We start from the raw sequence: 55,158 nt of genomic DNA, 5'->3' as shown, positions 1-55,158 counted from the left end.
AATGCTTTTTTGATTGTAAATAATATTTACGCTAAAGCTTTGATCAGCAAAAAAGGACTTCATTTGCTTAGACACACTTTAGCCATGAGATTAACAGCCAAAGGAACAAACCTTGTGGTCATACAAAAAATTCTAAGACATGCAAATCTAAATACTACTACTATATATGCCAAAGCAACAAATGATACAGTAAAAGCTGCGTTATTAAATAATTAATTTTTTCTAAAATTGATTATTTACATAGACTTCTTTTTGAAGTCTATGCTGTGAATCTTTCTAATAAAAGTTTAGGTTCTCCGCCAAGTATTTTGATGAAATTTGCAATTCTTGATTGTATCATTTCTACGGAATACATACCTCCTAAACCGCCTAAAGCATAAAATAATTCTTCGAAAATGTCTTCTTTGTTAAATTCAAGTTCTTCTATATCAATAAGATCAGGAGTTCGGCTACATTTTTGTAAATTTTGATATATTTTGACTAAAATCTTGATTTTTTGTAGATTATTTTCAGCCTCTAAATAAGAATTTAAGTGTATTATTAGGGTTTTTGATTTTTTTATATCTTCTTTTTGAATTTGTTCCTTGGGATCAATTTTTTCAGTTAACATATTATTAAAAATATTTGCTTTTTCTCTTGCGCTTGACAGTGTGGTTGTTGGGTATTTTCCTATTTTAATACTTTGTATTTTTTTGTTTAACCTATATCTAAAATAAAAAAAAGATAATAGTACCTTTTAGCGAATCTTTTGCTTCGATGTAGAGATTTTTTGTGCATGCATCTTTAATATATGTTCTTTTTTTACAATTAAAGTTTTAAGTTGCTTATCATTAACAATAATCATTTTTAATATTCCTATGTTAAAAAGTATATGTTATTTTTGAATTTTAAAATTTAACATATACTATAACATATACTTTTAAAATTGTCAAAATTGATTATTTGAGATTATTTTAGAAGCTTTCAAACATTGCTATATCATGCTTTAGATGATTATTTCAGATGATTCAAGATTATTTAAGAAAAGAAGTGATGGTGCGCTCAAGAGGATTCGAACCTCTGGCCTTTTGAACCGCAATCAAATGCTCTATCCAGCTGAGCTATGAGCGCAAAAATAAGTTAAAATTATATATAAATATTCTTAAAATAAGCAAAATTTTGCTTATTTTGTTTGTTTTTTAGCTTTTTTACCTTCATCTAAATCAAATTCTTTAGTCTTTTTTGAATAATAAAATATAAAACCTACAATCAAAATACAGCAAATCAAAGAAAAAATATAAAGTGTACCATAAGGGCTATCTTTGAAAAAAAGATTATTAGTATTCATTCCAAAAAATCCTACGATCAAATTTAAAGGCAAGAAAATAGAAGAAAGTATACTTAAAAGATAAATACTTTTATTCATTTTTTCATTTTTAATTGCATTTGTTAATGTATAAAGAGTATCAACTCTTGCTAGATGTTCTTTGGTGTTTTTACTTAAGATGCTGATGGATAAATTTAAAATTTTTAAATGTTTTTTATATTGTGCTTGTTCACTAAGCAAAAGATTGAAAGCTTCGCTTAGAAGATTAATTTGCTTTAGATTTTTGTTGATTTTTTGTCTTAACACAAAGGATTTTTTGTAAAAATTTTTAACAAAACCACCTTTTAAGATAATACCTTCTTTGTGTTCTAAAAGGTTTTGAAAATGAGTATTTTGTACTTTAAAATCTTCTAAAATGGATTTAATAAAATTTGAAAATTCTTCTATGCTAGAAAGCTTAAATTCTCCATCTTGAAGTTTATAAATTTTTTCATCGTTAAAAAGCCAAGTTTCCAAATTTAATCCCACATAAACAAAAATTTTTTGTCCATAAATTTCACTATAAAAAGTTTCTAAATTCTTTGCTTGTAGGATTTTTTTTAGATTTTCGTGTAGTTCTAGCATTTTATTTGCCTCTTAAGTGATAAAAATTTCTTTTAAATTGCGTAAAAGAATTGTTCAAAATTGCTTCACGCATCTTTCTTGCAAGTTCAAGATAATAATGTAGATTGTGCAGACTTGCCAAACGAAAAAAAGTAAGTTCTTTAGCTTTAAAAAGATGGTTTAAATAACCCCTTGAAAAATTACGACAAGTATAACATGAGCAAGTAGAATCTATAACTTCATGATCGTTGATAAATTCTGCTTTTTTGATATTAAATTTTCCAAAACTTGTGAAAAATGTTCCATTTCTTGCATTTCTAGTTGGCATCACACAGTCAAACATATCTACTCCTCGCTCAACATTTTCTACTAAATCTTCAGGCGTTCCTACGCCCATTAAATATCTTGGACGATTTTCATCTAGATAAGGGTTTAAGTTTTGGACTGTTTCGTACATCAAGGCGTTTTCTTCGCCCACGCTAAGCCCACCTATAGCTAAACCATCAAATGGCATTTCGTTTAAACTTAAAGCACAACGCTTTCTTTCTTCATAATCTGTGCCACCTTGGATAATACCAAAAATATTTTGCCCTATACCTATACCTTTATTTTGCATATTTTTATGATAAGCAATAGCTTCTTTTGCCCAAAGTATAGTGCGATCAACAGAAATTTTAACCCTTTCTTTGGTTGCAGGTAGGGCTACTAAATCATCTAAAATCATCATAATATCAGAGTTAAAATCATATTGGGTATCTAAAACACTTTTTGGAGTAAAAAGATGACGACTTCCATCAATGTGACTTTTAAATTCTATACCTTCATTAAAATGTTTGGAATTTTTACTTAAAGAAAAAGCTTGAAAACCACCACTATCGGTTAAAAAACTTCTATCAAATTTCGTAAATCCATGTAAACCTCCAAAATCTTTTACTACTTTGGAAGTTGGACGCAAGTACATGTGATAGGTATTTGCTAAAATAATTTTTGCATCAAGCTCATTTTTCATATCATTAGCATCAAGACTTTTAACCGCTCCTACTGTGCCAACAGGCATAAAAACAGGGGTTAAAAAAGTGCTGTGTGCGGTAGTGATTTCACAAACCCTTGCCATTCCATCTTTATGCTTTAATTTAAATTCCATTTGTTATAATTTCCTTTTTGGAGTTTAAAATGAATAATATTTTAATTATAATAGATGGTATTTTAGCAAAGCATTTCTTAGAAAGGCTTTGTTTTGAAAAAGGCTTAGGTTACTTTTTTACAGTAGTGTGTCAAAATAGTGAAAAAAATAACTTAAATATTTCTAGTGAGTATATTGACTTGCATTATTTTGATCCTACAAGCACAGCGCGTCTTGAAAATATTATGAGTAAGGATTTTAAACAGGCTTTTATTTATATGCAAGATGAATTTGAAACTAAAAAAAGTTATGAGGCTTTGCGTTCTTTAAATCCAAATTTAGAAATAGAAATAATGGATTTTTGGGGGTTAAGTGTTAATGATACTCATGCAAATTTAGCTGATGCTAGAATGACTTTAAGCCGTAGATTTATGGATTTTTTACCAGATATTGCTTTAACAGCTCAGTATATAGGACTTGGAGTTGGGGAGATTATGGAAGTAAAAATTCCAGCAGGGTCTATTTTTGCTTATAGGCACATAAGTTCAATACAACAAAAAAGGTGGCGCATAGTCCTTATTTATAGAAATTCTAAAATTTATTTTGTAAAACCATCTTTTGTTCTAGAGCCAAATGATAGCATTTTGATCGTTGGGGATCCTGTTGTTTTACAAAGTATTTTTCATAATATAAGAGGCAAAGCAGGGCAATTTCCTATGCCTTTTGGAAGTAATGTTTTTGCTTTAATTGATATGAAAAATATGAATCAAAATATACAAGAAAGAGTGCTTGATACTACTTTAAAATTAATTCAAAAAAGCAATGCAAAAAGATTTTTTATACATGTTATCAATCCTAAATTAGGGGTAATGTATGAAAAATTAAAAAAACTTTCTGAGGATAAAGAAGGTGTGTTTTTTGATTATTTCAACACGGATTTTAAACAAATTTCCATGTGGTTGCAAAATAATGATATAGGATTAGTTGTAACCGATATAAAAAATTTTGAGAAAGAAAAACAAGCTTTTTTTGATTTAAAAATTCCTATTATGAAGGTGGGTGAAGCTTCTTTTGATGAGCTTAAAGAAGCGATTATTTTAAGTGCTGATGAGAGTGAACTTGAAAACAATGCAAATGTCATTACTGATTTAAGTAAACAGCTTGATTTTGGAGTTATTTTATATTATTATAATCCAAATTCTCAAAATACTACAGATATGGAGGAGTATTTTAGAAGTTTATCTAAGCTTTATGATAAAAATATACAAATTATTAATAAAAATGATGAAAACCCTCTTTTAAATTTGCAATATCGCGAAGATTTGTTACAATTTGTGAGTTTTCAAAAAGAATTACTAAATAGAGATTTTGCCAGAAATTTAAGTACAAATTTAAATAGGCATTATTACAAAATGAGACAAAATTACCAACTTTTCATACCAGTAGAATAAATAATTAATTAAATGTGATAAAATAAATGCAAAAAGAGTAGTTCAATGCAAGTAGAAGTTAAGTTAAAAGAAAATGCTTATAAGGTTTATATTGATGAACTTGAAGAATTAGAATTTGATAGTAAGGTTTTTATACTTTCAAATCCTAAGATTTCAGGTCTTCATTTGAAAACATTACTTTCTAAAATTAAGGCAAAAGAAATTTTTATTGCTACTGTGAAAGATGGTGAAGAATATAAAAATTTAAGCACCATGGAAGAAATTTTAAACCAAATGTTTAATTCTAAATTGGATAGAAAAAGCGTACTTATAAGTTTTGGTGGTGGCGTGATTAGTGATATGGGCGGATTTGCTGCTAGTATTTATCAAAGAGGTATTGATTTTATAAATATTCCTACTACACTTTTAGCTTGTGTTGATGCAGCAGTAGGTGGAAAAACAGGTGTTAATAATAATTTTGGTAAAAATCTTATTGGCACTTTTTATCAACCTAAAGCTGTATATTGTGAGAGTTTTTTTTTAAAGACTTTGAGCTCTAGAGAACTTGCTGCAGGCATGGCTGAATTTATTAAAATGGCAGCAATGTTTGATTATAGTATACTTGATTTTATAGAAAAAATTGATGAAAAAAGTTTCTTAAATGCTACTTGTGAGAATGAAATTTTTACTCAGATTATAGCAAAAAGCATAGAGCTTAAATCAAGGGTTGTTGAACAAGATGAAAAAGAATCAAGGCTTAGAATGCTTTTAAATTATGGTCATACTTTTGCTCATGTTATAGAAAATTTTACAGATTATAAGCTTTATTTACACGGAGAAGCGGTGGCTATAGGTATGGTTATGGCAAATCAATTGGCTTTAAATTTAGGGCTTTTGGATAAAATGCAAAGTCAAAGAATAAAAGATATTTTACTTAAATTCGGTTTGCCAATATCATATAAAATCAACAATGTAGATGAATTTTATGAAGCTTTTTTCATGGATAAAAAAAGCTCTAATAAAAAAATCAATTTTGTTCTTGCTAGTCCTTTGGGTAAGGGTTTGATAAAAGGTGATATTTCTAAAGAAGATATAATTGCAACTTTAAGAGAATTCCAATGAAAAAAATTATTATTTTAACCTTTTTTGTTGTTTTTGCTTTTGGTGATGTAAATCGGACTATTATTAATAATATAAATGAGAAAATTAATACTTTAAATACTGTAATCAGTGCTAGTATTTGGAATATACGTTATGAAAATTTTATAAAATATCAAGATATAAATGATGAATTAATCATTTTAAATCTTAATTTAAAAAAGACTTCCGATATTCACCAACAAGAAGAACTTAAACGCAAGATAGCAAATTTAGAAGAGCAATTGAACTTGCTTAAAGAATATAAAGATTTAAATTTTGCACAAAGTCTTAGTGCCCCTGATAATATAGAAACTTTATCTAAGCTTACTAATCCTTTGGCTATTATAGGAGCTTTTTCTCATATTAAGAAATTAAAAGGAGAAAAGGAAGAGTATATATTTAAATTTAATGATTTTAAAAATTTAGTAGATAAAATCAGGGAAAAAAACTCAGAACTTAAGGAATTAGTTGAGCTTAAACCAAGTGTTGAGAATATAGAAGCTTTAAAAGCTTCGGATAAAAAGCTGGAAGAATTTGAGCAAGCTTTAAATTTTGCTAGTGTTTCTTATTCTGTTTATGAGAAAAAAATTGATGAAGAGCTTTCTCGAGTAAGTGCTGAGATTAAAGTTCAAAGCTTAAGGGCTGTAAATATACTTGTTGCTATTGTTATTGTTATAGCTATAGCTTTTATGTTGAAATTTATTGCTAAAAAATATATTAAGGATAGTGAAAGATATTATACTGCTACGAAGATTATTAATTTTATTAATATAAATATTATTTTTCTTATTTTGCTCTTTGCTTATATAGAAAATATTACTTATCTTGTAACTATACTTGGTTTTGCCTCTGCGGGCTTAGCTATTGCTATGAAAGATATGTTTATGTCTATGCTTGGATGGTGTGTGATTATTTTTGGCGGAAGTTTTAGAGTAGGGGATCGTGTAAAAGTTTTTCAAAATGATACTACCTATATAGGAGATATTATAGACATTTCTTTTTTACGCATTACTCTTTATGAAGAGCTTACGCTTGAAACTTATAATAAAAATCGTCGTAGTGGGCGTATTATATTTATTCCTAATAACTATGTTTTTACAAATTTGCTTGCTAATTATACCCATCATGGTATGAAAACCGTGCTTGATGGCATTGATATAAGTGTTACTTTTGATAGCAATCTTGACAAAGCTCAAGAAATTGTGGAAAATATTGTTACACGCCATGCCAAAGGTTATACTGAGCTTGCTAGAAAAAATATAGCTCGTTTACAACATGAATATAGTATTAAAAATCCTAAAGTGGAGCCAAGGTTTTTTATGTTTTTTGAACATTGGGGAATGAGAATTTCTGCATGGTATATGACTAATGCTTATGCGGCTTTGGTATTAAGAAGTACGATTAGCAAAGAGATTATAAAAGAATTTAATAAGCATAAAGATATAAAAATTGCTTATCCATCGCAAAATTTATATTTAGGAAATTTAAATCAAAATCATTTTGAACAACATCATGAAAATATGTATTTTCATGCAAGGAATAAGGATTGAAAGAAAAAGTTTTTTTTAAAACCTTTGGGTGTCGCACAAATATTTATGATACAGAGCTTTTAAAAAGTTATGTAAAAGATTATGAGATTATAAATGATGAGAATAAAGCACAAATTATCGTTGTAAATTCTTGCACGGTTACAAATGGAGCTGATAGCGGGATAAAGTCTTATGTAAATACCATGCAAAAAAAAGGCATTAAAGTTATACTTACAGGTTGTGGTGCTGTAAGCAAAGGTAAGGAGCTTTTAGATAAAAAGCAAGTTTTTGGAGTGCTTGGAGCGTCAAATAAAGATAAAATCAATGAATTTTTAGGAGCAAAGACAAGTTTTTATGAACTTGGAAATTTAAATTTTATTGATAAAGATATAGTTTGTGAGTATGAAAATCATACCAAAGCTTTTGTGAAAATTCAAGAAGGTTGTGATTTTGCTTGTTCTTATTGTATTATTCCTAGCGTGAGGGGAAAATCAAGAAGCGTGGATGAAAAAGCTCTTTTAAAACAGGTTGAAATTTTGGGAGCTAATGGTTATAGTGAAATTGTTTTAACAGGGACTAATATAGGTTCATATGGGCTTAAAAATGGCACAACCCTAGGCAAGCTTTTGCAAAAAATGGGACAAATTTTAGGTATAAAACGCATAAGGCTAGGTAGTTTAGAACCTGCACAGCTTGATGAAAGTTTTTTAGAAATCTTAGATGAAGCTTGGCTTGAAAGGCATTTACATATTGCATTGCAACATACAAGTGAAAAAATGCTTCGTATAATGAGAAGAAGATCACATACGGATAATGATTTAAAGCTTTTTAATACTATAGCAAGTAAAGGATATGCTTTAGGGACGGATTTTATAGTAGCTCATCCAGGCGAGAGTGAAGAGCTATGGCAAGAAGCTTTAAGAAATTTTAAAGAATTTCCACTCACTCATATCCATGCTTTTATTTTTAGCCCTAGAAACAACACGCATTCTGCTACCATGAAAGATGTGATAAATGGAACTTTAGCTAAAGAAAGGCTAAACACTTTAAAATCCATAGTAGAAAAAAATAATTATAAATTTAGGAAAAAAAATCAAGTTTCACTTGAAGTTTTGGTAGAAAATCAAAAAGATGGTTTTTTTGAGGGTTATGATCAGTTTTTTAACAAGATCAAAATTAAAAGTGATAAAGATATAACTAAAGAATGGATCTTTATATCTGAATATGAAGTACAAGAAAAGTCTAACTTTGCAAATTTAAAAGGCTAGATAATGATAAATAAAAAGATAATTTTAGCATCTTTTATGGTTTTATGTATGCTTTTGGGAATTTTATATTTTAAAAATGAACCTAAATATATAGATGAAAATCTTTATCAAAGTCTATTAAGCCAAAATTTAATCCAAAAAGCTGTGATTGATAAAGACGAAATTTGGCTTAAGGCAGAAGGTGAAAATTACGTAATTATAAAAGATGGCATAGATATAAAAACACTTTTAGCAAAAGTTCCTGTAGAGGTTAAAAAAGATAACACGCTTTGGGTGTTTTTTATTTTACTTGTTTTTATTATCGCACTTTTTATAAGTCTTGGTTATTTTGCCCGTAAAAAAGAGTTAGCTAAATATCCAATATCAAATAAAAATCACACTCAAGCTCAAAATTCAAATATAAATTTAGAAAGTTCTCATATAAAACCTGTGATTTCAAATATTACTTTTAATGATGTAGCAGGTGTTGATGAAGTTAAAATGGAGTTAAGCGAACTTGTGGATTTTTTACAAAATCCTAAAAAATATAAAGAATTTGGTGTAAAAATGCCAAAAGGTGTTTTAATGGTAGGCCCACCTGGTGTAGGAAAAACATTGATAGCAAAAGCAGTTGCAGGAGAAGCAGGGGTGCCATTTTTTTATCAAAGCGGTTCAAGTTTTGTTGAAATTTATGTAGGTATGGGTGCAAAAAGAGTTAGAGAGCTTTTTTCAAAAGCTAAAATGATGGCGCCTAGCATAGTTTTTATTGATGAAATAGATGCTGTAGGTAAGGCAAGAGGAGAAATGTCAAATGTTGAAAGAGATAGTACTTTAAATCAACTTTTAACTCAAATGGATGGTTTTGAGGACAATAGTGGGGTTATAGTTATAGCTGCGACAAATAAAATCGAACTTATGGATCCTGCTTTATTGCGTTCGGGGCGTTTTGATAGGAGAATTTTTTTATCTTTGCCTGATTTTAAGGATAGACTTAAAATTTTAGAAATTTATATGAAAGATAAAAACAATAATGTCAATTTAAATAAAATCGCCAAAGCAAGCGTAGGTTTTAGTGGAGCAGGGCTTGAAACTTTGGTCAATGAAGCGGCAATTAATGCTTTAAGAAGAAATAGTGCTTTAGTTGAGGAAAGTGATTTTTATGCTGTATTAAATAAAGTTCTTTTAGGCAAGAAAAAGATTTTAAGTTTTAATGATGAAGAGAAGAAAATTCAAGCCACTTATCAGGCTGCAAAAGCTTTGAGTGCGTATTATTTTGACATAGGATTTGAAAAAATCACTCTCATTGAAGATCGTTTTAAAGAATATGAGCATAATATAAGATCAAAATCAGAGCTTATCAATCGTATAAAAGTTTATTTGGCTGGTTCTAGAGCCATGAGATTGATTTACAATGAAAGTTATACTAACTCGCAAGATGATTTTTTAAAGATTAAAGAATTGCTTGATTATATGTTGAGTTTTGATATGTTGAAAGAGTCAAATTTAAGTGAACAAAAAAAAGAAATGGATGAATTTTTAAATTCTATGAAGGATAAAATTTTAAAATTATCAGAGCTTTTGCTTGAAAAAGAAAAGATAGAATATGACGATGTTAAAGATATAATGCAGGTTTGATGATATGTTTAATCATCAAATTCTTTATATAAGATAGTTCCATTAAAATCTATAAGAATTTTTATATCGTTATCAAGTTTAATCTTATAATGGTTGATTTTTCTTTCAATTTCTCTAGCTTTTGTATTTGGAAATTCGTTTTTGATGATATTGGCTAAATTTTGAGGTAAAAAATCTAGATCAAAAGGAAAGGCTTTATTTTCAATTTCCTTCCAAGCTCCATCTATATCAAATTCAAGCTCTGTTCCATCGCTAAGATAGACTTCATAGGAATTTTTGTCTTTTTGCACGATCCCTATAGGCGCTTTGAAATTATGTTGTAAAAATTCTTTAGAAACATTTGGTAAATTATCAGCAGAAATTATTATATCAGCATTTAAAGATAAACTTAAAATAGTAATAATATTTAAAAATTTAATTTTCAATATTTTTCCTAAATTATTTTTTAGTAAAATTGTAAAGAATTTATGTGAATTTTATGTGAATTTTAAGACAATATTATAAAAAATAAAGGTTTTATATTTTGCTTACAATTTTTTTAATTTTTTTAAATATTTTATGTTATTTTTTGATTTCTTATGATTATTACAATATCCTTGGTTTGAATATTTTATTTTTTAATGGAGCTTATTGGCAGCTTTTAAGTTCAATGTTTTTACATGGAAATTTAACTCATCTTATATTAAATATGATAGTTTTGTTTCAATTTGGGCGTATGTTAGAAACTTATTTGGGTGCTTTGTGTTTTATTTTTATTTATTTTATTGGCGGATTGTTGTGCTCACTTTTAAGTGTTTTTTATGTGTATTTTGATTTTAAATATTTTGGAGAAAATATAAATGTCATAGGCGCTAGTGGTGCAATTTGTGTTTTAATGGGCTTTTATGCTGTTATTGATAAAAATAGCACAAAAGGACTTATAGTGGCAATTTTACTTATGAGTTTTGTGCCATTGCTTATGGGGATAAATGTTGCTTGGTATGGTCATATTTTCGGGTTTATGTGTGGTTATATTTTAGCTAAAATAAAAGAGGTAAAATGAAAAAAATTTATATTATAAGACATGCAAAAGCAAGTAAGAGTGAAGACATCGATGATTTTGAAAGAAAGCTTACTAAGAGTGGAAAGGAAGATTTAAAAAAACTTTTTAAAAATCTTGCTTCGCATGAAATTCATCCTGATTTGGTGCTATCAAGTCCTGCTGTTAGAACCGCTAAAACAGCGAAAAAAATAGCCAAATTTTATAATTTTGATAAAAATAGAATTTGTTTTGATGAAAGATTGTATCTTTGCAATGTTGAAAATTTGCTAAAAATTCTGCAAGATATTGATGATGAGTTTAATGAAGTATTTTTAGTGGGTCATAATCCTAGTTTAATGGAGCTTGGAGAGTTATTAAGTTCGCTATGTTTAGCTTCTTTTCCAACTTCTTCTATCTTGTGTTTAGAATTTGATATTAAGGAATTTAAAAATTTAAAAAAACATAGCGGAAAATTAGTTTTTTTTGAACATGTACGCAAGTTAAAAGAAGAAAAAGATCTGGGTTTTTAGTAAGGAGATTGACTCTTACTTCCAACCTTCTATATAATTTTTTAGTTTTCTTCCTACTTTAGGGTGTTTGAGTTTTTTTATAGCTGAGCTTTCTATTTGTCTCACTCTTTCTCGAGTGACATTAAGTTCCTTTCCAATTTCCTCTAAAGTTCTATCACTTTCATCATCCATTAAACCAAAACGCATACGAATTACCGCTTTTTCTCTATCGTTTAATTGATCTAAAACTTCATCAATTTGTTCTTTTAAATCATCCTTTAAGATATGATCCATTGGAGAAAGTGAATTTCTATCTTCAACAAAATCTCCAAATTTACCATCATCTTCATTTCCTATTGGAGCTTCAAGAGAAATTGGTTCTTTTGTGATTTTAATAACTTGTTTAACCTTATCTACGCTTAAACCTACTTCTTTAGCTATAACACTGACATCAGGTTCTTTTCCATCTTTTTGTAGATGTTCGCGGATAATTTTGTTAATTTGATTGATGGTTTCTATCATATGGATTGGAATTCTTATGGTTCTTGCTTGATCAGCTATAGCCCTTGAAATAGCTTGCCTGATCCACCAAGTTGCATAAGTGGAAAATTTATAACCCCTTTTGTATTCAAATTTATCCACAGCTTTCATCAAACCTATATTTCCTTCTTGGATAAGGTCTAAGAAAGGCAGACCACGATTTGTGTAGCGTTTAGCTATGCTTACAACAAGGCGCAAGTTTGATTTTGCCATTCTTCCTTTTGCTTCATCAGAGATTTTTTTACCGCGTTTAATTTGCTCCAAAATTTCTTTTAAGCGTGATTTTTCAAGATCAAAGCTTTTTTCACTGGCTTCTTTAGTTTGAAATAGTTTTTTAATTTCCATATAAGTGCTTACCATGGTTGTTTCTAAAGCTCGCTCTGTGATTTCTTCTTTGCTCAATTTTGTAATATCTTTTAAAATATCTGCATGGCGTTTTTTAAGTTCATCAGAAAACATAGGTAAGCGGTATTCTAAACGCTTAAGTTCTTTGTCAAATTCTTCATCACTTTTTAGTGCAGTTTCCATTGATTTTACGATTTCGCTAATAAGTTTTGAAGTAGGGCCTAGATCCATTAATTTTTCTTTTAAAATATTTTTTTTGAACGCAATGCTTAATTTATCTAAAAGTTCATCTCCGCTTTCTTTGTCTTTGGATGTTTTTAGCCAATCTTTTTTAGCTTTTTCTAGAGCTTTAAATTTTTCTATAACTTTTAAAGTTCTTTCATCTTCTTTTTTGCTGTTTTTTTTAGTATTTTCTTCATCTGATTCTAATTCTGTTTCGTTTTCTTCATCTTCATCTATATCAAGTTCATCAAGTTTATCATCACTTTTTTCTTCATCGTCAAAGCTTTTAAATAGTTCTTTTACCCTTCTTTCTCTGTTTATTAAAGGTTCTTTATAATCTAAAATAAAATCTATCAAATAAGGTACAGAACAAAAAGCATCAATGATAATATCTTCGCCAAGTTCTATTTTTTTGGAAATTTCAATTTCTTCATCTTTGTTTAATAAAGCAATTTGTCCCATTTCTCTTAAATACATACGAACAGGAGAGTCTGATCTGCTCCATTCTAATAAATCGTTTTCATTGGCTAAATCAAATTCGTTCTCAAGGCTTGTATCTTGGAGTTTTTGTTTTTCTTCTTGAAGTCTTTTTGCATCTTCTATGTTTTTCATTTGTGCAATTTCAGCTGCTGAAAAAAGTTGCACTTTGTGTTTTTTCATTAATGCTTGCACTTTTTTAGTGGTTGATGCACTTGGTTGTTTTGTAAGATATTTTACCAATTTTTCATATGTGATATAATCTTTTGCATTTTCTTGAAATAATTCTTCTAATTCAGCTTCTTGAGTTTTGGCGTTCATTGATTATCCTTGAAATTTATATAAGCTTTGGATTTTATCTAAAAATTGCTTAACTTTCTATATAAATCGGTTATTATGTTTATGATTTGAATATTTTTTCAAATTTTTCTAAAGCTCTGTTAAAATTATAATTTTTTCTTTTTAAGGTATAAAATTTACGCTTTAGGTCGATATTTTTTAATTTAATTTCATAAAGTGTTGAATTTTTTAATTCTTTTTCTATGCTTTTTTTGGAAAAAATAGAGATTGCTTTTTTTTGTAAAACAAGTTCTTTAATCGCAGCCATTCTATCAAGTTCAAGAAAAATATTAAGTTTTTTTGAGCTTGCACCAATTTCGTTTAAAAATTTATCCCTTAAGCCTGAGCCTACTTCTCTTAAAATCCACTTTTGTTCCAAAAGTTCATCGATATAAAATTCTTTTTCATTGAGTTTTTTATCACTTGTAGCTACTATAAGTTCATCATCTTGCCAAAAATTTATTTCTAAATTTTCATACTCCACTAAAGCTGGATCAAGTTCTGCTTCAATGATTGCAAATTCTATATTTCCGTTTTTTAGTAAATTTAAACATTCTTTTGAATTCTGCGTTTGAGAGCGAATTTCTATGTTTTTAAATTCTGCCTTAAAATCAAATAAAATAGGAGCTAAAAAATGTTCAGAAATGCTTTGAGTTGAGGCTATTTTTATTTCCCCTAAGAGCATACTTTCGTCGTTTAATTTTTCTAAGCTTTGGTAGTAGGCTTGTATAATTTTTAACCAATTTTTTCCTAGTTCTAAAGCTTTTGGTGTAGGTAAGAGTTTTTTTCCAAGTCTTTCAAATAAAATGCCATCAAATTTATTTTCTAAATTTTTAATTACTATTGAAACATTAGGTTGAGTTATGGAAAAATTGTTGGCTGTATGAGTTGGACTTTGAGTGTTTAAAAGATCTAAAAATATTTCCATATCTTTGATTTTCATGAGTGATTCCTTTATTTAATAAAAAAAATTTATTATAAAAATTAAAATAATATATTTCTATAATTTTAATAAAAAAAATATAATAACACAAAATTTACAAAAAGGAAAATAAATGAAAACAAGTTTTTTAGCACATAGCGTGGCTATAGTGCGATCAAATTTTAAGGGTTTGCTTTTTACTGCTTGTATAGTGATTTTTGCTATGTATCTTTCTAGTGTTCAAAGTATCAAAGATACCACTCATTTAGCAGCGACTGCTTTTGCTATTATCATAGGAGTGTTGCTTTCTCCTTGGTTTTTTAAATACCAACATCATTTTCAAGCCGGAGTGCATTTTAGTGCGAAAAAACTTTTAAGACTTGGCATTGTTTTATATGGTTTTAATATCACTTTAACTGAGCTTTTAAGCGTAGGATTGAAAGGATTTTTGCTTTCTGCTATAGTGATATTTTTTGTTTTTATTATTGCTTTATTTGTGGGAACGAAAATTTTTAAACTCGATAAAGAAACTTCTATGCTTGTTGGAGCTGGAAGTGCGATTTGCGGTGCGGCAGCGGTTTTAGCACTAGAGTCAAGTTTGAAAAGTGATCCTTTTAAGGGAATTTTAGCTGTAGGTACGGTGGTGATTTTTGGACTTGTATTTATGTTCTTATATCCCATAGCTTTTTCTTTAAATCTTTTTCCTTTTTTTGATCAAAATGCTATGGGTGTTTTTATGGGAGCTACTTTGCATGAGGTGGCAAATGTCGCAGGTGCTGCTGAAATGGCAAAGGATATGGCAGGATTTGAGCAAGGTGCTTCTAATGTTGCAGTGATTATAAAAATGATGAGAGTGATTTTACTTGTGCCTTTTTTGCTTATAGTGACTTATTTTTTCGCTAAAAATCAACATTCAAGCAGTGGAAAAACTGCAAAAAGTATCACTATACCTTATTTTGCTTTTGCATTTTTAGGCATGATAGTTTTAAATACTTATTTAGCAAGCAAAGAAAGTATTTTAGGTATTGCTACGAGTGATATCATCTCTTTAGGTAAAACACTTTGTACTTTATGTATCGTTTTTGCTATGGCAGCTTTAGGCTTGCAAATTGACTTTAAAAAATTTTTAAAAAGTGGCTCTAGGGTATTTGGCTTGGCTTTTGTTTTAGGGCTTGTTTTGATTTTTGGAGGATATTTTTTAACCTTAGCTTTTAAAGGTATACTTTGGTAATAAAAATTATTTTTTATTTTAGAAAATTTTATTTTATTAATCAACTAAGAATATAATTTAATTCATTAATTAAATTTATTAAAAAGGAATAAAGATGAAAAAAATTCTTGTAAGTGTTTTAAGTTCTTGCTTGTTAGCTTCGGCTTTAAGTGCTGTATCTTTTAAAGAAGATAGTTTAAAGGTTTCTTTTGAAGGATATAAAACTAAAGATATGATAGGAACAAAAGGTGAATTTAAAAATGTAGAATATAAATTTTCTAAAAATATAAAGGATTTGGCAAGTTATCTTAAAGGCGCTAAAGCTACCATAAAGCCAAGCAATGCTTTTATGGGTGAAGGCAATGATATTATAACCAATAATATCACAAAAGTATTTTTCCCTGCTTTATTGGGAGATACGGATATTAAAGTTGTTTTTCAAGATGTGATTGCGGGTGAAAATAAAGGCGTTATTTCAGCAAAAATTACTATGGATAAAAAAAGTACTATTGTACCTTTAACTTATACCATCAAAGATAATAAATTTGAAGCTAAAGGACAACTTGATTTGCATACTTTTAAAAATGGTTCTAAAGCATTAAAAGCATTAAGCGATGTTGCTGCAGGACATGGTGGAATTTCTTGGCCTTTAGTGGATATCAGTTTTAATGCTGATTTAGCAGAATAAAAAGTAGCCTTAGGGCTACTTTAAAATACAATATCTTCTTAAATTATTTTCAAAAATTTCATAATCTTTTATATTTTCAAGTTCTTGATAAATTTCACTACCTTTCCATAAAATAAAAACTGTATTTTCATCTTTTAGATTTTTGCAAATTTCAAGCAAAGGCTTGACATCCATTAAGGCTCTTGAAGTGATGATATCAGCTTTAAAGGTATTCTTGTATTCTTGAACTTTTTCTTTGTAAATATGTAAATTTGGAAGTTCACATTCTATTTTTAATGTCCGCAAAAAGGCAGCTTTTTTGGGATTGGGTTCGAAAAGATGAAAATTGCTTTGCAGTAAAAAAGCTAAAAATACAGCTGGAAATCCTGCGCCACTTCCTATATCGGCAATATTTTTTGCTTTAGAAAAATCATAAAAATCTAAAATTTTAATACTATCAAAGATATTTTCATCTATATTTTTTAAATGAGTAAGATTGTGAATGCGGTTAAATTTAGATAATAATTCTTTATAAATTTTTACCTTTTCTTCAAAGTTTTTTAAATCATAGTTTTGCAAAAAATCATAATCTTTAAAAATCATTTATTTAAGATGTCCCATTTGAGTTTGTTTTATGTTTAAATACTCTACATTAAAACGATTAGGTTCTATTAAAATCGGTATGCGTGTGATGATTTTTTCTTTGATAGAATCTAGCTTTTCAGGGTTATTTGTGAGTAAATTAACCTTAGAAATTTCATAGTGTTTGAGTATAAATTCTACAATTTCATAAGTTCTCTCATCGGCTTTAAAGCCAAGCTGATGATTTGCTTTAATCGTATCAAAACCTTTATCTTGTAAAGCATAAGCATTAACCTTGTTAAAAAGCCCTATACCCCTTCCTTCTTGTCTAAGATAAATCACCATTCCGCCATTCTTTTCTATATATTTTAGCGAAAATTCAAGCTGTTCTCCGCAGTCGCATTTTAAACTTCCTAAAGCATCTCCTGTTAAGCACTCTGAATGAATTCTTAGATTGAGTGTATCTTTTGGAGTGTTTTTAAATATGCATAAATGTTCTTTATCGTTTTCTTTGAAACTTTGCATTTGGAAATTTCCCCATTTGCTAGGTAAATTCGCAATTTCTGAAATTTTTATTTCCATTTACTACTCTCTATAATCAAATTTATGTTAAGATTTTAGCAAAAAAAGGACAAAAAAATGTTTAAAAGATTTAGAAGATTAAGGCTTAATGAAAACTTAAGATCTATGGTAAGGGAAAATTCTTTAAGTGTAAATGATTTGATTTATCCGCTTTTTGTGGTTAATGGAACGGGGATAAAAAAAGAAATTTCTTCTATGCCTGATGTGTTTCAAATGAGTTTAGATGAAATTTTAAAAGAGTGTCAAAATGTAGTTAATTTAGGCATTAAAGCCATTATACTTTTTGGCGTTTTGGAAAATGAGAAAAAAGACAGCTGTGGAAGCGATGCTTTAGATGATGAAGGGCTTGTTGCAAGAAGTATAAGAGAGATTAAGAAAAATTTTCCAGATCTTTTTATAATCAGCGATCTTTGTTTTTGTGAATACACAGATCACGGGCATTGTGGGATTATCAATCCAAAAACAAAAAGTGTGGATAATGATGTCACTTTAGAAATTTCAGCCAAACAAGCCTTAGTTCACGCAAGAGCAGGGGTAGATATGATAGCACCTAGTGGAATGATGGATGGTATTATCACTACTTTGCGCAAAGCTTTAGATAAGGAAGGTTTTGAAAATTTGCCTATAATGGCGTATTCTACTAAATTTGCTTCAAGTTATTATGGGCCATTTCGAGATGTAGCAGAGTCAGCTCCAAGTTATGGAGATAGAAAAAGCTATCAAATGGATTTTGCTAATGGTAAAGAAGCTTTAGAAGAAAGCTTAGAAGATGAAGTGCAAGGAGCTGATATTTTGATGGTAAAACCCGCTCTTGCTTATCTTGATGTGGTTAAAGAAATATCCCTTCATTCTAACTTGCCTTTGTGTGTTTATAATGTAAGCGGAGAGTATGCTATGTTAAAGGCAGCTAAAAATGCTGGAGTGATTGATTATGAAAAAGTTTTATATGAAACTATGATAGCTTTTAAAAGAGCAGGAGCAAAGCTTATCATCACTTATCATGCTAAAGAATTAGCTAAAATGTTAAAAGGAGAAAAATGAAACATTTTTTAACTTTAAGAGATTTTTCCAAGGAAGAAATTTTAAGTCTTGTAAATCACGCTAGTGAGCTTAAAAAAGAGCCTAAAAAACTTTTACAAGATAAAACTTTGGCAATGATTTTTGAGAAAAACTCTACAAGAACAAGAATGGCTTTTGAATTAGCCATAACAGAGCTTGGCGGAAAGGCTTTGTTTTTAAGCAGTAATGATTTACAACTTAGTCGTGGCGAGCCTGTAAAGGATACAGCTAGGGTGATAGGAGCGATGGTTGATTTTGTGATGATGAGAGTCAATAAACATGAAACTTTACTCGAATTTGCAAGATATTCTAAAGCCCCTGTGATCAATGCTTTAAGCGAGCTTTATCACCCTACTCAGGTTTTAGGAGATTTGCTTACTATCAAAGAATGGAATAAAATGCAAAATGGTATAGCAAAAGTTGCTTTTATTGGAGATAGTAACAATATGTGCAATTCTTGGCTTATTGCGGCTGCGATTTTGGGCTTTGAATTTAGTATAGCTATACCAAAAAACTATAAAATTAGCCCTGAAATTTGGGAATTTGCTATGAAGCAGGCTTTGATTTCAGGAGCTAAAATTTTCTTAAGTCATGATAAATTTGAAGCCTTAAAGGATAAAGATGTAGTCATTACCGATACTTGGGTTTCTATGGGTGAAGAGAATGAAAAAGAACGCAAGATTAAAGAATTTGAAGGATTTATGATCGATGAAAAGGCTATGAGCGTTGCCAATAAAGACGCGATATTGCTTCATTGTTTGCCTGCTTATAGGGGTTATGAAGTGAGTGAAGAAATTTTTGAAAAACATGCAGATGTGATTTTTGAAGAAGCAAGAAATCGCCTTTATGTGGTAAAAGCCTTGCTTTGCTTTTTGGATAATCAGAGAGGAAGAGAATGAAAGAGCTAGAAAAGTATAGCACTTGCTTAAAACGCATTGATGAATTTAGTCAAAATCTAGGAATAAAGAAAAAAGATAGAACGATTTTTAAAATGAAGCAAAGCGAGAATGAAAACGAAAAATGTTTAGTTCTTGAAAATGGAAGTTTTGATTCTCCTGAGCCTTGGTTTGTGATCGATGAAAACGATGAAATTCACACTTTGCTTTCTTTACAAAGTCTTAAGAATATACTTGAAAGTTTAAAACAAAGTCAAAAAGAGAATTTTGAATTGCGTTTAGAAAAGGCGATTTATCAGCAAATTCCTGTAGATTTTAACGATGTTTGGACGGTTGCTATGGATGAGATCAAGCAAAAGGCACAAAATGGCACTATGGAAGTTAGTATTGATCTTGAAAAATTAATTTCTAAAATCAAACAAGAGCATCCAAATTTATTTGTAGATATGCAAGCGATGATAGAAAGGGTAAACCAAAATGAGAGATTATAAAGCTTTTGTAAAATACTCTAAAGCAGGACCACGCTATACTTCTTATCCTACAGCAGTAGAGTTTAATACAAATTTCAAATACGAAGAATATATAGAAATTTTAAAAAAACAAGATAGATCTTTATCGCTTTATTTTCATTTACCATTTTGTAGGAGTGCTTGTTATTTTTGTGGTTGCAATGTCATCTATACTGCAAAAGAAGAGAGTAAAGAAAGGTATTTAACTTATATTTTTAAAGAGCTTGATATTTTAAGTACCATTTTAGATACTAAAAGAGAAGTGGTGCAAATGCACTTTGGTGGCGGAACTCCAACTTTTTTTAGCGCTAAACAACTTCAAAGTTTGATTTTAAAAATCAGATCTGTTTTTGGAAATTTTTCTAAAGATGCAGAGATTAGCTGTGAGATCGATCCGCGTTTTTTAAATGAGGAACAAGCCATAGTTTTAACGCAAAATGGCTTTAATCGTATCAGCTTTGGAGTGCAGGATTTTGATGAAAAAGTTCAAAAAGAAATTCATCGCATCCAGTCTTTTGAATTAACACAAAATGCTTTAAATCTTGTAAGAAATAAAGGCATAAAGTCTGTAAATATGGATTTAATTTATGGTTTGCCTTATCAAAATTTACAAAGCTTTACACAAACTTTAGAAAAAGTTATGCTTTTAAACCCTGATCGTTTGGCGATTTTTAATTACGCTCATGTGCCTTGGCTTAAGAAAAATATGAGAAAATTTGATGAAAATACCTTGCCAAGTCCTGATGTTAAGCTTGAAATTTTAGAATTTTGTGAGAAATTTTTAAGCAAAAATGGTTATAAAATGATAGGAATGGATCATTTTGCAAAAGAAAATGATGAGCTTTTTAAAGCTTTAGAAAATGGAACTTTGCATAGAAATTTCCAAGGTTATACTACCAAAGGCGGTGCTGATTTAGTCGGTATTGGGCTTACAAGTATAGGCGAAGGGCAAAGACATTATGCGCAAAATTTTAAAGATATGTCAAGTTATGAAGCTGCATTAGATAGAGGAGTTTTGCCTTTTGAAAGAGGCGTAGCTTTAAGCGATGATGATGAGCTTAGAAAAGCAGTGATTATGGAGTTAATGGCAAATTTTAAGCTTGATATCAAGTCAATAGAAAAAGAATTTTGCATTGATTTTCAGGAGTATTTTAAAGAGGATTTAAAAGCTTTAGGAGAATACAAAGATTTTATTAATTTTGATGAAAATTTTATCAAAGTCAATGAAACAGGTGTTTTACTTATAAGAAATATTGCTATGTGTTTTGATGCTTATATGAAAAATATCAGCGAAGATAAAAAAGTATTCTCAAAAACGGTGTAAGATGAAATTTAGTCAAATAAGTGATGCTTGTGTTAAATGTGGCAAATGTATACCTGTTTGTACTATACATGAAGAAAATCGCGATGAAATTACTAGTCCAAGAGGATTTTTAGATCTTTTAGCTGCTTATAAAGAGGGAAGTCTAGAACTTGATAAAGAAGCTAAGAAAGTTTTTGAATCTTGTTTTTTATGCACCAATTGTGTTGAAGTATGTCCAAGTAAATTAAGAGTAGATAATGCCATAGAAGAAGTTCGTTATGATATAGCTAAAAAATTTGGTATAGCTTGGTATAAAAAACTTATTTTTTTCTTTTTAAGAAGACGCAAAATTTTAGATTTGGTAGCTAAGCTTGGCTATGTGTTTCAAAGTTGTGCGTTTAAAATTCAAAATGAGAATGAAAATACAGGTATGAAGGCAAGATTTTCCATGCCTTTTGTTAAAAAGGGAAGATTACTTACAAGTTTTAATAAAAAAAGTTTCTTAAATTCTAATCCAAAAGTTATTAATAATGATGGAGAAAAAACAATAGGTTTTTTTGTAGGTTGTTTGGCGAATTATTTTTACATAGATACGGCTAATGCAGTGCTTAAAATCACTAAGGAATTAAAAATCAATGTGGATTTGATGAAAGAACAAGTGTGTTGTGGAGCGCCGCAATTTTTTACGGGTGATTTTAAAAGTGTTGAAGTTTTGGCTAAAAAAAATATTGAGTATTTTGAAAAAAAATTAGAAAAATTAGATGCTATTATAGTTCCTGAGGCCACTTGTTCGGCTATGTTAAAGATAGATTATGAACATTTTTTTATAATGCAAAATGATTTAGACTGGGCAAAACGCGCAAAATGTGTGTCATCTAAGATATATATGGCTAGCGAGTATTTTTATAAATTTACTTCTTTAGAAGAAATTTTAAAAACAAAAAATAAATTTAATTATAGCATTACTTATCACGATCCTTGCCATGCAAGAAAAATGCAAGGAGTTTTTAAAGAGCCAAGAGAACTTTTAAAAACAAATTATCATTTTGTAGAAATGAGTAATTCTAATACTTGTTGCGGTTTTGGCGGGGTGAGTATGCAAACGGATTATTATGATAGAGCTTTAAGTGTAGGGCTTAAAAAAGCACAAATGATCGATGAAAGTAAGGCTAGTGTGGTAAGTGCCGAGTGTTCAGCTTGCAGAATGCAAATTTCAAATGCATTAGAACAAAATTCAAGTAAGGTTGTTTTTGCCAGTCCTTTAGAACTTATAGCAAAAGCTTTGTGATGATGAAGATAGTATTTAAAGGCAAAAGTTCTGAATATGAAATTCAAAGATCGTGCTTTTGTGTTGATGCTTTTGTGATTAAAGATAAGATTGAAGAACGAGATGGTGTTGATTTTATCACTTCAAATGTAGATCTTTTGGAATTTAGTGATGACAGTTTTACTTTTGAAGAAATTGTAAAACATTTTAATATTTGTGATACTGAAGATATGATTATCGTTGAAGATTTTGACATGAAATCAAACAAAGATAATCAAAACCAAGAAGATGATATAGAACACAACATCTTAAAATCCGAAAAAATAATACATGAAAACACAAAACAAACAAGTATGCAATTTAAAAATTTAAAATTTTTTTCAAGAATTTTTAAAAATGAAAATTTTCTTTCTGATTTTAAAGAAAGTAAACAAGAAGTTGTTACTATCAAAAAACATGAAAAACTTGAAATTTTTAAAAATTTATCTCAAGAAGATCAAGAAATTAGCTTTGTTAAAATTGAAATTTTAAATTATGATAGTAATGAAGATAGTTTAAGTTTTAATCTTGATATATTTCCAAGCGGTATGAGCTATAAGTACGGAATTTTAAAAGACTCTATGCATATTATTTTACAAGGTAAAACTTCTAGTACGATGCTTTTTCCGTTTTTAAAAAGTATGATTTATAAAAATAAAAGCGAAAATTCAAGTGAAAAAATTTTTACTTTAATGATAAATCAGAAAAAACACTATAAGCTTATCGCAAATCTTTCTTAGTTTTATTTTATTATATTTTCTATATTAGAGCGATTTTTTTCAATTAAAGAGCGATTTTTTTGAGTTGTTTCTTTAAGATCGGCTATATCTTCTTTCATATTTTGTATGTTTTGGTTGAGTAATTTTATCTTTTTTTCATAGCGAGTAACGATGATAAAGACTACAAATAAAAATATAATAATCAAAAAAATAAATGCTAAAAATTCCATATTTTTCCTTTTTAAAACTAGATTTTGAAATATATCATTTAAATACTTCAAAAAACTTTTACGGGTTTTTTATTTTGTATTTTAGTTTTTTTATCTTTAAACTTATATATAAATTGTCAAAAAGTAACAAAAAAATATATAAAAAAATAATTAAATTAAAAAAATAATTAAAGATAATAAATATCTTATTTTTTTATGTTATATTTTAATAGATATCTAAAAAGGATTTTAATATGGAAAAATCACTTTTATTTCATTTTAGACGCATTGGAGTTGAATTTATCATTTTTAGTGTTTATGCTGTTTTTAGTATCTCTTGGGCAGCGACAGGGTCTTTGATGCCTTTGATTTCAAATGATCTTGCCCTAAATACTCAGCAAACTACTTTAATCACTACCATGATAGTCGCGAAAATTTTTGGTCCTTATCTTGGATTATTTTTTAAAAGAAAAAATATCTCTTTTAAAATAATGCTATTGTCTGGAGGAGCGTGTATTTTTATATGCGGATTTTGTATGTTATTTTTACAAAATTTAGTATTGATACAGATTTTTGCTGTGTTATCAGGCATTTTTTATTCTATGTGGTTTCCATTTTTCTTTAATCTACCTTCAGAACTAAAAAATTCCAATCCAAATCAAACTGCTTATATTATGAGTGCTTTTTGGAGTATTACCTTTGTTATACTATCATTTAACCTATGGGTAGTATCTTGGAGTGTTGATAAAACCCATAGTTTTACTTTGGGTTTTGTTTATATTTTTGCTTTGATTTTTATTTCAGCGATCTTAGCACAATTTGTTTCACCTAGAAGAGAAAATTTTATACAAGGAGAAAAATAGAATGAATTTAATTCCAGAAATACTAGACTTACAAGGCGAATTTGAAAAAATTCGTCATCAAATTCATGAAAATCCTGAGCTTGGTTTTGATGAATTATGTACTGCAAAATTAGTGGCGCAAAAATTAAAAGAATTTGGTTATGAGGTTTATGAGGAAATAGGAAAAACAGGCGTTGTGGGGGTTTTAAAAAAGGGGAATAGCGATAAAAAAATAGGACTTCGTGCAGATATGGATGCTTTGCCTTTACAAGAATGCACAAATTTGCCTTATAAAAGCAAAAAAGAAAATGCAATGCATGCTTGCGGTCATGATGGACATACTACTTCTTTATTGCTTGCTGCAAAGTATTTAGCAAGTCAGAATTTTAATGGCACTCTAAATCTTTATTTTCAACCTGCTGAAGAGGGTTTGGGTGGTGCTAAGGCAATGATAGAAGATGGATTGTTTGAAAAATTTGATAGTGATTATGTTTTTGGATGGCACAATATGCCTTTTGGTAGCGATAAGAAATTTTATCTTAAAAAAGGTGCGATGATGGCTTCTTCGGATAGTTATAGCATTGAAGTTATTGGAAGAGGTGGTCATGGAAGTGCTCCAGAAAAGGCAAAAGATCCTATTTATGCTGCTTCTTTGCTTGTTGTGGCTTTGCAAAGTATAGTATCTCGCAATGTTGATCCCCAAAATTCAGCAGTTGTAAGCATAGGAGCTTTTAATGCAGGACATGCTTTTAATATCATTCCAGATATTGCAACGATTAAAATGAGTGTTAGAGCATTAGATAATGAAACTAGAAAGCTAACTGAAGAAAAAATTTATAAAATTTGTAAAGGTCTTGCACAGGCTAATGATATAGAGATTAAAATCAATAAAAATGTTGTTGCACCAGTGACTATGAATAACGATGAAGCTGTGGATTTTGCTAGTGAGGTTGCAAAAGAATTATTTGGCGAAAAAAATTGTGAATTTAATTATCGTCCTTTAATGGCAAGTGAGGATTTTGGGTTTTTTTGCGAAATGAAAAAATGTGCCTATGCTTTTTTAGAAAATGAAAACGACATTTATTTACATAATTCTAGTTATGTTTTTAATGATAAACTTTTAGCTAGGGCTGCAAGTTATTATGCGAAGCTAGCTTTAAAATACTTAAAATAAAAACTAATCTAGAATTTCAAGCGCAATTTCTTCCTTTAAACCTTTGATTTGAATTTCTTTGAGTTTTAGATTTGAAGGAAGGTTTGCTAAAAGCTCTTTATTGTTTTTTACTTGGTTTTTTGCACTTATGGAGAGTAAAATTCCCCTGTAAGCTTTAGCAAAATGACTGATGACTTTACCATTTTTTACAAATTTATAGGTATAAAATTTCTTTTTTGGGGTATAGAATTTATCATAAAATCCTGCTCTAAGATCAAGTATTTCTTCATTTTCCAAGTATTCATCTAAGGCTTTACTAAAATGTTCTTTATAAAATTTCTCTATGGTAAAATTTCCTATTTTAGCCCCTTGCTTGAATTTATAAAAGGGTAGGGTATCATTAGCTCTTACAACGCCAAAAAGATTAGAAAATATAAGAGTATTTTCTAAAATATAAGCTTGACTTTTTTTATCTAGGATTTTAAAATTAAGATATTCATAACTTACCCCAGTGTAAAGCATTATAGCTTCTTGAGTGGGAGCTTGTTTTAAGTCGTGTTTAAATTTATCAATTTCATTTTCGTTTTTAATGCCAAAAAGTTCTTGTAAATTTTTTAAACTTGCATTTTTGATAAATTCTCCATAATGCTTTAAAGCTTCCATTCTATAAGGAAATAATTCTTTAAATATAAATGAGTTTTCATCGATGGGATTTTTTGTACAATTTTCATTTTTACTTTCACTAGGGGAGAATAAAATTTTCATTTTAGCCTTTTTTGTTAATGTTATGAAAACATTAAGAGCAAAGAATTTAATCTTGCTTTTAATGTTTTTGAAGTTTTTATCATTTTAAAATTTAAAATGACGCTCCGCCCATTAACATAGAAAACATGATAAATGGAAGTATAATTTTTAACGCTTCTGTGGCATCTTGATTGTTGATGCTCAGTTTTTCTATACTGTCGATTCCCTGTGTGCTATAGTCACTAACAGGGATGTTTTTAAATTTTAAATCAAGATTGAGTTTATAATCATCGTTTTGAGTAATATTGTTTAAAATAGCTAAAGCTTTATCAAAGATTAATGCTTGTTCTTCATTTTGACTTTGAGTTTTTAAGGTTTGTAAATTTTCCTTAGCAGTTGTTATATAGCTACTAAATACGCCTTCGGTTTTAAGAGTTGAATCAATTTTAAAATTGTTTAAAATGATGTATTTTTGGATTGTATTGCTAAAATTTGAAGCTTGTTCGTAGTTTGCTATATTAAGAAGTTCATTGATAGCTTGTTCATCCATAGCTAAAGTTTGAGTGTTAAATTTTATACCCTTAGAATCAAGGTAATTAAGCAAATCTTCTTTTAGATTTATATTTAAATTTGTATTGAAATTTAATTTTGCGTTATAAAATTTTATATCAAGATTATCTATATAATTGTTTTCCTGTTTGTTGATGGAGTTGTCAAATGATAAAGTATAAGAATCTGAGCTTAATTTATTGATAAAAGAGCTGATTTTTGGATCTTGTTGAAATAAGCTTGCATTGATGTCACTAACAACTTTTTCTCCAAGTTTAAAATCTTCAAAAACCAAATTTGATTGTATGCTTTTTTGGTTTTTAAAAAGATCGTTGTAATATTCTTTAATGCTAATTGATGTATTTGCTTCGCCTTTGTAAATTTCATTTGAACGAATTTTGATATTTTTTGCTTGAAATAGTTCTTGATACTCATCGTTATTATCTTTTGCAAGAGTTTTGAAATTTGGACTTAAACACGCTATAAAATCACCATCTGCATTGCATTTAAAATCAGAAAATTCAATCTTTATTCCAGAGTCCTGAGAAAGACTTGCAATTTCTTGTTTAACTGTTTGATTTAGTTGATTTTCATATTTTTTAACTGTTTTTTCATCTATGGAATTTCCGCAAGCTGAAAACAAAACAGCTATTCCAATAGAGAGAAAAATACCTTTTTTCATAGTTTTCTCCTTAAAAAATTTAAAAAAAGATTATATCTTTTTTTTACTTAAAATTTAAACAATACTAAAAGAGAGTGTGTGATTAATTACATTTTTACACATAGGAAAATCTTTTTAGTTTGTTTCAAATGCATTATTTATAATTTTAAGTATAATTAACTTTGCAATTATTATATATTTTTGCAACAGCTTTAAGCTTATTTTTAAAGAAAGGAAATGTATGAAAAAAATACTTCTAAGTGTTTTAACGACCTTTGTTGCAGTAGTATTGGCTGCTTGTGGAGGAAATTCTGACTCTAAAACTTTAAATTCTCTTGATAAGATCAAGCAAAATGGAGTTGTTAGGATTGGGGTATTTGGCGATAAACCACCTTTTGGTTATGTAGATGAAAAAGGAAACAATCAAGGCTATGATATAGCTTTAGCTAAACGCATAGCAAAAGAACTTTTTGGCGATGAAAATAAGGTGCAATTTGTTCTTGTTGAAGCTGCAAATAGGGTTGAGTTTTTAAAATCAAATAAAGTAGATATTATTTTGGCTAATTTTACTCAAACTCCGCAAAGGGCAGAACAGGTTGATTTTTGCTTGCCTTATATGAAGGTAGCTTTAGGCGTAGCTGTACCAAAGGATAGTAATATAACTAGCGTAGAAGATTTAAAAGATAAAACCTTGCTTTTAAACAAAGGTACAACAGCAGATGCTTATTTTACGCAAAATTATCCTAATATTAAAACTTTAAAATATGATCAAAATACCGAAACCTTTGCCGCTTTGATGGATAAAAGAGGCGATGCTTTAAGTCATGATAATACCTTGCTTTTTGCTTGGGTGAAAGATCATCCTGATTTTAAAATGGGTATCAAAGAGTTAGGTAACAAAGATGTTATCGCACCAGCGGTTAAAAAAGGCGATAAAGAACTTAAAGAATTTATCGATAATTTGATCATTAAACTAGGCCAAGAGCAGTTTTTTCACAAGGCTTATGATGAAACTTTAAAAGCTCATTTTGGAGATGATGTTAAGGCTGATGATGTAGTGATTGAAGGTGGAAAAATTTAATAAAGGGCTTTTTGCCCTTTATATTGATTTAGGATAAAATATGCAAAAAAAATACAAAAATATTATTTATGCTTCTTTGGGTGGAATTTTAGAATTTTATGATTTTGTGCTTTTTGCCTTTTTTTTGGATATTTTTGCTAAGGTATTCTTTCCGCAAAATGATGCTTTTTGGATGCAGATAAATGCTTATATAGCCTTTGGTGCTGCTTATTTAGCGCGTCCTTTTGGTTCTATTGTGATGGCACATTTTGCTGATAGATATGGAAGAAAGAATATTTTTTATATTTCTATGCTTTTGATGGTTTTGCCTAGTTTTGCTTTAGCTTTTTTGCCAAGTTATGAAAGTATAGGTATATTTGCTACTTTGATTTTATTTACTATACGCATTTTGCAAGGTTTAGCCGTTGGAACTGAGGTGAGCGGAGCTTGGATTTATGTGAGCGAATTTGTCAAAGGGCGTCAAATTCCTTTAGCTCTTGGTTTTATTTCAGCGACTTTAACCATAGGTTTATTGCTAGGAAATATTGCCACTTTAGGCATAAGATCTTATTTTACCCCAGAAGAAGTTCAAAGCTATGCTTGGAGAATTCCTTTTATCATAGGAGGATTTTTTGGAATTTTAGCTTTGTTTTTAAGAAATAAACTCAGCGAAACTCCAGAATTTATAAAAGTTCAAAATGAAAAGAAAATTTTAAGTTTTCCATTGTTCGAAGCTTTAAAAACTCATAAAATGAGTATGCTTGTTTGTTTTTTAATGACCATGGTTTTAACAAGCGGTGTGGCAACTTTGATGATTTTACCTAAGTATTTTGAAAGTCTTTTAGCTATGAGTAAAACTTCTGCTTTATGGGTGCAAAATTTTGCTATTTTAGCGGTGATTTTTGGAGCTTTATTTCAAGGTTTTTTAGCAAGCAAATGGGGAAGCTATAGGATTTGTTTTATTTTTAGTATAGCTTTTATTATTTTTGGTGTGCTTTTTAGTTTTTATGATGAGAATTTTTTATTTTATTTTTTACTGGCTTGTTTTGCACAAGGTATTATTACTTTCGCGCCTGTTTTTATGACGCAAATTTTTAAAAGTGAACTGAAATTTAGCGGGCTTAGTTTTGCTTATAATATTTCTTATGCGATTTTAGGTTTTTTAACCCCTTTTATAGTTAATGCTTTTTATAAAGAGTATTTGGGTATTTATCTTGCTATAGTGGGATCTTGTTCCTTGCTTTGCGTGTTTTTGTTAAAACGCGTTTTTGTAAGAAGCAAGATTAAAGAATTAAGCATTGTCTTTTAAAACTTCAAAAACAACCTTAGATATTTTTTCAACTGAAGCGATTTCACAATGCTCATCAGTTGAATGAGGATTATGGATATTTGGGCCTATAGAAGCGCATAAAAGCTCTTGTTTTTTCTCTATAATGCCACACTCAAGCCCTGCATGGATAGCTGAAACTTTGGCATTAGGCGATACTTTTTTAAGCGCTTTAAAAACCATGTCGCTAAGTGCGTTTGGTTTGCCTTCCCAAGGTGGATAGAAATTAAAACTTCTTACTTTAAAATCAAAAGCCTTGAAAAATTCTAAAGTTTCAAATTCTACTTGCTTAAGTCCATCAAGTATATTAGATCTTGCAAAAAGTGCGAATTTGATTTGGTTATCTTGCATTCTTAAAGTAGCTAGGTTAATGCTTGTTTGAACTATATCTAGATTTTCATCATAAGCTCTAACTCCATGAGTGAAAGAATTTATAAGGCTTAAAAGTTTTTTACTTTGATCGCAAATTTCAAATTTATTTTCTTCTTTAAATTCGCATTTTATCCAGTCGTTGCTCTTTACTTCATCTTTAAAATGCACTAAAGCTTTGGCGTGTTTAGGTATAGAATTGATTCTTTCTCCGCCTTCAAAAGAAATGATTTCTCCTTCATTCTCTTGTATGAATTTAGCCATTTCTTTGATGGAACTTTTTTCATTGCGTATGATATTTATGCCTGAGTGTCCACCTTTAAAATTTTGCGCACAAAGCTCATAAATTTTACCCTTTTTTCTAAGGGTATTAAAAGACAAACTTGCTTCTATATCTACTCCACCTGCACAGCCTATCATGATCTCATCATCGCTTTCATGATCTAAATTTAAAAGCATTTTAGATTCTAAAGTGTGCTCGAGTGAATTCACTCCCATGAGTCCTACTTCTTCATCGTTTGTAAAAAGACATTCTAAATTTTCAAATTCAGCCATAGCACTCATCATGATGGCTATACCTATGCCATTATCTGCACCAAGACTTGAATTTTTGGCTCTTAAAAAGCCATTTTCTTCATAAACTTCTAAGTTTGGTGCATCGCCCATACAGACCATATCATAATGGCTTTGTAGACAAATTTTTGGTTTGCCTTTTATGGCATGGATATTTCCTGCCTTATCTACACTCACCTTAAAGCCTTTATCTTTGGCGTAAGAGCTTAAAAATTCTTTCATTTGTTCTGTTTCATAACTGCAATGAGGAATTTTGCATAATTGTTTAAAATTTTCTATAACATTTTGCATTTTATCTCCTTTGTTTTGATAAAATTATGGCATATTTTTTAAAATTTAAAGGCAAAATGATTAAAAAATGAGAATAAATTATAAAAAATTATTTAATCTAAGAAAATTATTAAGTGATCCAAAAAAACTTTTTTCTGTATTAATCTTCACTCTTGTAGTTGTTTTTATCCAGAACTATATTGCCCAAAATTCTAGTTTTGAAGGAAAAGTAGTTAGAATTATTGATGGAGATACTATAGAAGTTAATCATGAAAACAAACTCGCTAGAATAAGATTTTTTGGTATAGATGCACCAGAACTTAAACAAAGTTTTGGAAAGCAGTCAAAAGAAGCTTTAAGTAGAATTTTAAGTGGCAAACAAGTTGAAATTATTTATAAAAATAAAGATACTTATGGTAGAATTGTTGCTATTGTAAAGCTTAATGATGTTGATATTAATCGATTTTTGGTAAGCAAAGGCTATGCTTGGGCTGATACTTACTATAGTAACGCTTATACCAAAGAACAAGAAAATGCTAAGAAAAATCATTTAGGTCTTTGGAAAGAGAGTAATCCTATAGAGCCTTATAAATGGAGAAAACACAATAAATTCTAAGGAAAAACATGAAAAAATATACTTTAATGGTGCTATTAGCTTTAGGAATTTCTGGATGTTTTGTAAATGAAAGAGGGATTTCAAATCGTTTTTATGATGATTGTAAAGAGTATTATGATGGAAGTGGAACTTATCATAAGGATTGCCCAAAAAATTGGGTAGATATTAAAATGACTCCTTGATTATTTTCCACCCACAGAGGCCATTAATGCAGCTGCTACAGCTTCTGGATTGTTGATTTTGGCACCTTGTTCTTGATTTTCTGTAGGTTTAACAGTGTTAAGTGGCGGACGCTTGAGTTTAAATATATGCTCATCGGTGCTAACAACTTGTATCGTTCCTTCAAACATTTTAACTTCTTTAACATGTCCAACCACTTTTACATCTCTTTTTTTGGAGGTTTCGTCAAAAAGTGCATGAGCTTCAAGTTCTAAAACATCGCCTAATTTAAGCGGAGCATAAAAAAAACATTTTGATCCAATAATCACTGAAAATTCTTTATTGATAGAGGCTTGTGCTACATAGTTTGCCGCAGCGAAAATAAAGGCATCAAAAATCAATCCTTGATCATCTGCTACCATTTCGCTTGTGGTTATTAAAATTGATTTGGCATAGTTTTTATCAATTTCTATAATGGTTCCAGCAAGAGAGGTGTTTAATTCAGGACAAGTGAGTAATTCTGCTCTAACGCGAGATATATCTTCTGCAGATGCGTATTCTTCAAGTTGTGCATATTCTTCAAAATTATCTTTTTTTGCCATATCTAACCTTTAAATTCTACTTATCTACTTCAAAATATCTAATTTTCAATATCGGTAAAAAATAAAAAGAATTTATATTTTAATGCGTATATAAACTCTTTTGGGTGCTTCATAGCCTTCAATGGTAAGATTTTTATCCTTTGGATCTAAGAAATTTTCCAGCGAAAAAGAGTCTATCCATTCTGTTTTTCTTTGTTCGTTTTCATCGGTTTTTTTTGTAGCCAAAACTTCAAATTCTTTAAATCCTGCTCTTTCACACCAGTTTTTTAATGCACTAATGCTTGGTACAAAATAAATATTTGGAATTTTAGAATAAGTTTTATTAGGCACAAGAGCGATTTCTCTCTCATCTTCTATATACATGGTATCTAAAAAAACAACTCCATTTTTATTAAGTCCTGCTTTTAAATCTTTTAGCATTTTTATAGGATCACTTCTATGATAAATCACCCCAAGACAGAAAATCACATCAAATTTCAAGCCATAGCTTGGAAGATCTTCTACGCCTAAAAGTTCGTATTTTATAGGAGTTTTAGCTAAAGCGTTAATGAGTTCAAATTGCAAACGGTATTTGATAGAAGGATCAAAACCTATGAGTTTTGCAGGATTAAATTCAAGCATTTTAAACATATAATAACCATTATTACAGCCTATATCAGCAACGCATTTTTGAGAAATTTCGTTCATGAAAGGCTTTAGAATGTTGAATTTAATAAAACTTTGCCATTCTGTATCGATGAAAAGATCGTCTATTTTAAAAGGACCTTTTCTCCATGGTTTAAGTTCTTTTGCTATAGCTAAGATTTCATCTTTGGCTTGAGAATTTGTAGATAAATTTACACTATCATCTAAAGAAAAATTACAAGCAAGATTGAGAGCTTTAAGTTCTTGAATTTTAGCGTATAAAGGGTGATTTAGAAATTGTTTTTCAAGTAAATTTTCTTGCATTTTTATCCTTGACATTTGCTTTTAATGCTAAATTATAACATTAAAAGCTTTTATGGCAATATAAATTATATGCATTAAATATTTGATCAAAAATAACTCAAAAATACTTTCTAAAGATTACATAAGCTTTAGAACTATAATCATCATCTAGCTTATACTTCTTTAAAGCTCTAGCTAAATCAAGCTTGACATAAAAATTCCCTGTTTTATTATAAAGCAGTTGTAAACCATAAGCATCTATATAGTTTGTATAAGAATCATTCTCATACCAAGAATAACTTATATCATAAAAAGGAGTAATATAAAAAATCTTTTAAAGGAGTAGCCATTCTAAGTCCAAAGCTGGCCACTACAGCATTATCTCATTATTATAAGCCCTTACTCCATAAGGACCTCCTAAAGATATGGTTTCACTACTATCTAATGTAGATCCATTGATAACTTGTTGATAATTTAAACTAAAAAGATGAGTAAAGGTATCATTAAGGAAATAAGCATTGTTAAGATTGACATTGAGTTTAGCAAATTTTCCAAAGCCATCTCCATCTGTTTTAGAACTCATTCCTAATATAGTAGTTCCCCATCTTTAACATTATCATAGCTTACATTAGCACTATAAGAAAAACTATCATTACTAATGCCATTATAAACTCCTTCTATACCAAAGCTTATCGTATCAGAGCTTTTATCTATAGTCATGATATTTAATCTTGAATTACTAAGCTTTTTATGATAATAACTTGAAGTTAAATAAAAAGAATTATAAGTCGTAATCCACAAAGGATATTTTAAATCTATACCTAGATTTTCAGAAGTTCCTATAAAGTTTGCATTTTTATAAGCTCCTCCTAAAGCATAGTTTCTTTTAGAATAACTTCGAGTGATTTTTAAATTCCCTAAGAAAGTAGTATAGCTTATACCATAGTTAGTTTGTGCTTCATCGCTTCTTTGCAAATAAGCATTAAGACTATCTCTTTGATGAGCTATGTTATTAAAACTCATACTAGCACCACCCCTATTATCTGCCTGATTCTTTTATACCGTAATTATCTCCATAAAACAATACAGAAACAAAGCTATCACTAGGGGTAGTTTCTATCACTATATCTGTGTCACCTAGATTATCTCCTGCTTTTAAAGAAGCAAGGGTTTGTATGCCATACATTTCATTGACTTTATAAACCGCATCTTCTACTAATTTAGTAGTGATGATTTCACCTTTATGATTAGGTAATTTGCTTTCTATAGTATAATCTCTTACACTAGGATTGTTTTGAACCACATATTTACCTAAAACACCTAAGGTGATATTGATTTGAATTTGATCTTTTAGTTCTTGTTGTGGGATATAAGCTGTAGCAGCAGGATAACCACTAACTTGAACATAATAAGAAATAATATTGGCTATATCTTGTAAGTCTTGAACTGAAATACTTTCTTTTTTGTAATCGTTTAAGGCTTCTTGTAAAACTTGCTCATCTAAACCTAGATCTTTAAAGTTTATGTTTTTATTGGTAATATGAAAGTTAAAGCTAACTTTATGAATTGATTCTTCTTTAGAAGTATTTTTTAAAGAAGGAGTGTTTGAATTTGGGGTTTTAGTTTTTAAAGTATTACCATTAGACAAGTTAGGTTGATTTTTTTGAATGTTGTTATTATCTTTTTGAGTGTTTTTCTTTGTGTTGGTGGTTTTTGAATTATTATTATTATTATTATTATCACTAGTATTAGAATGATCTATGATAATCACTCCATCTTTTACTTTTAAAGTGTTATTGTAGTTTTTTAAGTTAGCATCTTCTTTATAAGGAGATTGTTCTAACATTTGTATGGTTTTTTTATTATCTTTAGTATCACTAGCATAAAGGCTTAAGATAGCTAAACTAGATAGTAAGATAATGCGTTTTATTTAAATTTTCCTTAGTGTTTGTTTGATTTTTAATCTTTAAACTTTGTTTGTTTTTTAATTTTTTAACAAGATCCAAAAGGCTTTTAACCTTTTGGATTTTAATCATCTTGAGCAAGGATTTCCTGCTTTAAAATTATCCGATACTATACAACATTACCACTTTCTTGAGTACTGGCTTCATCTATACTTGCTTGTTTATCATCTTCATTGATATTTGGATCTTCATCTGTAGTTTGTATAAAAAGCTGTAGCAATGCCAGGTTCTTGTTGTCCTATGGTATCATTTGGGTTATTATTAGAACCGTTGTTGTTGCTATTGTTAATATCACCTGAATCGGTTCCATCGTTTCCGTTGTTGGAGTTGTTAGATCCTAAATTTATAATGGATACTGGCTTATAGTTTGCACTATATTTTCATTGACTGTAAGATGACTAGTTCCATTTATGCTCGCACTTGCTAAAGTTTTATTAGAATTTTCTAAACTAGAATTAGTATTCGCTGTAGCGATTTGAAGAGCTATTGTAGCTTGTTGTAAATCACTAGAAACTTTATCTACAGCTTGTTTTAAACCTGCAATAACTTTATCGCCATTATTACCTGTTATACCACTTAGAGCTGTATTGTAAGCTTTAACTGCTTCATTATAAGCATTTGCAGCAGTATCGTAAGTTTTTTGAGCGTTTTCTTGCCCTTCGGTCATTTTAGGAATTTTGAGAAAGAATTTCCTTTGTTTTAATAATGGCTTGATTAGCTTTTCCTAGATCACCATAAGAATTTCCCAATACTTCCTTTAAAGCGTTTGCAAATGTTGCATTATTGCTATCTTGAGTTTGTCCATATAAAGCAGTAATAAAATCCATACTTTGATTATGCTTGTTAGTTCATCAGCTGTTAATATTTTTCCATCTTTATAAAATTTACTTAAGTCGCTAATATCAACACTAGAATTAAATTTCAAGTCATTAAATATAGAATTTAAAACTTCATTTGAGATGTTATCTTTAGCAATAAGATCGCTAGTTTCTTTATAGCCTATTGTGTCTGTTGGATCTCCTCCTGGTCCAGTTAAGCCTTTATTAGATCTTATACTCAATATTACAGAGTCTTCTTTTTTATTGTATTTGATGCAGGACCACGAATGACAAATGTATCATTACTATAGACATTAAGATAGACGGTATTGGATTGTTCTTTTTTATTTGTAAAAATGAATTTACCATAATCAGTGCCACCATATTTCATATTTGAAACTTGATTGCCTGCCATAGCAACTCTTTCTCCTACCGTTATAGTTTCTAAATTTATAACATTTCCTGCATTGGATTTAATTACAGGTGATATTGTTTTAGGATTTCCTTTAAATGCTGAAAGTTTTCCATCTTTTGCAAACTCCTTCATCTCCTTATCACCTATTGATGAAGCAGACAGAACAATTTTTTTCCACCTTTACCCACTACTATGCCATTAGGATTGATTAAAAAGATATTATTGCTTCCGCTATTGAGTGTTCCATCTATAATGAGAGCTTTTAGAACCATAGACAATATTTAAATAATTTTGGTTAGTTTTTCCTTGTCCAAAATTTACAGTTTCATCACTTGCTATATTAAAACCACCACTAACACTTATACTTCCACTTGTTCCATGAGTGAACTTACCCCCACTTGGTAAAGCATAGCTTTGTGTAAAAAGTAAAGAACCTACAACTAAAGACAAAGAAAGTTTATTTAACTTTTTCATGACTTGCTCCTTTTTGTAAGATTAAGATTTAAGAATCTTTTGTTTATATTTATAAAAATACAAATAAATTATTCCTATCTTAAAGATAGGAATAATTTATTTTATCCTTGCGTAAATGCTTTTGCCATCTTGAGATATTCTTACTTCATAAGAAAGTTTTTGTAAATTCATCTTTTTTAATTTATCTATAGAACTTAGTTTAAAATCTTCTTTGTTTTTTTGCATTTTTTCAATAAAGCTTTGAAGTTCTTCTTGATTTAAAGTATTAGAGTTTTCATCTATAAAACCTTGCTCACTTTGTAAGATTAAGATTTCTTTATTTTTAATATAGGGGTATTACTCTTTGAGGGTGTAAAGAGCTAATACTCCTTAGCTAGAAATATTAATAGGAGCATCGTATGACTTCAAAAAGGGGAGTTGTGTTGATTTTATTGGATGCAATAAGATAATAATGCTCAAAGTTATTAATAATTCTAGCTTCAACTTTAGTATTTAAAATCAGTCTATTGTTTTTACTTAAACTGATATCTGAAGGAGCTATAGCATTAGAAGTACTATAATTATCTTCATAATGTACTAAGGCTCCTGCTAATATATCTATGAAAGTGTTTTTAAATATATTTAAATTCCCGCCTATATAAGGTATTATTATAAGATTTAGCTTCACTTAAACCTGTAATGGCCGAAGGAGCTATAAAAACAGAATTGTTATTTTTATACTCATCAAGATTGAGATTGTTTATGATTAAGGTATTATCATGGCCATTGTTTGAAAGTCCAGCTATAATACTTAAAATTCCTTCTCTTTTATCTGAAGCTACACCAAATAAAGTATCATTGATAATGATTTTATTATAAGCAGCTTCATTATAAGCCATAATCAAATAAGCATTATCAGCTGCATTAGAAGAATAGTTTTTTATATCTATGGTATTATGATTGGCTTTATCTAAAGCTCTTATGATGATTTTAGAACCTTTATCTGTATTACTTGTATCAGTAATGCTTTGAACATTGTTATAATTTATAGTATTATAAGAAGCTTCTTTGGCTTCTGTTAATACAGTTAGATTTCTAAAAGAAGCAAAATCTTTAATCGATACTTTATTGTTATTAGCACTACTAGGATAAAAGTCTTGATTATTAAGAAGGTTTTTCTTAGCTGTATAAATGTATACAGGTAAGGTTGACATAGAATTATTAATATAAACTTTATTATAATCCGCACTGCCTTCTAAGGTTCTAGCAGCTATAATATTTAAAGCATCTTTATAGCTTTGAGAAAGATCGGTTGTGGTAAGATCGTTTTTAATGTTAATGGTATTATGATTAACTCCTTTAGTTGCAAAGTCACCATAAAAAGAATGTTGGTTATAACCTAAGAAGTTATTAGCGATTTCTAAAGGATGTTTTAATTCTATGTTTAAGGTATTATAATTTACTTCTCCATTATTATAAGCTCCTGCGTAGAAGTTAAACAAAGCTTGAGCAAAAATGTTCCCATTGTTTTTATTTTTTTAGGTTTTTAATATCTTTTAATATTGATAGTATTATCTAAGGCTTGTCCTTGTTCGGTTTTTCCACCCAAAAAATCAGCAAATAAAACAGAATTATAAGCTAAGGGTTGTTTATCATGGTTCATATACATATCAAGATTAAAACTATCTATGTCTAAAAGGTTTTTACTGGCTTGAAAGTTTTTATCTGATTCGCTATCTATATAACCTGCGCTAATATGAGCAGCAGCTAAACTAGCATAAGCTTTGCTTGGACCATGGATAATCATATTAGCATCTTTGATAAAGATTTTATTGTTTTTTACATTACCTTGATAAGCTAAACCACCTACAAGGTGAGTGATTCTTTCATCAAAGGTATTATTACCATTTTTATCTTTTTTAGGCAAGAAAGTAAAAAACTCTACACTGCTACCTGCTTTTATATTTAAACTATTATTTGTAGAATCTCCATAAGTGGTTATAGCTCCGATTAAATAAGGAGAACCATTTAAGGCTAAATCATAAGTGTTCTCAACTCCCATACTAATATGGGCATCTTTTTGAAGTATGGTTTGGTTATAGCTTGCATTACTATAATGAGTAAAGGTAGAACTCATTAAGAAATTCATGCGTTGATTGCTTTTAGAATTACTAGGGTTTTTATATGAGTATCTTTAGGTTTAAGATAAAAAACCGAACTAAGTTCTCCTTGTTCTAATATAAGTTTGTTATAACTTGCATCAGCATGATCGGTTTTTGCTGTGATTAAAAAAGGAAGCACTCTAACTGTTTTTTATACTACGATCGGCTGTATTAACACCATGCCTTGCTTTAAAAGAAAGAAATTCATCTTCTCTCATATCAGGAGTAAGTAAATAATGTTTAAAATTTAAATCGTTTATATTTGTAATATTTGGTTTATGATTGTTAAATATTGTTAATATATTGTTTAGAACTCTTAGCATAATAATTTATACCTTGGAATTTTTTATAAGTAGAATTGGTTTTATCATAAAGTTCGTTATCATTAAAATAATGCTTTGGAATATTGAAATTTCGATTGTCTGTAGTATTTGCTTGAGTGGCTGCAAAAGCGTTGATGCTTAAGAAGGTAACAATGGAAAGTTTAAAACAAAATTTCTCTATACCCCCTCCCAGTGAAGTTAAAAAGCTTTATTAAATTAAGATTGGACGGAATTTTTAATATAAACTAAAAAGCGATATCAAAGAATTTCCGTTGTATAATCTAATGTTTTTTAAATGTGAAATATTTTTTAAGGTAAAGCGATGAAAATGCGTGTGTATTATGAAGATACTGATGCGGGTGGAGTGGTGTATCATAGTAATTATTTAAAATTTTGCGAGAGAGTAAGAAGTGAAATTTTTTTCAATAAAAAAGTAGATATTTTTGATGCGTCTAAGGGACATTTTTTACTTACAAAAGCAAATTGCAATTTCTTAAAACCTGCAAAACTTGGAGATATGATAGAGATTAAAACAAAAATTTTAGAAGTCAAAAATGCTTCTGTGGAAATTTTACAAGAAATTTATAAAGATGAAATTTTGTTTTTTAAAATGGAATTAACTTTAGCTTTTATTAAAAACGAAAAACCAGCTAGAATGGATATGCAGTTAAAAAAGCTCTTTGAAGAATTATTTTAATTCTTCAAAGCTTGCTTGCTTACCTTGCATAAGACGCACTTTGTAATCAACTTGAGAATTTTTGATTTTCTCATCAAATAAACTTTCGCTTTTTTTATTTAGGAATTCGGTATAAAAGTAATCAACTCCTATGCTAGTAGCATAAGCAATCCAGTTATAATCTATACTTTGATTAAAAATTTCATTAAGATAGACTAAGTTATCATCGTGGTTATTGATAGAATTAGCAATGATAAAATTTTCTCTATCTCCTTGTTGTGTTAAACTTAAAAATGTTGGATTATAGTTGATTTGAGTGGATAAAAGCACATAAGGATGAATGTTATAAATTCTTAGTTGAGAACTTGCTAGAGCTGTTTTGATCAATGGAGCGTTAAAAAATATTGAGGCATTATTAACTCCACCTTGTGATCTTAAAAGTCTGCTGAAATCAAGCTTCTCGCCTTCTATGGTATATATTCTAGCATTATTATTTTGAGCAAGAATTCTTGAATTTAGATTGCTTGATAAGGCAGAGCCATCGCTAAATATTGCGATATTAGCATTTGATTTGCTTAAAAGTGTGGCAATTTGAGCATCATAGTCAATACTTCCAAAAATAATATTTTGATTTGAAATTTGTATGTTGTTTTTATGGATAGTCGGTATGAAAATTTTCATATTTCCTGAGTAATTTTTCAACTCATTAGCACCTTTTAAGGTAAATCCAGCTATGGCATACTGATATCCTTGAGCTTGTGCTGCATCAAGCGCGGCTCGAATTTTATCACTATCTTCTGTGCCGGTTAAAAAAACTTTTACTTTGATTTCAGCTCTTTGTCTTAAAAGATAGGCTATGCTTGAATTTATTATAGTATTTGAGTAGCTTTTTATGGTTTTTTCTGGGATAATTATCGCAAGTTTGACAGAAGTAATTTTTTGAACATTTTTTTCAAAATCAGTAATGGAATTTAATAATTTTGCATAAACATTAGATAAAAATTGATCGTTTTGATCTGCAAATTCACTTAAAAAACTAAGATATAATCTTGATTCTAAAAGATCAAAAAGACAATTTGTGTTGCATTCTTGAACGCTTAATTTAGGATAAAAATTTTCAACGGGTTTTACATCGACTAATTTTTGCTCTTTTGCATTAAGCAAAAAGCAAGATAAGAAAAATATTAAAAATATTTTTTTCATAAAAATCCTTTAATTTTTTTTAAATCTTGTATAAAATTTTTTTCATAACTTGGATTTTTTTCTATAAAATCTAAATCATAACTTGGCATTATGAAAAAATTTTTATAAGCAAAAACTTCACCTTTTAAAATGTGATAATCTTTAAATCCCAAGCTTTTAAATGTATATTCTCCTAGACAAAGCAAAAAAGCAGGTTGAATCAGTTTTAGTTCGTTCCAGAAAAATGGTAAGCAAGATTGTAGCGAAAAATCATCAAATTTTCCATTACAAAAACATTTAAATAAATAAGAAAAATAAAAATCTTCATCGCAAAGCCCTAAAATTTGATAAATATAGTGTTTTAATTTTTCACCTTTTTTTGAATTAAGTAAAATTCCGCTTTCATTTTCACTCTTTTGCCCAAAAACATCAAGAATTAGCAATTTGGCATTTTTTATCTTAGGCTCCATAAGACTAAATTTTCTTGTTTTGGAAAATTGGCATAAGGTGCAAGATGAAACAAGTTGTTTTAATTCTTGAAAATTTTGTACTTGTTCAAAGTGGTTTGTATGTGTATCAACAAAGTTAAATCCCATAGCTTTTAAATAATAAAGACTTCTTATCATAAATCACACAATTTTTCTAAATTTTCTCCACTTAGACGATAATTTCTCCATTGTTTAAGATGTTTAGCGTTTAAACTTTCATAAAAATTAATACCTAAAATATTATCATTTAAGCAAACCCAATCGAGTCTTTTTAAATTTTCTTTTTTGCAAATTTCTCCTAAAAATTTAAACACAGCTTTTCCATAACCTTTTTTACGAAAATTTTCTCGTATATAAATATCTTCAAGATAAATTCCACCGCTGCCCCAAAAAGACGAAAAAGTATAAAAATAAATCATATAGCCTATAGTTTTTTCATTTTCTTTTAACAAAAAAGCACGAGCAAATTTATTTTTTAGTAAAGAATGTTCCAGTTTTTCTTTCGTGCATTGAAGAAAATCTAACATATCTTCGTATTTTGCAAATTCTATGATCATTTCTTGTAAAATATCTAAATCTTCTTGTCTTAAATCAATAATTTTAAATTCTGACATTTTTAACCTTTTAAAAATAATTTCAAAATTTATCAAAAGAATTTAAAAATTACTCTTAATCAAAAGCAATTTATAAGTAAGATTAAGATAAAATACAAGTTTATTTTATAATTTTTTAAGGAAAAATCAAATGAAAAGAACTTATCAGCCACATGGCACTCCAAGAAAACGTACTCATGGTTTTCGTGTTCGTATGAAAACTAAAAATGGTCGCAAGGTGATCAATGCAAGACGCGCTAAAGGTAGAAAAAGACTTGCTGTGTGAAAAATTTTGATAAATTTAGCACAAACGAGGAATTTTCATCTGTATACAAAATAGGTAAAAAATGGCATTGCGAAGGTGTGATTATTTTTTATCTGAATAGTTATGAAAAAAAAATAGCAGTTGTTGCTAGTAAAAAAGTTGGAAAAGCAGTGGTTAGAAATCGTTCAAAACGAATTTTAAGGGCTTTGTTTGCTAAGTTTGAAAGATATCTTCAAGATGGCAAATATATTTTTGTAGCTAAAAATGAAATCACTGAACTTTCTTTTTCTAGGTTAGAAAAAAATCTAAAATGGGGATTGAAAAAACTAGAATGTTTCAAATGATATGCCTAAAAATACTCCGTTTTTATCAGAAATTCTTAAGCCCTTTAAAACCCGCTGCTTGTAGGTATTATCCTAGTTGTTCTGAGTATGCGCTTTGGCAGTTTCAAAAAAAGAATTTTTTTCTAGCTTTTTTTTCTACTTTTTTTAGAGTTTTAAGATGCAACCCTTTTTTTAAAGGGGGTTTTGATTATCCTAGAGTTTCTAAAAATTTTTATCCTATAAATTTATGTTTTAAGCCTATATTTTTAGCAAAAAAACAACTTTGTTTTTTATATATACCTTATAAAAATAAAAGTTTTTATCTTATAAAAATCATCTTTAAAAGGACAAATCAGTGAATAATTCAAATAATATTTTTCAGCAAAAGCGTATACTTTTAGCTGTTGTGATCTCTTTTTTATTTTTTGTTGTTTACGATTATTTTTTCATTCCAAAACAACCTTTAAAAATAGAACAAAACATTACACAACAAAATCAACAAAACACAAGCATAAATAACACTCCTAATATACAAAATACCACCACAAATACTCCAAGTGCAGCTTTAGTTTCACAAGATAGTGTGATATCTAAGGTTCAAAGCAAGCATTTTGAAGCACAAATTGACTCTTTTGGTAGAATTTCTGCTTTTTATTTAAAAGATAAAAAATACCAAAATGAGAAAGGAGAATTTATAAATCTTGTTAGCAAGGAAAATAGTCCTTATCCTTTAGAAATGCGTTTTAGTGATCCAAGTATTAACTCAGAGGCTTTTAAAATTCCTTATGTTGCTAACGCTAGCAATCTTTTTGTTGATGAAAATGGAAGTCAAGTTTTAAAACTCACTCAAAATCTTTCTGGATTGAAAATCGAAAAAGATATTACTTTTTATCCAAAAGGAAATTATGAGATAGAAGTTAAACTCAGCAAGAATGCAAATTATTTTATAAGTCCAGGATATCGTCCAAATATTGCCGTAGATAGTTATACAGTTCATGGTGCTTTGGTAATGGATAATAAAGAAACCATCGAAACTTATAAAGATGGAGATGTAGAAAAGGATGAAAGTGCTAATAATGTCGTAATGACTTCGGCTTTTGATAGATACTATGCAACTTTCTTTTATAATTTTGATAAACCTTTAAATGTGGCAATCAGCAAGGATGCTAATCAAAACCCTATAGTTTTTGCTTATAGTGATAATGAATTTAAAGCAGGGGGCTATATAGGCTCTAAAGAACATGTGATTTTAAGAAGTATAGATCCACGCCTTGAAGCAGTTGTTGAATATGGTTGGTTTACTTTTATTGCTAAGCCTATGTTTGAGTTTTTGAATTTCTTGCATCAGTATATAGGAAATTGGGGTTGGGCTATCGTTGTGATGACTTTAATTGTGCGTATTATTTTATTCCCGCTAACTTATAAGTCTATGATTTCTATGAATAAACTTAAAGATCTTGCTCCTAAAATGAAAGATATTAGAGAGCGTTATAAAGGCGATCCACAAAAAATGAATATGCACATGATGGAGCTTTATAAAAAACATGGTGCAAATCCTATGAGTGGTTGTTTGCCTATACTTTTACAAATTCCTATTTTCTTTGCTATTTATCGCGTTTTGCTTAATGCTATTGAGCTAAAAGCAGCTCCTTGGGCGTTTTGGATACATGATTTATCGGTAATGGATCCTTATTTCATTTTGCCTATTTTAATGGGTGCAACGATGTTTTTACAACAACTTATTACACCTATGACTATACAAGATCCTATGCAAGCTAAGATTATGAAATTTTTACCAGTGATTTTTACTTTTTTCTTTATCACTTTCCCAGCAGGACTTACGCTTTATTGGTTTGTAAATAACCTTTGTTCTTTGGTTCAACAATGGGTTATCAATAAAATATTTGCTAAAGAACATCACAAAAAACAAGCGGAGCATGAAAAATGAAAATCGAAGCCATTGATCTTCAAAGTGCCTTAACAGAAGCTTCAAGAAGTTTAGAATGTTCCGTGATGGACTTAGAATATGAGATTATTCAGCATCCAAGAAAAGGTTTTTTTGGATTTGGAAGAAAAAAGGCAATTATAGAGGCTAAAGCAAAAAAAAGGATTTTGAAAAAAAATCCTAAAAAAGAATTTACAAGTTCAAAAAATCACAAACCAGAAACACATGAGCCAAAACAAGAAAACAAGATTGAAACAAAAAATGAAAAAAATAAAAGCCAAAAAGAAAAATATACAGTAAAAAGTGATGAAATTTTTGATAGTTTTCATCGAGAAAGCAAAGGAGTGCGTAATACTCAGGATATTTTAGATGAGATTCGCATTCAGCTTGTAAAACTTTTAGAAAGCTCCCAGTTTAAAATAGAGCTTAGTGAACTTAGAATGTATGATGAAGATTGCGTTTTGATTCGATTGGATGGGGAAGATGCTGCTTTGATGATAGGTAAAGAAGCACATCGTTACAAGGCTATTTCTTATCTTTTACATAATTGGATCAATTTAAAATATAATCTTTTAGTGCGCCTTGAGATCGCTCAATTTTTAGAAAATCAAATTCAAGGTATGCAGCTTTATTTACAAAACGTGATTGAAAAAATTAAAATTCATGGACGCGGACAAACCAAACCTTTGGATGGGGTTTTGATAAAAATCGCTTTAGAGCAGTTAAGAGCTAAATTTCCAGATAAGTATGTAGGAATTAAGCAAAATAATGATCAAAGATTTGTTGTAATAAACGACTTTTTCAAAAAAGATGAGTGATACTATAGCGGCTATTGCCACAGCTCATGGTGTGGGTTCGATTTCTATTGTAAGATTAAGCGGTGAAAGGGCTTTAGAATTTGCCTTAAAGCTTAGCCACAAAACCAAACTTACCCCACGCCATGCTACTTTTACAAAACTTTTTAATCAAAATAATGAAATTATCGATGAAGCTATAATGATATATTTTAAAGCCCCTTATAGTTTTACAGGGGAAGATATAGTAGAGTTTCAAACTCATGGAGGATTTAGTGTGAGTGAAGTTTTACTCGAAGAACTTGTGAGTTTAGGAGCAAGACTTGCTTTAGCAGGGGAATTTAGCAAAAGAGCGTGTTTAAATGGCAAAATGACTCCTTTAAAAGCTTTAAATATACAAGATCTCATACTTTCAAAATCTGCACTTGCAGCTAAAATTATAGCACGCAACATGCAAGGAAACTTAGGAGAACTTTTAGAAAAAATTCGCACAGATTTGGTTAAAACTTTAGCTTTTGTAGAAACTAGTATTGATTATGCTGATGATGATTTACCTTCTGATTTATTAGAACAAATTTCTACTATGTGTGAAGAAAATTCTAAAATTTTAAAAGAAATTTATACGCTTTCTCAAAGCAAAAAAGGACTCATAGAAGGTTTTAAAATCGCTATTGTAGGTAAGCCAAATGTAGGCAAATCTTCGCTTTTAAATGCCTTGCTTTCTTATGAAAGAGCTATTGTTTCAGATATAGCAGGCACCACTCGTGATACTATAGAAGAGAGCTTTAAATTAGGAACGCATTTATTACGCATTATAGATACAGCGGGTATTAGGGAAAGTAAAGATGTTATAGAACAAATCGGCGTAGCTTTAAGTAAAAAAAGTTTAGAAGATGCAGATATTATTTTGGCAGTCTTTGATGCTTCAAGAGTGCAAGATAAAGAAGATGAGAAAATTTTTGACTTATTAGCAAATACTGATAAAAAAATCTTTTGGATTTTAAATAAAAGTGATTTAGAAAATGTTTTCAAAAATACTCAAAATAAAAATTTTATCAAGCTTAGTGCTCAAAAAGACATCACTTTATTAAAAGAAGAATTGCAAAATTATTTTAATTCTTTTGATAGCGAAGGTATTATGGTAAGTTCTTTAGATCTTATTAATGCTTGTAAAATTTCAAGTGAAGCGATTTTTAGAGCTAAAGGGCTTTTAGAGGAAAGTTCTTTAGAACTTTTTGCTTTTGAGCTTAATTTAGCGATTAATGAACTTGCAAGATTTACCAAAGATTTTCAAAGAGATGAAATTTTAGACGAAATGTTTGGTAATTTTTGTTTAGGAAAATGAAAGGATAAAAATGGACAAAGAAACCATAAAAGCACATAAAATCAGTGATGAAGAATATGCACAAATTTTAGAAATTTTAGGACGCGAGCCAAATTTATTAGAACTTGGGGTTATTTCTGCGATGTGGAGCGAGCATTGCTCTTATAAATCCAGTAAAAAATATCTTAATGGTTTTCCAACTAAAGCACCTTGGGTGATTCAAGGCCCAGGAGAAAACGCAGGGGTTATTGATATTGGGCAAGGTATGGCAGCAGTTTTTAAGGTAGAAAGTCACAATCATCCTAGCTTTATCGAGCCTTTTGCAGGTGCGGCTACGGGAGTAGGGGGAATTTTGCGTGATGTTTTTACTATGGGTGCAAGAGTGGTTGCAGGGCTAAATTCTTTAAAATTTGGCAATATTCATGATGAAAAATGCGGCAAACATCAAAAATACCTTGTTAAAGGTGTGGTAAATGGAATTTCTCATTATGGAAATTGCATGGGTGTGCCAACTATAGGTGGAGAATGTGCTTTTGATGAGTGTTTTAATGGAAATATCTTAGTTAATGCCTTTGCTTTAGGGGTTTGTAAAAGTGAAGATATCTTTTATGCTAAGGCTGAAGGTGTAGGAAATCCTGTGATTTATGTGGGTTCAAAAACAGGGCGTGATGGACTTGGTGGAGCGGTTATGGCAAGTGATAGCTTCAATGAAGAAAGCAAATCTTTGCGTCCTACAGTGCAAATTGGCGATCCTTTCAGTGAAAAACTTCTTATGGAAGCTTGTTTAGAGCTTTTTAAAACTGATTATATTGTGGGTATTCAAGATATGGGTGCTGCAGGGCTTACTTCAAGTTCTTTTGAAATGGCAGGAAGAAGTGGCAGTGGCATGAAACTTTACTTAGATAAAACTCCTATACGTGAAAGCGGTATGACTCCTTATGAGTTAATGCTTAGCGAGTCTCAAGAAAGAATGCTTATTTGTGCGAAAAAAGGCTATGAAGATAAGGTTATAGAAATTTTCAAAAAATGGGATTTAGATGCTGTGGTTATAGGTGAAGTTACCAATACAGGAAAAATGGAGCTTTTTTGGCATGATGAGCTTGTAGGGCTTATTCCTATCGAGCCTCTAAGTGAAAAAGCGCCGATTTTAAGTCGTCCTATAAGTGAGCCAAAATATTTAAGTGAAATTAAAGATTATAAATTTGAGCTAAAATTAAGCATTCAAGAGCTTTTTATACAAATGCTTCAAAATGAAAATATTAACAACAAAGCTTTTATTTATGATCAATTTGATTCAAGTGTGCAAACCAATACTATAAAAGCTGATGGAAGATTAGGTGCTAGTGTTATTCGTATCAAAGAAAATGGTGCAAGTGTGGCTATGGCTATAGAATGTAACTCACGCTTAAATTATGTAAATCCTAAAATAGGAGCAGCTTTAGCAGTAGCTTCAGCAGGAAGAAAAGTTGCTTGCACGGGGGCTAAGCCTTTGGCAATAAGTGATTGTTTAAATTATGGAAATCCGCAAAATCCTGAAGTGATGTGGCAATTTGCGCAAGGTTGCGAAGGCATTAAAGAAGCTTGTAAAGAGTTAAATACCCCAGTAGTAAGCGGCAATGTTTCACTTTATAATGAAACTGAAGGCGTAAGTATTTATCCAAGTCCTACTATAGTAAGCGTAGGGGTTTTAGAAGATGCAAATAAAACCTTAAAAGCTAGTTTTGAAAAAGAAAATTTAAGTGTTTATCTTTTGGGTAAAAGTTTAGGGGAATTTGGCGGATCTATGGTAATGAAAATCCAAGATAAAAAAGTATCAGGAAGTCTTAAAGAGCTTGATTATAAAGCTGAAATTGCACTTTGGGATTTGCTTTATAAAGCCAATCAAAATTCTTTACTTGAGTGTGCCAATAGCGTAGGAATAGGGGGTATTGCTATGACTTTGGCAAAAATATTTGCTATTTCTAGTGTGGGTGTAAATTTAACAAGTGGTTTTGATGATGAAAAAATGATTTTTGATGAGAGTGCAAGTCGTGCTATAGTAGGGCTTAGCAAAGAAAATGAAGAAGCTTTTTTAAATTTAGCCAAAGAATTTGGAGTAAAAGCTTATAAATTAGGTGTGAGTACAAGCCAAAAACATTTTAAACTTGATAACATTGAGTTAAGCAAGGCTGAACTTGACAAGCTTTATTTTGAAAGTTTTAAAGAGCAAATCCAATGACTTTAGTTTTAATTATACTCGTTATTTTGGTGTTTTACTGGTATTATAAAACTTGGGGAAAACAGGATTTTTTAAACTCAGCTGCAAGAGGAGCCAAAGGCTTTGCTAAGGGTTTTGTTCGTGGGGTTATGGAAGAAAGAATGGATGAGTTTAAAAGGCGTATGAATTACTATGTTATCGTACTTTTGGCAAAAATTGCAAAAAGTGATGGTAGGGTAAGTGAAAATGAAGCTGAAATGATCAAAGATCTTTTAGATGCAAATGCCAAAGATGAAAAAGAAAGAGCTTTTTTAAAAGCAAGTTTTAATGAACATAAAGAAAATTTAAGTGATGCTTTTTATGTGGCAAAAGATTTTTTAAAAGAAGTGCCTTTGCCTAAAAATGAGCGTTTTAATGTCTTGCGTGTGCTTGTTTTTATGGCTTTAATCGATGCAGATTTTAATGCTAAAAAGCGTGAAATTTTAGAGCAAATCGCTAAAGCCTTTGATATAGCAAAAAGCGAATTAGACGCTTTTATAGCAAGTCTTTCAAATTTAAAAAGTACTAAAAAAGAATTAAGCCTTGATGAAGCTTTTGCTATTTTAGAACTTTCAAATAATGCGGATTTAAATGCGGTAAAAAAACAATACCGCAATTTAGCAAAAAAATATCATCCTGATATTTTAAATGCAAACAATGTTAGTGAAGAAGAGCTTAAAATCGGTGTAGAGAAATTTCAAAAAATCAACGAAGCTTACGAAAAAGTTAAAAAACATTTAGAAAGGTAAAAATGAGAGCATTACTTAGTGTGAGTGATAAAGAAGGCATAGTAGAATTTGGCAAAGAGCTTGAAAATTTAGACTTTGAGATTCTTTCAACAGGCGGGACTTTTAAGCTTTTAAAAGAAAATGGAATAAAAGTTATAGAAGTGAGTGATTTTACAAAGAGTCCTGAGCTTTTTGAAGGGCGTGTGAAGACTTTGCATCCTAAGATTCACGGTGGGATTTTACACAAAAGAAGCGATGAAAATCATATCAAACAAGCAAAAGAAAATGAAATTTTAGGCATTGATCTAGTTTGTGTGAATTTATATCCTTTTAAAAAAACCACCATCATGAGCGATGATTTTGATGAAATTATAGAAAATATCGACATAGGTGGGCCTGCGATGATAAGAAGTGCAGCAAAGAACTATAAAGATGTGATGGTACTTTGCGATCCGCTTGATTATGAAAAAGTGATTGAGACTTTAAAAAAAGGTCAAAATGATGAGAATTTTCGTTTAAATTTGATGATAAAAGCTTATGAGCATACGGCAAATTATGATGCTTATATTGCAAATTATATGAATGAACGCTTTAACGGAGGTTTTGGAGCGAGTAAATTTATAGTAGGGCAAAAAGTATTTGATACAAAATATGGAGAAAATCCACATCAAAAAGGGGCTTTATATGAGTTTGATGCCTTTTTTAGTGCAAATTTTAAAGCTCTTAAAGGCGAAGCAAGTTTTAATAATCTAACCGATATTAATGCAGCTTTAAACTTAGCTAGTAGCTTTGATAAAGCTCCGGCTATTGCTATAGTAAAACATGGAAATCCTTGCGGTTTTGCTATAAAAGAAAATTTAGTACAAAGCTATATACATGCTTTAAAATGCGATAGCGTTAGTGCTTATGGAGGAGTGGTTGCAATCAATGGAACTCTTGATGAGGCTTTAGCAAATAAAATCAATGAAATTTATGTAGAAGTAATCATCGCAGCCAATGTAGATGAAAAAGCTTTAGCTATGTTTGAAGGTAAAAAACGCATTAAAATTTTCACTCAAGAAAGTCCATTTTTAATCCGCAGTTTTGATAAATATGATTTTAAACATATTGATGGGGGTTTTGTATATCAAAACAGCGATGAAGTTGGCGAAGATGAGTTTAAAAATGCAAAGCTTATGAGTCAAAGAGAGGCAAGTAAGGAAGAATTAAAAGATCTTGAAATCGCCATGAAAATAGCAGCATTTACCAAATCAAACAATGTTGTTTATGTAAAAAATGGCGCTATGGTGGCTATAGGCATGGGTATGACAAGCAGAATCGATACAGCAAAGGTAGCAATCGCTAAAGCTAAAGAAATGGGGCTTGATTTGCAAGGTTGCGTTTTAGCAAGTGAAGCCTTTTTTCCTTTTAGAGATAGCATAGATGAAGCAAGTAAAGTAGGGGTTAAAGCTATAGTAGAACCAGGCGGAAGTATAAGGGATGATGAAGTGGTAAAAGCAGCTGATGAGTATGGTATGGCGCTTTATTTCACAGGAGTAAGACATTTCTTACATTAAGTTTAATAGAATGTTATGTTTTTTACACATAATTTAATAAAAATTAAATTATGTGTAAAATATTTCCGAAAAATTTTATTTTTAGAAAACTATGATGTTTAAAACTATAGGATTTAAGGTTTCTGCTGCAATTTTTGTGGTGTTGCTTATAAGTTTCATTGTAATGCAAGTGATTTTAAATTTGGATTTTAAAAATACTGCCAATAAAATGAGCAGGGCAAATTTAAATACCGTAAGTACTTCTGTTTTTCAAACAATGAGAATGGCTATGAATTTAGGAGATCCTGAAAAAATTAAAGAAGCCATTGAAGATGTAAAAAGTATAGAGGGTATTAGTGATATTAAAATTTATCCTTCAAAAGATACTATAGATCTTTTTGAGATGAAAGCCCCTCAAATTTCAAATGATAAGCGTATTATAGAACAATTTTCAAATCCTAAAATTCAAGCTTTGGAAGAAAATATAAATGGTGTTGTGTATTTAAGATTGATACGCCCTTTGATTGCAGATGAAAGTTGTGTTACTTGTCATGAAATGCTAATGCAGGAAGTGTGATTGGGGTTATGGATATATCACATTCTTTAGAAGGTGTTTAAAAAGATATAAGCAAAACCGGTCAATCTTATATTATAATATTTACTATTGCTTTGATTTTTACCCTTTGTGGTGGTTCTTTTAATGCTTAAAGTTGTTGTTGGAAAGCCCGTTTTAGAGCTTTTAAATCATGCTAAAGAATTAGCTCAAGGAAGCGGCAATTTTAAAAGCTCGTATTTCAGTTAAAGGTCAAGATGAAATTGCTTTAGCTTGTGGATATATCAATCAATTTATCGAAAAAACTCACAAGGCAGTTAGCAGTGCAAGTCATAATTTAAAAAATGTAGAAAAACAAAGCAATCTTTTAAATTCAAATGCTATTTTTTAAGTGATATCAGTTCACAAAGTCATAAGCAAATAGATCAAAGTTTTAAACTTGGTGCAAATGTTGGCAATGAACTTAGAGAACTTGCTAGTTTGTCAAATAAGGCAAATAGTGCCAATGAAAAATCCTTTTTATTATTAGAGCAAATGCTTAAATCTTTGTTTAATGTTGCTAATAAAGTATCAATAGTATCCCAAAATGAAAATGAATTGGCTAAAAAAGTTGAAAACATGGTCAATCAAGCAGGTAATATACAAAAAGCAACTCAAATGATGGATAAGATCGCAGATAAAACAAAATTACCATCCCTAAATGCTGGCATAGAAGTAGCTAGGGCTGGTGCATTTGGACTAGGTTTTTCTGTAATTGCTGAGGATGATAGGCAGTTGGCTCAGAACAGTGAAGAATTTTTGGGAAATGTAGCTCAAATTACAAAAGAGCTTTTACAAAGTATTAATGAGGTTAACGCAGAATTAAAGAAAAATACTCAAAGTATACAAGCTTTAAATGATGACACCGCTTTATTGGTTGATGATGCTAATGAGGTTAAATTATGTAACGAAGATGCTAGGGCTTTGGTAACTCAATGTACTGAAAAAATAAAAATTTCCCAAGAGAATATATAAAATTTACTTTCTCGTATGCAAGAAAATGTTGAAGTAAGTGAAAAGAATGAAGAAATTTCTAAAATTCTACTTCAAGTTGTAGATGAGTTAAAAATAGTGTGTCATAATCTCGAAAGCGAACTTAACCAATTTTAAATTTAAAGGAATAAAATGAAAAAAACGCTTCAAATTGCTTTAGCTGCAACTTTTTTTGCAGGTTGTGCTAGTACTTCTGTTACTTCATCTACTTCTAAAGGTAATAATGAACTTGTACAAAATCAGCTTTTCAAAATAGAAAAAATTATAGTTAATGGTAAAACTTTTGATCCAAAAAACGCAGAGGAAAGTCCAAATATTAGTTTTGAAAATAATAAATTTTATGGTTATTCAGGGTGTAATCGTTTTTTTGGTTCTTATCAAACTAAGGCGGATACTTTGCAAATCGAAGGTGATCGCGTAGCTTCAACTCAAATGCTTTGTCATCCAATGGATGTAATGGATTTTGAAAATTCTTTCCTTTCAAATTTCAAAGGAATTTTTAAAATTTCAAATGAAAATGGAAAACTTGTTTTAAGTAATGATGAAATGAAGATCTTTTTTAAATAATATCCTAAAGCCTCGAAATATCGAGGTAATCTTCTTAAATTTGACAAAAGTCTAAAAAATGATACAATTATAATTTTATTATCAAAAAAGGTAGTTAAATGATAAAATCAATTCCTGAATGGAGTGAGCAAGAATACCTCATGCTTTCTTTACCCCATGAAAAAAGCGATTGGAATCCCTATTTAGAGGAAATTTTGCAAAGTTATAAAGAATTTGTAAAAGCAGTGAGTGAATTTCAAAAAGTTTTACTTATAGCTCCTAAACAGAGTGATTTTGAAAATTTTAAAGATATAAAAAAAGTAGAGTATTTTAAATGTGATACCAATGATACTTGGATACGTGATTTTGGAGCTATAGATATAATAGAAAATGGTCGTTTAAAGGCTCTTGATTTTACTTTTAATGCTTGGGGAAATAAATTTCAAAGTGAGCTTGATAATGCTGTAAATTCTAAGCTTTTTAAAGAGAAATTTAAAGAGGAACTTAAAAAGGTTGATTTTATTTTAGAAGGAGGAAGTATTGACTTTAATGGAGAGGGTGTGATGCTTACAAGCTCTCATTGTCTTTTAAATGAAAATAGAAATTCTCATCTAAACAAAACCCAAATTGATATAAAATTAAAAGAAATTTTTGGTTTAAAGCAAATTATTTGGCTAGAAAATGGTTTCATAAAAGGTGATGATACAGATCATCATATCGATACCTTAGCAAGATTTATAGATAAAAATACCATAGCACATTGTATTTGTGAAGATGAAGAGGATGAACATTATTTGCCTTTGCAAAAAATGAAAGAAGAGCTTAAAAAAACAGGCTTTGATTTAGTAGAACTTCCTATACCTAATCCTTTATACTATGAAGGAAGAAGATTAGGCGCAACTTATGCGAATTTTGTTTTTATAAATAATGCTTTAATTGTGCCTTTTTATAAGGATAAAAATGATGAAATCATAGCTAAAAGACTTTCTAAAGCTTTACCTAGTCATAAAATTATAGGAGTAGATGCAAGAGTGTTTTTACGACAAAACGGTTCTTTGCATTGTTCTTGTCAAAATCGTTTCAAAGGTTTAAGATGAGTTTGCAAAAAAAAGCAACTCTTGTAGCAAGTTTATGTGCCATTGTTTTAGCCTTGGTTAAATTTATAGTAGGCTTAACAAGTGGTTCTGTTGCAGTACTTTCAAGTGCGATTGATTCTTTAATGGATTTTGCTATTTCTGCTTTTAATTTTTTGGCTCTTAAAAAAAGCTCACAAAAGGCGAATGAAAATTATAATTTTGGTTTTTCTAAAATTGAAGCTTTAATGGGTTTGTTAGAAGGTGTTTTTATAGTTGGCGTGGGGATTTTTATTTTTTATGAGAGTATTTTAAAGATTTATTATAAAGAAGAAATTAAAGATTTAAATTCAAGCATCTATGTGATGATTTTTGCTTTAATTATGACTTTTTTTCTTGTACTTTTTTTAAATTATGTAGCTAAAAAAACCAAAAGTTTAATTATAGA

The 55,158-nt window shown here is 29.5% G+C and carries 61 protein-coding genes, 1 tRNA gene and 3 pseudogenes (2 of these 65 only partly in view); 38 read left to right on the top strand and 27 right to left on the bottom strand.

The annotated features are described in order from the left end of the window. Positions 1-216: the 3' end of a tyrosine-type recombinase/integrase gene (locus FBF21_RS05125; protein WP_002887134.1), read on the top strand. It extends 723 nt beyond the left edge of the window; the window shows 216 of its 939 coding nt (coding positions 724-939); the start codon falls outside the window, past its left edge; the stop codon is at positions 214-216. 43 nt (positions 217-259) lie between these two features. On the opposite strand, the gene FBF21_RS05120 is transcribed toward FBF21_RS05125, so the two are convergent. From FBF21_RS05120 to tgt, 5 genes and pseudogenes are all read right to left on the bottom strand, one after another. Beyond that, on the bottom strand, positions 260-610 hold the full coding sequence (locus tag FBF21_RS05120) for a hypothetical protein (protein WP_002867921.1): 351 nt from the start codon (positions 608-610) through the stop codon (positions 260-262). 18 nt (positions 611-628) lie between these two features. Beyond that, positions 629-673, bottom strand: a pseudogene (locus FBF21_RS09230) (hypothetical protein); the annotation flags it as partial. Between the two features lie 360 nt (positions 674-1,033). Next, positions 1,034-1,110 (bottom strand) — tRNA-Arg (locus tag FBF21_RS05115). A gap of 52 nt (positions 1,111-1,162) precedes the next feature. After that, entirely contained in the window at positions 1,163-1,930 is a 768-nt protein-coding gene (locus FBF21_RS05110; protein WP_002912988.1) for a magnesium transporter CorA family protein, read from the bottom strand. A gap of 1 nt (position 1,931) precedes the next feature. Further along, positions 1,932-3,053: a tRNA guanosine(34) transglycosylase Tgt gene (gene tgt / locus FBF21_RS05105; RefSeq protein WP_002912984.1), complete on the bottom strand. Its 1,122-nt coding sequence runs from the start codon at positions 3,051-3,053 to the stop codon at positions 1,932-1,934. 29 nt (positions 3,054-3,082) lie between these two features. Here tgt and FBF21_RS05100 point away from each other — a divergent pair, with 29 nt between their 5' ends. Genes FBF21_RS05100 through FBF21_RS05080 form a run of 5 tightly spaced genes read left to right on the top strand, consistent with a single transcriptional unit; the run spans position 3,083 to position 10,013 of the window. Then, positions 3,083-4,483, top strand: a complete 1,401-nt coding sequence (locus FBF21_RS05100) for a COG3400 family protein (protein ID WP_002870049.1) — start codon at positions 3,083-3,085, stop codon at positions 4,481-4,483. Between the two features lie 45 nt (positions 4,484-4,528). Then, positions 4,529-5,584, top strand: coding sequence for a 3-dehydroquinate synthase (gene aroB, locus FBF21_RS05095; RefSeq protein ID WP_002852978.1), 1,056 nt, complete (start codon positions 4,529-4,531; stop codon positions 5,582-5,584). Continuing rightward, positions 5,581-7,152, top strand: coding sequence for a mechanosensitive ion channel domain-containing protein (locus FBF21_RS05090; RefSeq protein WP_002852957.1), 1,572 nt, complete (start codon positions 5,581-5,583; stop codon positions 7,150-7,152). The genes aroB and FBF21_RS05090 overlap by 4 nt, the downstream gene beginning before the upstream one ends. Next, a complete protein-coding gene (gene mtaB / locus FBF21_RS05085) occupies positions 7,149-8,399 on the top strand; it encodes a tRNA (N(6)-L-threonylcarbamoyladenosine(37)-C(2))-methylthiotransferase MtaB (protein WP_002870050.1) in 1,251 nt (416 codons plus the stop codon). The genes FBF21_RS05090 and mtaB overlap by 4 nt, the downstream gene beginning before the upstream one ends. A gap of 3 nt (positions 8,400-8,402) precedes the next feature. Next, positions 8,403-10,013 carry an ATP-dependent metallopeptidase FtsH/Yme1/Tma family protein gene (locus FBF21_RS05080; RefSeq protein ID WP_002886756.1) on the top strand — a complete coding sequence of 537 codons (1,611 nt, stop codon included), beginning with the start codon at positions 8,403-8,405 and terminating at the stop codon, positions 10,011-10,013. A gap of 8 nt (positions 10,014-10,021) precedes the next feature. Here FBF21_RS05080 and FBF21_RS05075 read toward each other — a convergent pair whose 3' ends face one another. After that, positions 10,022-10,438, bottom strand: a complete 417-nt coding sequence (locus FBF21_RS05075; protein ID WP_002853001.1) for a PepSY-like domain-containing protein — start codon at positions 10,436-10,438, stop codon at positions 10,022-10,024. 98 nt (positions 10,439-10,536) lie between these two features. On the opposite strand from FBF21_RS05075, the gene FBF21_RS05070 reads away from it, so the two are divergent. Continuing rightward, on the top strand, positions 10,537-11,055 hold the full coding sequence (locus FBF21_RS05070) for a rhomboid family intramembrane serine protease (protein ID WP_002870052.1): 519 nt from the start codon (positions 10,537-10,539) through the stop codon (positions 11,053-11,055). Beyond that, the gene (locus FBF21_RS05065; protein ID WP_002852934.1) at positions 11,052-11,564 is read left to right on the top strand and encodes a histidine phosphatase family protein; all 513 of its coding nucleotides are present in this window, start codon (positions 11,052-11,054) and stop codon (positions 11,562-11,564) included. Before FBF21_RS05070 ends, FBF21_RS05065 begins: the two co-directional genes overlap by 4 nt. A 15-nt stretch (positions 11,565-11,579) precedes the next feature. Here the strand turns inward: FBF21_RS05065 and rpoD are convergent, their stop codons facing one another. Both rpoD and FBF21_RS05055 read right to left on the bottom strand, forming a co-directional pair. Then, complete coding sequence (rpoD, locus tag FBF21_RS05060) at positions 11,580-13,448, bottom strand: RNA polymerase sigma factor RpoD (RefSeq protein ID WP_002852997.1); 1,869 nt, start codon at positions 13,446-13,448, stop codon at positions 11,580-11,582. 79 nt (positions 13,449-13,527) lie between these two features. Continuing rightward, a complete protein-coding gene (locus tag FBF21_RS05055; RefSeq protein ID WP_002855820.1) occupies positions 13,528-14,409 on the bottom strand; it encodes a LysR family transcriptional regulator in 882 nt (293 codons plus the stop codon). A 112-nt stretch (positions 14,410-14,521) separates the two neighbouring features. Between FBF21_RS05055 and FBF21_RS05050 the strand changes: the two genes are divergently transcribed. Both FBF21_RS05050 and FBF21_RS05045 read left to right on the top strand, forming a co-directional pair. After that, complete coding sequence (locus tag FBF21_RS05050; RefSeq protein WP_002853043.1) at positions 14,522-15,619, top strand: YeiH family protein; 1,098 nt, start codon at positions 14,522-14,524, stop codon at positions 15,617-15,619. Positions 15,620-15,713: 94 nt separating this feature from the next. Beyond that, positions 15,714-16,286 (top strand): hypothetical protein, encoded by a 573-nt coding sequence (locus FBF21_RS05045; protein ID WP_002859197.1) that lies wholly within the window; start codon positions 15,714-15,716, stop codon positions 16,284-16,286. 15 nt (positions 16,287-16,301) lie between these two features. Here FBF21_RS05045 and rsmG read toward each other — a convergent pair whose 3' ends face one another. Together rsmG and ribA are read right to left on the bottom strand one after the other, a co-directional pair. After that, the gene (rsmG, locus tag FBF21_RS05040) at positions 16,302-16,868 is read right to left on the bottom strand and encodes a 16S rRNA (guanine(527)-N(7))-methyltransferase RsmG (protein WP_002855974.1); all 567 of its coding nucleotides are present in this window, start codon (positions 16,866-16,868) and stop codon (positions 16,302-16,304) included. Next, positions 16,869-17,429 (bottom strand): GTP cyclohydrolase II, encoded by a 561-nt coding sequence (gene ribA, locus FBF21_RS05035; protein ID WP_002853056.1) that lies wholly within the window; start codon positions 17,427-17,429, stop codon positions 16,869-16,871. It lies immediately after the preceding gene. Positions 17,430-17,486: 57 nt separating this feature from the next. Between ribA and hemB the strand changes: the two genes are divergently transcribed. The 6 genes from hemB to FBF21_RS05005 are packed head-to-tail and all read left to right on the top strand — an operon-like array spanning position 17,487 to position 23,242. Further along, positions 17,487-18,470 (top strand): porphobilinogen synthase, encoded by a 984-nt coding sequence (gene hemB / locus FBF21_RS05030; protein ID WP_032583739.1) that lies wholly within the window; start codon positions 17,487-17,489, stop codon positions 18,468-18,470. Continuing rightward, the gene (gene argF / locus FBF21_RS05025) at positions 18,467-19,387 is read left to right on the top strand and encodes an ornithine carbamoyltransferase (RefSeq protein WP_002893230.1); all 921 of its coding nucleotides are present in this window, start codon (positions 18,467-18,469) and stop codon (positions 19,385-19,387) included. The genes hemB and argF overlap by 4 nt, the downstream gene beginning before the upstream one ends. Continuing rightward, the gene (locus FBF21_RS05020) at positions 19,384-19,875 is read left to right on the top strand and encodes a DUF2603 domain-containing protein (RefSeq protein ID WP_002853412.1); all 492 of its coding nucleotides are present in this window, start codon (positions 19,384-19,386) and stop codon (positions 19,873-19,875) included. The genes argF and FBF21_RS05020 overlap by 4 nt, the downstream gene beginning before the upstream one ends. Then, positions 19,862-21,217, top strand: coding sequence for an oxygen-independent coproporphyrinogen III oxidase (hemN, locus tag FBF21_RS05015; RefSeq protein WP_052786632.1), 1,356 nt, complete (start codon positions 19,862-19,864; stop codon positions 21,215-21,217). The genes FBF21_RS05020 and hemN overlap by 14 nt, the downstream gene beginning before the upstream one ends. Position 21,218: 1 nt before the next feature. Then, a complete protein-coding gene (locus tag FBF21_RS05010) occupies positions 21,219-22,484 on the top strand; it encodes a (Fe-S)-binding protein (protein WP_052796742.1) in 1,266 nt (421 codons plus the stop codon). Then, on the top strand, positions 22,481-23,242 hold the full coding sequence (locus FBF21_RS05005; protein WP_075867350.1) for a DUF5416 family protein: 762 nt from the start codon (positions 22,481-22,483) through the stop codon (positions 23,240-23,242). The genes FBF21_RS05010 and FBF21_RS05005 overlap by 4 nt, the downstream gene beginning before the upstream one ends. Before the next feature lie 2 nt (positions 23,243-23,244). On the opposite strand, the gene FBF21_RS05000 is transcribed toward FBF21_RS05005, so the two are convergent. Continuing rightward, positions 23,245-23,451, bottom strand: coding sequence for a membrane protein (locus tag FBF21_RS05000; protein WP_002853356.1), 207 nt, complete (start codon positions 23,449-23,451; stop codon positions 23,245-23,247). Between the two features lie 233 nt (positions 23,452-23,684). Between FBF21_RS05000 and FBF21_RS04995 the strand changes: the two genes are divergently transcribed. Next, entirely contained in the window at positions 23,685-24,293 is a 609-nt protein-coding gene (locus FBF21_RS04995; protein WP_002872801.1) for a hypothetical protein, read from the top strand. Position 24,294: 1 nt separating this feature from the next. After that, the gene (locus FBF21_RS04990) at positions 24,295-25,446 is read left to right on the top strand and encodes a M20 aminoacylase family protein (RefSeq protein WP_052796741.1); all 1,152 of its coding nucleotides are present in this window, start codon (positions 24,295-24,297) and stop codon (positions 25,444-25,446) included. A gap of 3 nt (positions 25,447-25,449) precedes the next feature. Here the strand turns inward: FBF21_RS04990 and yaaA are convergent, their stop codons facing one another. After that, complete coding sequence (yaaA, locus tag FBF21_RS04985) at positions 25,450-26,190, bottom strand: peroxide stress protein YaaA (protein WP_002869889.1); 741 nt, start codon at positions 26,188-26,190, stop codon at positions 25,450-25,452. 91 nt (positions 26,191-26,281) lie between these two features. Beyond that, a complete protein-coding gene (jlpA, locus tag FBF21_RS04980; RefSeq protein WP_002869890.1) occupies positions 26,282-27,400 on the bottom strand; it encodes a lipoprotein adhesin JlpA in 1,119 nt (372 codons plus the stop codon). Between the two features lie 220 nt (positions 27,401-27,620). On the opposite strand from jlpA, the gene FBF21_RS04975 reads away from it, so the two are divergent. Both FBF21_RS04975 and FBF21_RS04970 read left to right on the top strand, forming a co-directional pair. Further along, on the top strand, positions 27,621-28,460 hold the full coding sequence (locus tag FBF21_RS04975; RefSeq protein WP_002860724.1) for a cysteine ABC transporter substrate-binding protein: 840 nt from the start codon (positions 27,621-27,623) through the stop codon (positions 28,458-28,460). Positions 28,461-28,500: 40 nt separating this feature from the next. Continuing rightward, the gene (locus tag FBF21_RS04970; protein ID WP_002869891.1) at positions 28,501-29,748 is read left to right on the top strand and encodes an MFS transporter; all 1,248 of its coding nucleotides are present in this window, start codon (positions 28,501-28,503) and stop codon (positions 29,746-29,748) included. On the opposite strand, the gene FBF21_RS04965 is transcribed toward FBF21_RS04970, so the two are convergent. Further along, complete coding sequence (locus FBF21_RS04965) at positions 29,731-30,999, bottom strand: M20/M25/M40 family metallo-hydrolase (RefSeq protein WP_002869892.1); 1,269 nt, start codon at positions 30,997-30,999, stop codon at positions 29,731-29,733. The two genes, FBF21_RS04970 and FBF21_RS04965, sit on opposite strands and share 18 nt — an antisense overlap. Positions 31,000-31,066: 67 nt before the next feature. Here FBF21_RS04965 and FBF21_RS04960 point away from each other — a divergent pair, with 67 nt between their 5' ends. Both FBF21_RS04960 and FBF21_RS04955 read left to right on the top strand, forming a co-directional pair. After that, positions 31,067-31,594, top strand: coding sequence for a thermonuclease family protein (locus FBF21_RS04960; protein WP_002853671.1), 528 nt, complete (start codon positions 31,067-31,069; stop codon positions 31,592-31,594). A gap of 8 nt (positions 31,595-31,602) precedes the next feature. After that, the gene (locus FBF21_RS04955; RefSeq protein WP_002853638.1) at positions 31,603-31,776 is read left to right on the top strand and encodes a hypothetical protein; all 174 of its coding nucleotides are present in this window, start codon (positions 31,603-31,605) and stop codon (positions 31,774-31,776) included. On the opposite strand, the gene FBF21_RS04950 is transcribed toward FBF21_RS04955, so the two are convergent. The 10 genes and pseudogenes from FBF21_RS04950 to FBF21_RS04925 form a co-directional block, all read right to left on the bottom strand. Beyond that, positions 31,777-32,355, bottom strand: a complete 579-nt coding sequence (locus FBF21_RS04950) for a hypothetical protein (RefSeq protein WP_002853367.1) — start codon at positions 32,353-32,355, stop codon at positions 31,777-31,779. It abuts the gene before it with no gap. Between the two features lie 72 nt (positions 32,356-32,427). Continuing rightward, positions 32,428-33,318, bottom strand: a complete 891-nt coding sequence (gene cmoB, locus FBF21_RS04945; RefSeq protein ID WP_002859209.1) for a tRNA 5-methoxyuridine(34)/uridine 5-oxyacetic acid(34) synthase CmoB — start codon at positions 33,316-33,318, stop codon at positions 32,428-32,430. Positions 33,319-33,400: 82 nt separating this feature from the next. Beyond that, a pseudogene (locus FBF21_RS04940) lies at positions 33,401-35,128 on the bottom strand (ShlB/FhaC/HecB family hemolysin secretion/activation protein). A gap of 58 nt (positions 35,129-35,186) precedes the next feature. After that, positions 35,187-35,327: a hypothetical protein gene (locus tag FBF21_RS04935; protein ID WP_002860721.1), complete on the bottom strand. Its 141-nt coding sequence runs from the start codon at positions 35,325-35,327 to the stop codon at positions 35,187-35,189. 262 nt (positions 35,328-35,589) lie between these two features. Continuing rightward, complete coding sequence (locus tag FBF21_RS09225) at positions 35,590-35,913, bottom strand: hypothetical protein (protein WP_032596646.1); 324 nt, start codon at positions 35,911-35,913, stop codon at positions 35,590-35,592. A gap of 90 nt (positions 35,914-36,003) precedes the next feature. After that, complete coding sequence (locus FBF21_RS09220) at positions 36,004-36,306, bottom strand: hypothetical protein (protein ID WP_224328101.1); 303 nt, start codon at positions 36,304-36,306, stop codon at positions 36,004-36,006. A gap of 2 nt (positions 36,307-36,308) precedes the next feature. After that, positions 36,309-36,611: a hypothetical protein gene (locus FBF21_RS09215; RefSeq protein WP_032596644.1), complete on the bottom strand. Its 303-nt coding sequence runs from the start codon at positions 36,609-36,611 to the stop codon at positions 36,309-36,311. A 99-nt stretch (positions 36,612-36,710) separates the two neighbouring features. Further along, positions 36,711-36,953, bottom strand: coding sequence for a hemagglutination domain protein (locus FBF21_RS09210; RefSeq protein WP_025998005.1), 243 nt, complete (start codon positions 36,951-36,953; stop codon positions 36,711-36,713). Between the two features lie 96 nt (positions 36,954-37,049). Continuing rightward, entirely contained in the window at positions 37,050-37,178 is a 129-nt protein-coding gene (locus FBF21_RS09395; RefSeq protein WP_002867420.1) for a hypothetical protein, read from the bottom strand. A gap of 144 nt (positions 37,179-37,322) precedes the next feature. Next, positions 37,323-39,598, bottom strand: a pseudogene (locus FBF21_RS04925) (hypothetical protein). A 141-nt stretch (positions 39,599-39,739) separates the two neighbouring features. Between FBF21_RS04925 and FBF21_RS04920 the strand changes: the two are divergent. Beyond that, positions 39,740-40,114: a thioesterase family protein gene (locus FBF21_RS04920; protein WP_002859213.1), complete on the top strand. Its 375-nt coding sequence runs from the start codon at positions 39,740-39,742 to the stop codon at positions 40,112-40,114. On the opposite strand, the gene FBF21_RS04915 is transcribed toward FBF21_RS04920, so the two are convergent. Genes FBF21_RS04915 through FBF21_RS04905 form a run of 3 tightly spaced genes read right to left on the bottom strand, consistent with a single transcriptional unit; the run spans position 40,106 to position 42,377 of the window. After that, positions 40,106-41,296 (bottom strand): hypothetical protein, encoded by a 1,191-nt coding sequence (locus tag FBF21_RS04915; RefSeq protein ID WP_002869898.1) that lies wholly within the window; start codon positions 41,294-41,296, stop codon positions 40,106-40,108. The genes FBF21_RS04920 and FBF21_RS04915 overlap by 9 nt on opposite strands. Next, the gene (locus FBF21_RS04910) at positions 41,293-41,901 is read right to left on the bottom strand and encodes a uracil-DNA glycosylase family protein (protein WP_002853338.1); all 609 of its coding nucleotides are present in this window, start codon (positions 41,899-41,901) and stop codon (positions 41,293-41,295) included. The genes FBF21_RS04915 and FBF21_RS04910 overlap by 4 nt, the downstream gene beginning before the upstream one ends. Next, positions 41,898-42,377 carry a GNAT family N-acetyltransferase gene (locus FBF21_RS04905; RefSeq protein ID WP_002867426.1) on the bottom strand — a complete coding sequence of 160 codons (480 nt, stop codon included), beginning with the start codon at positions 42,375-42,377 and terminating at the stop codon, positions 41,898-41,900. Before FBF21_RS04905 ends, FBF21_RS04910 begins: the two co-directional genes overlap by 4 nt. A gap of 130 nt (positions 42,378-42,507) precedes the next feature. Between FBF21_RS04905 and rpmH the strand changes: the two genes are divergently transcribed. From rpmH to FBF21_RS04830, 15 genes are all read left to right on the top strand, one after another. Further along, entirely contained in the window at positions 42,508-42,642 is a 135-nt protein-coding gene (gene rpmH / locus FBF21_RS04900; protein ID WP_002776864.1) for a 50S ribosomal protein L34, read from the top strand. Next, complete coding sequence (gene rnpA, locus FBF21_RS04895; protein ID WP_002860715.1) at positions 42,639-42,965, top strand: ribonuclease P protein component; 327 nt, start codon at positions 42,639-42,641, stop codon at positions 42,963-42,965. Before rpmH ends, rnpA begins: the two co-directional genes overlap by 4 nt. Further along, entirely contained in the window at positions 42,962-43,303 is a 342-nt protein-coding gene (gene yidD / locus FBF21_RS04890; RefSeq protein WP_002869899.1) for a membrane protein insertion efficiency factor YidD, read from the top strand. Before rnpA ends, yidD begins: the two co-directional genes overlap by 4 nt. Beyond that, a complete protein-coding gene (yidC, locus tag FBF21_RS04885; protein ID WP_002867428.1) occupies positions 43,300-44,892 on the top strand; it encodes a membrane protein insertase YidC in 1,593 nt (530 codons plus the stop codon). The genes yidD and yidC overlap by 4 nt, the downstream gene beginning before the upstream one ends. Next, positions 44,889-45,707, top strand: coding sequence for a Jag N-terminal domain-containing protein (locus FBF21_RS04880; RefSeq protein WP_002869900.1), 819 nt, complete (start codon positions 44,889-44,891; stop codon positions 45,705-45,707). Before yidC ends, FBF21_RS04880 begins: the two co-directional genes overlap by 4 nt. Next, positions 45,700-47,028, top strand: a complete 1,329-nt coding sequence (gene mnmE / locus FBF21_RS04875; protein ID WP_002860712.1) for a tRNA uridine-5-carboxymethylaminomethyl(34) synthesis GTPase MnmE — start codon at positions 45,700-45,702, stop codon at positions 47,026-47,028. The genes FBF21_RS04880 and mnmE overlap by 8 nt, the downstream gene beginning before the upstream one ends. 10 nt (positions 47,029-47,038) lie before the next feature. After that, a complete protein-coding gene (gene purL, locus FBF21_RS04870) occupies positions 47,039-49,225 on the top strand; it encodes a phosphoribosylformylglycinamidine synthase subunit PurL (protein ID WP_002869901.1) in 2,187 nt (728 codons plus the stop codon). Then, positions 49,222-49,992, top strand: a complete 771-nt coding sequence (locus tag FBF21_RS04865; protein WP_002869902.1) for a DnaJ family molecular chaperone — start codon at positions 49,222-49,224, stop codon at positions 49,990-49,992. Before purL ends, FBF21_RS04865 begins: the two co-directional genes overlap by 4 nt. A gap of 2 nt (positions 49,993-49,994) precedes the next feature. Beyond that, positions 49,995-51,527 (top strand): bifunctional phosphoribosylaminoimidazolecarboxamide formyltransferase/IMP cyclohydrolase, encoded by a 1,533-nt coding sequence (gene purH, locus FBF21_RS04860; protein WP_165432989.1) that lies wholly within the window; start codon positions 49,995-49,997, stop codon positions 51,525-51,527. A gap of 94 nt (positions 51,528-51,621) precedes the next feature. Continuing rightward, the gene (locus FBF21_RS09450; protein ID WP_002869903.1) at positions 51,622-52,083 is read left to right on the top strand and encodes a membrane protein; all 462 of its coding nucleotides are present in this window, start codon (positions 51,622-51,624) and stop codon (positions 52,081-52,083) included. A 456-nt stretch (positions 52,084-52,539) separates the two neighbouring features. Further along, a complete protein-coding gene (locus FBF21_RS09445; RefSeq protein WP_002869905.1) occupies positions 52,540-53,073 on the top strand; it encodes a methyl-accepting chemotaxis protein in 534 nt (177 codons plus the stop codon). Positions 53,074-53,088: 15 nt separating this feature from the next. Then, positions 53,089-53,208 (top strand): hypothetical protein, encoded by a 120-nt coding sequence (locus FBF21_RS09440; protein ID WP_002886201.1) that lies wholly within the window; start codon positions 53,089-53,091, stop codon positions 53,206-53,208. Positions 53,209-53,223: 15 nt separating this feature from the next. Further along, the gene (locus FBF21_RS04840) at positions 53,224-53,658 is read left to right on the top strand and encodes an META domain-containing protein (RefSeq protein WP_002860707.1); all 435 of its coding nucleotides are present in this window, start codon (positions 53,224-53,226) and stop codon (positions 53,656-53,658) included. A 98-nt stretch (positions 53,659-53,756) separates the two neighbouring features. Beyond that, complete coding sequence (locus FBF21_RS04835) at positions 53,757-54,734, top strand: agmatine deiminase family protein (RefSeq protein ID WP_002869906.1); 978 nt, start codon at positions 53,757-53,759, stop codon at positions 54,732-54,734. Then, positions 54,731-55,158, top strand: partial view of a cation diffusion facilitator family transporter gene (locus FBF21_RS04830; protein ID WP_002853697.1) — the start only. The gene runs 460 nt beyond the window's last position; only the first 428 of its 888 coding nucleotides appear in the window; its start codon is at positions 54,731-54,733; its stop codon lies beyond the right edge, outside the window. The genes FBF21_RS04835 and FBF21_RS04830 overlap by 4 nt, the downstream gene beginning before the upstream one ends.

This window comes from Campylobacter sp. CFSAN093238 (genome assembly GCF_012898015.1).
Lineage (GTDB): Bacteria > Campylobacterota > Campylobacteria > Campylobacterales > Campylobacteraceae > Campylobacter_D > Campylobacter_D jejuni.
Note: the sequence above shows the minus strand (reverse complement) of the source record. Positions and strands in the feature narration are given on the sequence as shown.

What these genes read in the sequence shown, in the direction of transcription:
- FBF21_RS05120 (WP_002867921.1), bottom strand. Translation starts at nt 610, where the DNA reads ATGTTAACTGAAAAAATTGATCCCAAGGAACAAATTCAAAAAGAAGAT.
- FBF21_RS05110 (WP_002912988.1), bottom strand. Translation starts at nt 1,930, where the DNA reads ATGCTAGAACTACACGAAAATCTAAAAAAAATCCTACAAGCAAAGAAT.
- tgt (WP_002912984.1), bottom strand. Translation starts at nt 3,053, where the DNA reads ATGGAATTTAAATTAAAGCATAAAGATGGAATGGCAAGGGTTTGTGAA.
- FBF21_RS05100 (WP_002870049.1), top strand. Translation starts at nt 3,083, where the DNA reads ATGAATAATATTTTAATTATAATAGATGGTATTTTAGCAAAGCATTTC.
- aroB (WP_002852978.1), top strand. Translation starts at nt 4,529, where the DNA reads ATGCAAGTAGAAGTTAAGTTAAAAGAAAATGCTTATAAGGTTTATATT.
- FBF21_RS05090 (WP_002852957.1), top strand. Translation starts at nt 5,581, where the DNA reads ATGAAAAAAATTATTATTTTAACCTTTTTTGTTGTTTTTGCTTTTGGT.
- FBF21_RS05080 (WP_002886756.1), top strand. Translation starts at nt 8,403, where the DNA reads ATGATAAATAAAAAGATAATTTTAGCATCTTTTATGGTTTTATGTATG.
- FBF21_RS05065 (WP_002852934.1), top strand. Translation starts at nt 11,052, where the DNA reads ATGAAAAAAATTTATATTATAAGACATGCAAAAGCAAGTAAGAGTGAA.
- rpoD (WP_002852997.1), bottom strand. Translation starts at nt 13,448, where the DNA reads ATGAACGCCAAAACTCAAGAAGCTGAATTAGAAGAATTATTTCAAGAA.
- FBF21_RS05055 (WP_002855820.1), bottom strand. Translation starts at nt 14,409, where the DNA reads ATGAAAATCAAAGATATGGAAATATTTTTAGATCTTTTAAACACTCAA.
- FBF21_RS05050 (WP_002853043.1), top strand. Translation starts at nt 14,522, where the DNA reads ATGAAAACAAGTTTTTTAGCACATAGCGTGGCTATAGTGCGATCAAAT.
- FBF21_RS05045 (WP_002859197.1), top strand. Translation starts at nt 15,714, where the DNA reads ATGAAAAAAATTCTTGTAAGTGTTTTAAGTTCTTGCTTGTTAGCTTCG.
- rsmG (WP_002855974.1), bottom strand. Translation starts at nt 16,868, where the DNA reads ATGATTTTTAAAGATTATGATTTTTTGCAAAACTATGATTTAAAAAAC.
- ribA (WP_002853056.1), bottom strand. Translation starts at nt 17,429, where the DNA reads ATGGAAATAAAAATTTCAGAAATTGCGAATTTACCTAGCAAATGGGGA.
- hemB (WP_032583739.1), top strand. Translation starts at nt 17,487, where the DNA reads ATGTTTAAAAGATTTAGAAGATTAAGGCTTAATGAAAACTTAAGATCT.
- argF (WP_002893230.1), top strand. Translation starts at nt 18,467, where the DNA reads ATGAAACATTTTTTAACTTTAAGAGATTTTTCCAAGGAAGAAATTTTA.
- FBF21_RS05020 (WP_002853412.1), top strand. Translation starts at nt 19,384, where the DNA reads ATGAAAGAGCTAGAAAAGTATAGCACTTGCTTAAAACGCATTGATGAA.
- hemN (WP_052786632.1), top strand. Translation starts at nt 19,862, where the DNA reads ATGAGAGATTATAAAGCTTTTGTAAAATACTCTAAAGCAGGACCACGC.
- FBF21_RS05010 (WP_052796742.1), top strand. Translation starts at nt 21,219, where the DNA reads ATGAAATTTAGTCAAATAAGTGATGCTTGTGTTAAATGTGGCAAATGT.
- FBF21_RS05000 (WP_002853356.1), bottom strand. Translation starts at nt 23,451, where the DNA reads ATGGAATTTTTAGCATTTATTTTTTTGATTATTATATTTTTATTTGTA.
- FBF21_RS04995 (WP_002872801.1), top strand. Translation starts at nt 23,685, where the DNA reads ATGGAAAAATCACTTTTATTTCATTTTAGACGCATTGGAGTTGAATTT.
- FBF21_RS04990 (WP_052796741.1), top strand. Translation starts at nt 24,295, where the DNA reads ATGAATTTAATTCCAGAAATACTAGACTTACAAGGCGAATTTGAAAAA.
- yaaA (WP_002869889.1), bottom strand. Translation starts at nt 26,190, where the DNA reads ATGAAAATTTTATTCTCCCCTAGTGAAAGTAAAAATGAAAATTGTACA.
- jlpA (WP_002869890.1), bottom strand. Translation starts at nt 27,400, where the DNA reads ATGAAAAAAGGTATTTTTCTCTCTATTGGAATAGCTGTTTTGTTTTCA.
- FBF21_RS04975 (WP_002860724.1), top strand. Translation starts at nt 27,621, where the DNA reads ATGAAAAAAATACTTCTAAGTGTTTTAACGACCTTTGTTGCAGTAGTA.
- FBF21_RS04970 (WP_002869891.1), top strand. Translation starts at nt 28,501, where the DNA reads ATGCAAAAAAAATACAAAAATATTATTTATGCTTCTTTGGGTGGAATT.
- FBF21_RS04965 (WP_002869892.1), bottom strand. Translation starts at nt 30,999, where the DNA reads ATGCAAAATGTTATAGAAAATTTTAAACAATTATGCAAAATTCCTCAT.
- FBF21_RS04960 (WP_002853671.1), top strand. Translation starts at nt 31,067, where the DNA reads ATGAGAATAAATTATAAAAAATTATTTAATCTAAGAAAATTATTAAGT.
- FBF21_RS04955 (WP_002853638.1), top strand. Translation starts at nt 31,603, where the DNA reads ATGAAAAAATATACTTTAATGGTGCTATTAGCTTTAGGAATTTCTGGA.
- FBF21_RS04950 (WP_002853367.1), bottom strand. Translation starts at nt 32,355, where the DNA reads ATGGCAAAAAAAGATAATTTTGAAGAATATGCACAACTTGAAGAATAC.
- cmoB (WP_002859209.1), bottom strand. Translation starts at nt 33,318, where the DNA reads ATGTCAAGGATAAAAATGCAAGAAAATTTACTTGAAAAACAATTTCTA.
- FBF21_RS09225 (WP_032596646.1), bottom strand. Translation starts at nt 35,913, where the DNA reads ATGACCGAAGGGCAAGAAAACGCTCAAAAAACTTACGATACTGCTGCA.
- FBF21_RS09215 (WP_032596644.1), bottom strand. Translation starts at nt 36,611, where the DNA reads ATGAAGGAGTTTGCAAAAGATGGAAAACTTTCAGCATTTAAAGGAAAT.
- FBF21_RS09210 (WP_025998005.1), bottom strand. Translation starts at nt 36,953, where the DNA reads ATGAAAAAGTTAAATAAACTTTCTTTGTCTTTAGTTGTAGGTTCTTTA.
- FBF21_RS09395 (WP_002867420.1), bottom strand. Translation starts at nt 37,178, where the DNA reads ATGCAAAAAAACAAAGAAGATTTTAAACTAAGTTCTATAGATAAATTA.
- FBF21_RS04920 (WP_002859213.1), top strand. Translation starts at nt 39,740, where the DNA reads ATGAAAATGCGTGTGTATTATGAAGATACTGATGCGGGTGGAGTGGTG.
- FBF21_RS04915 (WP_002869898.1), bottom strand. Translation starts at nt 41,296, where the DNA reads ATGAAAAAAATATTTTTAATATTTTTCTTATCTTGCTTTTTGCTTAAT.
- FBF21_RS04910 (WP_002853338.1), bottom strand. Translation starts at nt 41,901, where the DNA reads ATGATAAGAAGTCTTTATTATTTAAAAGCTATGGGATTTAACTTTGTT.
- FBF21_RS04905 (WP_002867426.1), bottom strand. Translation starts at nt 42,377, where the DNA reads ATGTCAGAATTTAAAATTATTGATTTAAGACAAGAAGATTTAGATATT.
- rpmH (WP_002776864.1), top strand. Translation starts at nt 42,508, where the DNA reads ATGAAAAGAACTTATCAGCCACATGGCACTCCAAGAAAACGTACTCAT.
- yidD (WP_002869899.1), top strand. Translation starts at nt 42,962, where the DNA reads ATGATATGCCTAAAAATACTCCGTTTTTATCAGAAATTCTTAAGCCCT.
- FBF21_RS04880 (WP_002869900.1), top strand. Translation starts at nt 44,889, where the DNA reads ATGAAAATCGAAGCCATTGATCTTCAAAGTGCCTTAACAGAAGCTTCA.
- mnmE (WP_002860712.1), top strand. Translation starts at nt 45,700, where the DNA reads ATGAGTGATACTATAGCGGCTATTGCCACAGCTCATGGTGTGGGTTCG.
- purL (WP_002869901.1), top strand. Translation starts at nt 47,039, where the DNA reads ATGGACAAAGAAACCATAAAAGCACATAAAATCAGTGATGAAGAATAT.
- FBF21_RS04865 (WP_002869902.1), top strand. Translation starts at nt 49,222, where the DNA reads ATGACTTTAGTTTTAATTATACTCGTTATTTTGGTGTTTTACTGGTAT.
- purH (WP_165432989.1), top strand. Translation starts at nt 49,995, where the DNA reads ATGAGAGCATTACTTAGTGTGAGTGATAAAGAAGGCATAGTAGAATTT.
- FBF21_RS09450 (WP_002869903.1), top strand. Translation starts at nt 51,622, where the DNA reads ATGTTTAAAACTATAGGATTTAAGGTTTCTGCTGCAATTTTTGTGGTG.
- FBF21_RS09440 (WP_002886201.1), top strand. Translation starts at nt 53,089, where the DNA reads ATGCAAGAAAATGTTGAAGTAAGTGAAAAGAATGAAGAAATTTCTAAA.
- FBF21_RS04840 (WP_002860707.1), top strand. Translation starts at nt 53,224, where the DNA reads ATGAAAAAAACGCTTCAAATTGCTTTAGCTGCAACTTTTTTTGCAGGT.
- FBF21_RS04835 (WP_002869906.1), top strand. Translation starts at nt 53,757, where the DNA reads ATGATAAAATCAATTCCTGAATGGAGTGAGCAAGAATACCTCATGCTT.